The following is a 57,671-nucleotide window of genomic DNA, read 5'->3' as shown; positions in this document are numbered from 1 at the left end:
TTGACTTATGCCGGACTGGTTCAGCGCCACGTGGACAAGAAGCTGCACACAGCCGCAGTACTGCAGGAAATGTTCTACGTTCAGCTGTTTCAGATTCCCTGGAACTCTGCCGTAGCCGGGGCCCCTGTGCGCGCCGAAGACGTACGGCAACTGAGCAGAAAATACAAAGGGACCGAACACGCACTGCGCGACTGGTATGAGATGCCCAACCTGCCTCACCCGTTCAACATTCTCGTCAAGGAACGGCAGAATCTGGCATGGGGTTTGCGAATCAGGCGTCGCTACGCCAACACGGTCGCTGTCTCCGTGGGAGCCTGGGCTCTTCTCGGAATGACCCTCGGGACGATCCAGCAGATATCGCTGACCGAGTTAGTATTGCGCTGGTTCGTGCCGTCTCTCGGTATCTTGATGCTGGGATTCGAGACATGCCGAGAGCAATTCGCAATTGCTGCGGAACGCGACAGGCTGTGCAGTTTGGTATATGACTCGTGCGCAGCCGCGGTACGTGATCCGTCCAACCCCGACCTAGCTGATCAGCTGACGATTCTAGCGCGGCAGATTGAGGACGCACTGTTCTTGACGCGCCGTCGAGCTCCTCGCGTTCCAGCACGCTTCTTCGCGCACTACTATTCAGTGGACCGGGATGACTTCGAGGAGAGCGTGAGGCAGTTCAAGGAGATACTGGAGAGTTCGAGCTGGTCTCCAACGCCGTGAGGGGAGAAAAGCGCAGTGCGCCAGGCCGGCGTTTCTGATCACGGCACTGTCGTTGGCTGCATGCAGTCTGTGCATTCCTCATCGGCTGCCGCGCGACGTTTTTCCGCAAGCCACCGAAGCAGGCCGGACGGAGGTCCGTGCGATCACCTTGCCGACGAACGCAGGATCCATCGCTCCCATCGCGCGACACGGCGATCCTGGGCAGGGCAGGGTGTGCTTCCGCAAGGAGATCGCTCTCTCGCCTTCCAGCGATGAGACAGCTTCCCAGCGCAGTGAGATGCCGCGGGGCCGACGGTCCACGACCGTCGGCCCCGCGGCGATGTGCCAGCTGAAATCCCTCCGACCTGCCCCTACAGCACCGGCAGGTTCTTCCGCAGCTCGAAGGCGGTGACCTCGGAGCGGTACTCCTCCCACTCCTGGCGCTTGTTGCGGAGGAAGAAGTCGAAGACGTGTTCGCCGAGGGTGTCGGCGACCAGGTCGCTGTTCTCCATGAGGGTCAGGGCCTCGCCGAGGTTCTGCGGGAGGGGTTCGATGCCCATGGCGCGGCGCTCGGCGTTGGAGAGGGCCCAGACGTCGTCCTCGGCGCCCGGCGGGAGCTCGTAGCCCTCCTCGATGCCCTTGAGGCCGGCGGCCAGGAGGACGGCGTAGGCCAGGTACGGGTTGGCGCCGGAGTCGATGGAGCGGACCTCGACGCGCGCCGAGCCGGTCTTGCCGGGCTTGTACATCGGGACCCGGACCAGGGCGCTGCGGTTGTTGTGGCCCCAGCAGATGTAGGACGGGGCCTCGCCGCCGGCGCCCGCCGTGCGCTCGGAGCCGCCCCAGATGCGCTTGTAGGAGTTCACCCACTGGTTGGTGACCGCCGCGATCTCCGCCGCGTGCTTCAGCAGGCCCGCGATGAAGGAGCGGCCGACCTTGGAGAGCTGGAACTCGGCGCCCGACTCGTAGAAGGCGTTGCGGTCGCCCTCGAAGAGGGAGAGGTGGGTGTGCATGCCGGAGCCGGGGTGCTCGGAGAAGGGCTTCGGCATGAAGGTCGCCTGCACCCCCTGCTCCAGCGCGACCTGCTTCATGACCAGCCGGAACGTCATGATGTTGTCGGCCGTGGAGAGCGCGTCGGCGTAGCGCAGGTCGATCTCCTGCTGGCCGGGGGCGCCCTCGTGGTGGGAGAACTCGACCGAGATGCCCATCGACTCCAGCATGGTGATCGCCTGGCGGCGGAAGTCCATGCCGACGTTGGTGGGGGTGTGGTCGAAGTAGCCGGAGTTGTCGGCCGGGGTGGGGCGGGAGCCGTCGAGCGGGCGGTCCTTCAGCAGGAAGAACTCGATCTCGGGGTGGGTGTAGAAGGTGAAGCCGAGGTCGGAGGTGCGGGCCAAGGCGCGCTTCAGCACGTACCGGGGGTCCGCGAAGGAGGGGGAGCCGTCCGGCATGAGGATGTCGCAGAACATGCGGGCCGTGCCGGGGGTCTCCGCGCGCCACGGGAGGACCTGGAAGGTGGACGGGTCCGGCTTGGCGATCATGTCGGACTCGTAGACCCGGGCGAAGCCCTCGATGGCGGAGCCGTCGAAGCCGATGCCCTCGTCGAAGGCCTGTTCAAGCTCGGCCGGGGCCACGGCGACGGACTTGAGGAAGCCCAGCACGTCCGTGAACCACAGGCGTACGAACCGGATGTCGCGCTCCTCCAAGGTCCGGAGCACGAACTCCTGCTGCTTGTCCATCTTCCGCTTCCCCATCCTTGCTGGTCAGGCCGCCTGTCTCCCTGTCCCGCAGGAGGCGGTCGGGCACCTGAGCATCACACCACAACAGCATTTCATGCGCGTTGCGCACCTTGATCGCCCGAGCGACCTCGGCCTGAACGGCTCTCGTACGGCAGATGTCCTGCCCTGCCGCCCATCTTGCCTGTTCGCGCCGACATCCGTAATGGCCGGATCGGTTTCCCGGGCGTCCGTCGGGTGATGGACACCACGGTGACGGACGCCACGGCTCCTAAATTTGAATCTCAGATGCAAGTTTTAATAGCGTGCGGAACACCGAGCCGTCCGGCCGAGCCACAAGGAGCCCCGATGCTGTCCGAGCCGTCCGCCGCCACCGTCCGCGCCACCCTGCCCGCCGTCGGCGCGGCGCTCGGCGAGATCACCGAGCGCTTCTACGCCCGCCTCTTCGCCGCCCGCCCCGACCTCCTGCGCGACCTCTTCAACCGCGGCAACCAGGCCGCCGGCACCCAGCGGGAGGCCCTCGCCGGCTCCATCGCCGCGTTCGCCACGCACCTGCTGGACCACCCGGACCAGCGACCCGACGCGATGCTCGGGCGCATCGCCCACAAGCACGCCTCGCTGGGCGTCACGCCCGAGCAGTACGCCGTCGTCCACGAGCACCTCTTCGCCGCCATCGCCGAGGTGCTCGGCGACGCCGTCACCCCGGAGGTCGCGGCCGCCTGGGACGAGGTCTACTGGCTGATGGCGAACGCGCTCGTCGCGATCGAGAAGCGGCTGTACGAGGAGAGCGGCGGCCACCAGGGACTGCGGCCGTGGGAGGTCGTCGAGCGGGTGGTGGAGAGCGCCGACGTCGTGACCTTCCGGGTGCGGCCGGCGGACGGCCGGGCGGCGGTGCGCGGCTTCCGGGCCGGGCAGTACGTCTCCGTGGGCGTCACCCTCCCCGACGGCGCCCGCCAGATACGCCAGTACAGCCTCTCCGGCGCGCCGGGCGGGCCGGTCCGCCAGTTCAGCGTCAAGCGCGACGGCGAGGTCTCCCGTCACCTGCACGCGCGCGTGCGCGAAGGTGACGTCCTCGAACTGTCGGAGCCGTACGGCGACCTCGTCCTGGGCGACACCGCAGACCGCCCCCTCCTGCTCGCCTCCGCCGGTATCGGGGTGACCCCGATGGTGGCGATGCTGGCCGCCCTCGCGGCCGACGGCCACCGCGCCCCGGTGACCGTCGTACACGGCGACCGCTCCCCCGCCGACCACGCCCTGCGCGCCGACCACACGGCCTACGCGGCCAAGCTCCCGGACGCCTCCGTCCACCTCTTCTACGAGCGGGACGGGGAACCGGGCACCCGCAGCGGCCTGGTCGACCTCGCCGACGTCCCGGTACACCCCGGCACGCGCGCGTACCTGTGCGGACCGCTCCCCTTCATGCGCGCGGTCCGCACCCAGCTGCTGGCGAAGGGCATACCGGCGGCCGACATCCACTACGAGGTCTTCGGCCCGGACCTGTGGCTGGCAGCGGCTTGAGCGCCCCTTCAGGGGCGCGGGACCCTGTCTGATATACGGCTACCGCCGCGTGGGCGCGACAAGCCACGACGACGCCGCAGCCGCAAACCGGCAGACCGCGGCACCCCCATAGGCGCTAATCCGCCCCCGGCCCCTTGGAGATACCCAGCAGCAGCGCCCCCGTCGGCTCCGCCACGATGTCCGCCACCGTCACCGGGTCCAGCGACGCGAAGAACGCCTCCTGGGCCCGGCGCAGGGCGCCCCGCAGCCGGCACCCGGAGTTCAGCGGGCAGGGCGTCGCCCCCTCGCAGTCCACCACGTCCCCGTCGCCCTCGAAGGTGCGCACCAGCGCGCCCACCGAGGCGGTACGGCCCCTCTCGGTCAGCGTGAGTCCGCCGCCCCGGCCGCGCCGGGCGTCGACCAGCCCCAGGTGCTGGAGTTCGGCGACCACCTTCGCGGCGTGCGTGTACGGCACGTCCATGTCCGCCGCGACCTCTCGGGTCGTGGGGCTGGACCCGTCCGCGACGGCGAGCCGCATCAGGAGGCGTAGAGCCAGGTCGGTGGAGCGCAGCAGCCGCATACCGGCCAGCGTAGGTAATACGCATCCGCCATTCAAATTATCGGTTTCCTGTCGGATCGCGGGTCTTTCCGGTTCTTTCCTGTGCCCTCCCTACGACCGGTCCCATCTCCCCCATTACGATCAGCGAGCCCCACCCTTCACGCCCCTTTCCCCCAAGAAGGACACGGCCCATGGCTACCGCCAAGAAGAGCAACAACGCAGAGCGCAAGGCACGCATAGAGGAGATGCGGCGTGCCGAGCAGGCGCGTGAGCGGCGCAACCGGATCCTGGTGATCGGCGCGAGCGTCGTGGTCGTCGCCGGTCTCGTGGTCGGCGGAGTGGTGCTCGTCAACTCGCAGTCGGGCAAGAGCGACAGTGCGAGCGACGCGAAGGGCAGCTCCGGGGACTCGGGGCACTTCACCACCGGCAGTGACGGCGTGCGGACCTGGACGGGCAAGCTCTCCCGCACCCATGTCACGGGGACCGTGAGCTACCCGATGCACCCGCCGGTCGGCGGCAACCACAACCCGGTGTGGCTCAACTGCAACGGCAACGTCTACACCAAGGCCGTGAAGGACGAGAACGCCGTGCACGCCCTGGAGCACGGCGCGGTCTGGGTGACGTACACCGACAAGGCGAAGAAGTCCGACGTGGACACGCTGGCGGCGAAGGTGAAGCAGACGCCGTACTCGCTGATGAGCCCGTACACGAACCAGACCTCGCCGATCGAGCTGACGGCGTGGGGGCACCAGCTGAGCGTGACGAGCGCGGACGACCCGAAGGTCGGCAAGTTCTTCGAGACGTACGTGCAGGGCAAGCAGACCCCGGAGCCGGGCGCCTCCTGCACCGGCGGGACGATGTGACGTGAAGAGGCACATCGGCTGGATCGCCGGGACCGCGGCGGCGGCGCTCGTCGCCGCCGGCGCGATCACCTACGCGGTGGCCGAGGACGGCGACGGTGGTGGCGGCGGGCTGAGCGTCCCGGGCGCGGACGGGGCGGACGCGGGGTTCGCGCGGGACATGGCGGTCCACCACCAGCAGGCCGTGGAGATGTCGTACGTCATCCGCGACCGCACGAAGAACGTGGAAGTGCGGCGGCTCGCCTACGACATCGCGCAGACGCAGGCCAACCAGCGGGGCATGCTGCTGGGCTGGCTGGACCTGTGGGACCTGCCGAAGGTGTCGGCGAAGCCGCCGATGTCCTGGATGGGCATGGGCGACATGCCCGAGCGCGGGGACGGTTCGCTGATGCCGGGCATGGCGACCGACACCGAGCTGAAGAAGCTGGGGACCCTGAACGGCAAGCAGGCGGAGATCTTCTACCTCCAGCTGATGACGGACCACCACAAGGGCGGCATCCACATGGCCGAGGGGTGCGTGGCCAAGTGCACCGTCGCGGTGGAGAAGAGCCTCGCCCAGGGCATGGTGGACGCGCAGCAGTCGGAGCTGACGACGATGAAGCAGATGCTGAAGGAGCGGGGCGCGAAGCCGCGCGACTGAACTGCCCCGGCTGAACTGCCATACAAAAGGGGGGACTTGTCGACTTAACGGCACCGCAAGCTTTCAACAACAATCGCAACCGATCTGTAATGTTCTGCGCGCCGTCGAAAGTGGACCAAAAGCCCCTAATCAACGCCCACTTGGGACTTCCTTGGGTTTCTCATTCCCCTGGCATGAACAGTTCACCGAAAGAGTGACGTCCACCGTGTGATCCATTCACGGGCCGTTCCGCCGCAGGCCTCCTGGTGATCACGGACGACCGACCACTCCATGCGACGAACCGCATAGCAGGGGGCAGTATGAGATCCAACCGTGCCAAGGTGCGGGCCAGCGTGAGTATGGCAGCGACACTGCCGATGATCGCCGGCGCGCTCGCACTCGGCATACCCGCGGCGCACGCTGCGGACAGCCCGGCCCGTGACAGCCTGAAGGGCACCAAGCCCACCTGGGCCACGGCGAAGGCGGACAAGGGCGCCACCTCCAACAGCGCGCAGGTCAAGGCCCGGGTCTACCTGGCCGGCCAGGACGCCAAGGGCCTCGCGGCCTACGCGAAGGCGGTGTCCGACCCGAGCTCGCCGCTGTACGGCAAGTACCTCAGCGCCAAGCAGGTGCAGGCCCGCTACGGCGCCACCAAGGCCCAGGTGAAGGCCGTCAAGACCTGGCTGACCGCGGCCGGCCTGACGGTCACCGAGGTCACGCAGCACTACGTCGCCGTCTCCGGCGACGTGTCCGCCGCCGAGAAGGCGTTCGGCACGCAGCTGCACAACTTCGCCAAGGGCTCGAAGACCTACCGCGCCCCGGCGACGACGGCGTCCGTGCCGACCTCCGTCAGCGACGCCGTCCTGACCGTCACCGGCCTGGACAACGCGCCGCACAAGGCGACCCACGACGACACGCTGCCGCCCCCGGCCACCGTGTTCAAGAACTCCGGGCCGTTCTCCTCGTACTACGGCTCGAACGTCGCGACCACGCTGCCGGACGCGTACGGCACCAAGATCCCGTACGCCGTCGAGGGCTACACCGGCAAGCAGCTGCGGGCCGCCTACGGCGCCGGCAAGTACACCGGCAAGCACGTGCGCGTCGCGATCACCGACGCGTTCGCCTCGCCGACCATCGCCTACGACGCCGGCACCTACGCCAAGGCGCACGGCGACGCCTCGTGGAAGACGAGCCAGCTGCACCAGGTGCTGCCCTCGAACTACACGAACACCGGCGCCGACGAGTGCGACGCCTCCGGCTGGTACGGCGAGGAGACCCTCGACGTCGAGGCCGTGCACGCGGTCGCGCCGGACGCCGACGTCACGTACGTGGGCGCCGCGTCCTGCCAGGACAGCGACCTGCTGGACGCGCTCAGCAAGATCGTCGACAACCACCTCGCCGACATCGTCTCCAACTCCTGGGGCGACATCGAGGGCAACGAGACCCCGGACGTCCAGGCCGCCTACGACCAGGTCTTCCAGCTGGGCGCGGTGCAGGGCATCGGCTTCTACTTCTCCTCCGGTGACAACGGCGACGAGGTCGCCAACACCACGGTGAAGCAGGTCGACACCCCGGCCAACTCCGCCTGGGTGACGGCGGTCGGCGGTACCTCCCTCGCCGTCGGCAAGGACGACAAGTACCTGTGGGAGACCGGCTGGGGCACCGAGAAGGCCACGCTGGCGGCCGACGGCAAGAGCTGGACCAACTTCCCCGGCGCGTTCACCTCGGGCGCGGGCGGCGGCACCAGCAAGACGGTGACCGAGCCGTACTACCAGAAGGGCGTCGTCCCGGACTCCCTCGCGAAGGCCAACAGCGCCACCGGCAACCGCGTGGTCCCGGACATCTCCGCGATCGCCGACCCCAACACCGGTTTCAAGGTCGGCCAGACGCAGACCCAGGCGGACGGCACCGAGGCGTACAGCGAGTACCGCATCGGCGGCACCTCGCTGGCCGCGCCGGTCATCGCGGCCGTCCAGGCTCTCGCCCAGGAGGCGGGCGGCGGCAAGGCGATCGGCTTCGCCAACCCGCTGATCTACTCCAAGTACGGCACGAAGGCCTACCACGACGTCACCGACAAGCCGACCGGCAAGGACCTCGCGGTCGCCCGCGTCGACTTCGCCAACGGCTTCGATGCCACCAACGGCCTGCTGACCTCGGTCCGCAGCCTCGGCAAGGACAGCTCCCTGTCCGCGGTCAAGGGCTACGACGACGTCACCGGCGTCGGCACCCCGGCGGCCGGCTACGTCGAGTCGTACCAGCCGAAGGCGCACCGCAAGCACTGATCCGCTGACGCGGTGAACCGCTGAGCAAAGGGGCGTGGGGTCTTCAAAGACCTCACGTCCCTTTGCGTTGCGGCTACTTGAGGGACGCGATGGAGGGGACCTGGGTGGCTGACCGGCCTTCGGCGCGCAGGCTAGGTCTGGGGCACCTCCCCGCACACCAGGTCATACGCTTCCCGGAAACCCGGTTGGGTTCCCGTGTCACGGCCGCACTTGATCATGCCCTGGTCTTCCCGTACCACGTGGTGACGGTGCCGTGGACCGGGGTCTTCTCGTTGCCGGCGCACCCCTGGACGAAGCTCGCCTCGACCACCTGCACGCCGATCAAGGAGAGGTAGTCGCCGGTCTTTCCTGTCATATCGGCAGTCCCGAAGCCCGCGGCGCCCGGCAACGGTACGGACTCGCCGTTGTGAGCAAGCGACTTTCCACCGAGACTCATGTGCCGTTCCAGGGAGGAGAACACCGACGCCGCGGGCACTTTCCCACTGGCCGCAACGCCGGCTGTCACCTTGCGTACGGGAATCGCATGGAAAGTGACGTCTGCCGCACTCTCACCCTTTTTGACGCGAACCAGCTGCGAAACAGCGACCGGTTTCCCTTCGGTCCTGATCTTTCCCCAGTGGATTCGGGCGTTCTTGCACGCCCGCTCCGCCACCGAGATGGCCCCCGACCTGGGGGACGGCGTCGCTTTGGCTTCCTTGCCCTGCGAGGACGCGGTGCACGCCGTCGCCACCAGGGCCGTTGCGGCCAGCACGGCTGCCCGCCGCAACCCGGCCGCCCTCCTGCCGGCTGCCTTTCGGCCGGGCCGTGTCATCAGCAGTACCTCTTCTTCACCGTTGCGGACAGTCCGTCCTGGGCAGGCTTCTTGCAGCTGATGCTCCCGATGGAGTTGCTGTTCCAGCTGATGTACTCGTGCATGGACAGCCCGACCTCGATCCCCAGTTCGCCGGAGAACTCGGATCCTATGGTGCCGGTCGCCCCGGCCGGCAGCAGGGCTGCCATCACCGGCAGAATGACGGCGAACCGCCGTCTCGGTCGCCTGAGCCGGTTCACGAGTGCTCCGTTCCGAACGGCCGAGTGAAGAAGTCCCCTCGATCAGCCGCCCGGGAACCACACCGGCCCGGACCGCCATGCCCGTTGCCTCGCGTACCAGCGCCCAGCTCGCTTCGGCTCCCGTCTGCAGGTCTCCACGAGGACGGGCGTCGGTCAGGGCCGGACCAGTCCGCTCTGGTAGGCGATGACGACGAGTTGGGTGCGGTCGCGGGCGTTGAGTTTGGTCATGGCGCGGTGGATGTGGGTGCGTACGGTCAGGGGGCTGAGGAAGAGCTCGCTCGCGATCTCGGCGTTCGACTTGCCCTGCGCTGCCTCGATCATGACTTCACGCTCCCGGCCGGTCAGGGCGTCGAGTTCGGGCGGCGGGGCCGCGACGGGGACCGGAGTGGTGAGGAACCGGGTGATCAGGGTCTGGGTGGCTTTCGGTGACAGGAGTGCCTCGCCGCCGGCCACGGTGCGGATTCCGTCGACGAGGGCCTGGGCGGAGACGTCCTTGCCGAGGAAGCCGCTGGCGCCCGCGCGCAGGGCCTGGGCCACGTACTCGTCGGTCTCGAACGTGGTCAGGATGAGGATGCGGGTGGCGGCCAGGGCGGGGTCGGCGCAGATCTCGGTGGTGGCGGCGAGTCCGTCGGTGCCCGGCATGCGGATGTCCATCAGGACGATGTCGGGGTGGTGGCGGCGGGTGAGCGCGACCGCTTCGGCGCCGTCGGCCGCCTCGCCGACGACCTCCATGTCGGGGACCTCGCCGACGAGGATGCGGAAGGTCATGCGCAGGAGCTGCTGGTCGTCGGCGAGGAGGATACGGATTGTCATCGGGCCTGTCTTCGCGGATGGGGTGGCCGGGTCAGGGCAGGATCGGCAGGTCGGCGGTGACGGTGAAGCCCCCGTCCGACTGGCGTCCGGCGGTGAAGCTGCCCCCGGCCGAGTACGCGCGCTCACGCATGCCGATGAGTCCGAAGCCGTCACCGTCGGGGGTGCGGGAGGGGGCTGCGGAGAGCCGTCCGGGCGTGTTGGCGACCGTGATCGTCAGCCGTTCGTGCCCGTAACCGAGCCGGACGTGCGCGGTGCCGCCGGGGGCGTGCTTGGTGATGTTGGTGAGGGCCTCCTGCACGATGCGGTACGCGCTGAGGTCCACACCGGGTGAGAGCTGCCGCGCCTTGCCCTCGGTGACGACCTGGACATCGAGGCCGGTCGAGGTGAACGACTCGATCAGGTGCGGGAGTTGGGCCAGGCCGGGGGCGGGTTCGAGGAAGTCGGGGTCGTCGGGGCGGCGCAGCAGGCCGACGGTGGCCTTGAGTTCGCGCAGCGCCGAGGAGGTGGTGGCGGCGAGCTGGTTCACCATGGGGGCGACCTTGTGGGGGCTGGTCCGGGCGAGGAAGGTGAGGGTGCCGGCCTGGGCGTTGGCCAGGGCGAGGTGGTGGGCGACGACGTCGTGGAGTTCACGGGCGATGCGGACACGTTCGTCCGCCACCCGGTGTCTGGCCTCTTCCTCGCGGGTCCGTTCGGCGTATACGGCACGGGTCTCGACCGCTTCGAGGTAGGCGTTGCGCATGCGGGCGGCGGATCCCAGGGCCACCGGCAGCAGCAGGCACAGGACGGGATTGACGGTGGCCAGCGGCCAGGGGCGGCCGGCGCGGTCACCGAAGACGGTGGACAGCACGATCATCGCCGTCACGGGAAGGCAGAAGCGGTAGACCGTCGCGGGCGGGACACGCGCGGCGATCCCGTACAAGGCGACCAGGACGGGGGCCAGGAGCATCGGGGTGAGGAGATAGCCCACCCCGCCGGCGGCGCCGGCGCACACGGCGGTGACGAGTACGACCGCGTACGGGTGTCGGCGCCGCCACAGCACGGCGACGGAGGCCACCGCCGCGAGCGGCAGCGAGGACCACCAGCCGAGACCGTCGGCGTAGGACTTGCTGCTGTAGTACGCCACCGGCCCGGACAGGACGAACAGCACCACGACGAGCACCGTGTCGAGGAGACGGCGGTGTCGGCGGGAGAAGTGCTGCCAGCGGGTGGTCATCGACGCTTGCTCCGGCGAGGTGGGCGTGCAGCCATCCTGCCAAATGACCGCGATCGGTGGGGCCGGGCGGCCGCCGTGCCGGAGGCCGGCCCGGCCCCGTAGAGCCTGGATCAACGGGGTACCGCTTCCGGCGCGGGTTCCGTCTCGGCGGCGGGCGCACGGCTCAGGGACTCGCCCTCGATGCCGACGCGGGGCAGCCACCGGGCGAGCCGGGCCGGAAGCCACCAGGCCCGCTCGCCCAGCAGGGCCATGACCGCGGGGACCAGCGCCATCCGCACGACGAGGGCGTCGAAGAGGACGGCGACGGCCAGGCTGAATCCGATCATCTTGATCAGGGCGAGGCCGGCGCCGACGAAGCCGGAGAACACAGCGATCATGATCAGTGCGGCGGCGACCACGACCCGCGCGCTGTGCCGGAAGCCGGTGACGACGGCCTCGGCGGGGCGCTCGCCGTGGGTGTACGCCTCGCGCATCCGGGAGACGAGGAACACCTCGTAGTCCATGGCCAGGCCGAAGACGATGCCCACCATCATGATCGGCATGGTGCTCATCACCGGGCCGGTCTGCTGCAGGCCGATCAGGTCGGCGAGCCGGCCCCACTGGAAGACCGCCACCACCGCGCCGAGCGCGGACAGCACGGACAGCAGGAACCCGAAGGCGGCCTTGAGCGGGACCAGCACGGACCGGAAGATGACCAGCAGCAGGAGGAAGGCCAGCCCGACCACGACCGCCAGGTAGGGCACCAGGGCGCTCTGCATCTTGTCGGCGACGTCGATGTTGATCGCAGTGGTGCCCGAGACGAGGAAGGTCGCGCCGGTCTCGGCCGTCACCTCCGGCCGTTCGGCGCGGATGGCGCGGACCAGGTCCTTGGTCTTCTCGTCGGTGGGCGCGGTGGAGGCGGTGGCCGAGAAGATCGCGGTGTCGCCCGCCGGGTTGAAGACGGGCGCGGTGACGGAGACGACGCCCTTGGTCGCGGAGATCGTCTCGGCCACGCTCTTCGCGGCGCTCTTGGGGTTCTTCGCGCCCTTGGCGTCCACCACGACGGTGAAGGGGCCGTTGAAGCCGGGGCCGAAGCCGTCGGCGAGTTCGTCGTAGGCCCGGCGCTCGGTGGTCGCGGTGGACTTGGACTCGTCGCCGGGCATGCCGAGCTGCAGGTCGAGCACCGGCAGCGCCACGATTCCCAGGCCGATGACCGAGGCGAGCAGCACCGGCACCGGCCGGCGCTGCACGAACCGTGCCCACCGGGTACCCGCGTTGTCCCCGGTACGGGCACCGCTGTCGCGGCCCTTGCGGATACGGCGGGGCAGGACCGCGTTCGGCAGGATGCCCAGCAGGGCGGGTACGAGGGTGAGGGCGACCAGGACGGCGACGACGACGGCTCCGGCGGCGGACAGGCCCATCTTGGTGAGCGTCGGCACGCCGACCACGGACAGTCCGGCCAGGGCGATGACGACGGTCAGGCCGGCGAAGACCACTGCCGAACCGGCGGTGCCCACGGCACGGCCGGCGGCCTCCTGCGGACTGTGCCCGCGGCCGCGTTCCTCGCGGTAGCGGGAGACGACGAACAGGGCGTAGTCGATGCCGACGGCCAGGCCCAGCATGGAGGCGAGGCTGCTGCTCGTGGCCGACAGCCCGAGCGTCGAGCCGAGCGCCATGATCGACACCGTGCTGATGCCCACCCCGAGTACGGCGGTCAGCAGCGGCAGCCCGGCCGCGGCGAGGGAACCGAAGGTCACCAGCAGGACGGCGGCCGCGATGACGATGCCGATCAGCTCACCGGCCCCGCCGGCGGCGGCGTCGTCGGCGAGGACCGGCCCGCCCACGTCCACGGTCAGCCCGGCGTGCCGGGCTTCGTCGACAGCCTTCCGGAGGTTGTCCTTGGTGGCGTCGGTGAGGTCCTTGGACGCGGCCTTGTAGGTGACCGTCGCATACGCCGTCGAGGCGGCCTTGTTCACCGTGCCGGCGTGGAAGGGGTTCACGGCGGCCTGGACCTGGCTGCTCTCGGCTGCCTCGCCGACCAGCTTCTCGATCACCGCCCGGTTGGCGGAGGAGGTCAGCTTCTCCCCGCTCGGTGCGACGAAGACGATGCGCGCCGTCGCCTGGTCCGGACTCTGCGAGGCGCCCGGGAACCGCTTCTGCAGCAGGTCGTAGGCGCGCTGCGACTCGATTCCCGGCATGGAGCCGGTGTCGTCGGGGGGCGAGGCCGCCTGGGTCGAGGCGAAACCGAGGGCACCGAGCAGCACCACCCAGAGCAGGCCGACGTACCAGCGCCGCCGGAAGGCCGTACGGCCCATGCGGTAGAGGAAAACAGCCACGGAGCAGATCTCCACATCAGAATCGGGAACTCACCCATGCTGCGAAGCCGGAACCCCGGCCGTCGTCGTGCCGACGCCGACAGCTCCTACTGAGATCGCCGACCCCACCTACTGAATCGGCAGTACCGCCGGACAGGCGGTAGCCACCGGGGACGAGTGGGCTGCGCACCAGACCCGCCGGCCACGGGGTAAAAGACGCCGGCCCGACCGGTGTGCACGACCGCGGGCCGGGCCGACGGGCTGTTCTCGTACATGCGCAGTAGCGCCCGTCGTACTCAGGCAGTACACGCGGGCCTGCACCCGTCCGACGCCGTGCCCGCGGACGGGCTGCCACTCTCTGAGGGCTTCACCGCCCGGCCGGCGCAGCGACTGCGTGCGCCCCTGATCAGGTACCGGCCCGCACCGCACCGAGGGCGCCGCCGGTGACCGGGCCCTCACCCGCCGGAACATCCGAGAGGACTGCCGAGCATGCCGCTCACCGCCTTAACGAGAGCGAGAACCGCCGCCGCACTGTCCGCGCTCATCCTGCTGGCCGGCGCCCCCGCCGCCCTCGCCGAGACGGACTCCGCCCCCGCACATCACCCGGCGAACGCAAAGATCCTGGAGACCGACGTCACCAACCTCCCCGACACCCGGGAGGGACAGTCGGTCCTCGCGGTCAACCCCAGGAACCCGGACAACCTGGTCTTCACCTCGACCGTCTTCCCCGACAGCCCCGGCCTTGAGCCCGTCGGCGCCTGCTTCGTGGCCTTCTCCTTCGACCGGGGCAGAACCTGGCACCAGTCGTCCTGGCCGATGGGCGACCGCCCTCAGTGCGGCGAACCGGAAGTCACGACCGACGCCGACGGGGTCTTCTACATCTCCAACAACCAGATCGGCCCCGACCGCTACACGACGTACACCAACCACAACGTCGTCTCCAAGTCCGTCGACGGCGGACGGACATGGACAGGACCCGTGCAGACACCGCTGGTCCTGGGCGGTGCACCCAAGCTCCGCGTGGACCAGGCGACCGGCAAGGTGTACGCGGTCGCCTCCCACACGGCGTTCGAGTACCCCAGCGCCATCTCGGTCAGCGGCGACAAGGGCGAGACCTGGTCGGACCCGTCGACGATCCCCGGTCCTCAGCCCTGTGTCGAGATCACCCCCGACCTGCCCCCGTCCTGCGGCTACCCCGGCCGTGAGATCGCCGTCCACGGCGGGATCCTGGCCTCCGCGAGCCAGGGCGACGACGGCAAGGTCGCCTTCTACACCACCCGCGACGACGGCAACAGCTGGCGGACCCTCCCGGTCACCGACAGCGACGGCACCCCCGTCCTCAACGGCACCGGCTCCCTCGTACCAGTCCCCGCCCTGGGCGCCGCCGCCGACCCCGTCCCCTGGGTGTCCGCCGACCCCACCCACAAGGGCCGCTTCGCCGTCATGGTCCCCCGCGACTCGAACCTTGAGGTGTACGTCACCGACAACGCCGGCAAGTCCTGGACCGGCCCCGCCACCATCGCCGCACCCGGCGCACAGCGACCCTGGTTCGACTTCGGCCCCGACGGGCAGCTCGGCGTGATGTGGCGCACCACCGAACTCAACGTCTACTCGGTGGTCTCCTTCGACCACGGCCGCACCTTCAGCGACCGCCTCCAGGTCAACAGGACCACCGAACCCGCCGGCGTCAACGGCCCGCCCGGAGACCGCTGGTCGACCATCACTCTTGACAAGAAGTACGCCTACGTCAGCTGGGCCGACGGCCGCAACGGCGAACTCGACGCCATCCTCGGCCGCGTCCCGCTGAGCGCCTACCACGGCGGACAGCGCCCCTGACACTCCGACACTCCGGCGTCTTCCAGCCGCCGGGGACGGGTCGGGCGGGGCCCGCGAGCCCCGCCCGACCCGCGCAGGGCCGGCCGCTCGGCCTGCGTGAACTCATCCGGGGCCCGGACCGCAAGACGGTCCCCTGCGAGATCAGCCGTCCTCGGAGATAACCTCGGCGCTGTCATCGTCCGACGGGGAGGGGCTGACGTATGCAAGGGCAGGACTGGATCGAACGTGCGGGTGAGCTGTTCGAAGCGGCGATGTTCGGCGGGGACGTGTCCGCGCTGGAGCGGTCCGATGACGTGCTGGACGCAGTCGAGGCGCCGCTCTCCATGGCGCGGGGCAAGGTACTGCACGTCCGCTTCCTGAACGACCGCGAGGAGAACGGCCGGGAACTGGTGCTGTTCGAGCGCGCGGCCGAGTTGTACGGGCGTCTGGGGGACGCGTCGGGTGAGGCGGACGCGTTGTTCTGGGTCGGCTGCTGGCATCAGGTGGTCAAGGGCGACGGCGCCACCGGCAGACCGTACTTCGAGCGGTCGTACGCGCTGGCGAAATCCGTCGACGACCGGATGACGATGTCCTACGCGATCCGCCACCTGGGCTTCGCCGACAAGGACGCGGGCCGCTTCGAGGAGGCCCGCAGGCGGCTGACCGAATCGGTGACGCTGCGCCGCGAGATCGGTTTCCGGCCCGGGGAAGCGGCCGGCCTGGTGGCGCTGGCCTACCTCGCGGCCGAGACCGGCGATCCCTCGACGGCGTTCCGCCACCTCGACGAGGCCCGGTCGGTCGCCGAGAGCTGCGGCGCCAAGGCCGTGTCGGGGTGGATCGAGCAGGCCCGCACACACATCCGCCCCTCGTAGCGGACGACAACCCGGAGGACCGCGATGCCCGCACTGCGTCAGGCCACTGTTTCCGACCACGGCCCGCTCGTCGGGTGTGTGCAGCGGTGGTGGGGGGACTCACGCACCCCCGAACAGGCCCGGGAACTGTCCCTGCTGCTGCCCAGGCTGTTCCTGCAGTTCTTCGCCGGCACCAGCCTGGTCCTGGAGGAAGGCGCGGAGATCCGCGCCTTCCTCATCGGCTTCTACGCCGCCGACAACGGCACCGGGGCGTACATCCACTTCGTGGGAGTGGACCCGGAGTTGCGTGGACAGGGCGTGGCCCGACGCCTCTACACGGCGTTCTCCCGGCGCGCCGCCGAGGAAGGCCGCACGGAGGTCCGTGCGATCACCTCACCGGGGAACGCGGGGTCCATCGCGTTCCACCGTGCGATGGGGTTCTCCGTGGAGAGCGGGGACAGGGAGATCGACGGGGTGTCCGTCCACACCGACTACGACGGTCCCGGGCAGGACCGGGTGTGTTTCCGGAAGGGGATCGCTCCCTGAGCCGTGCTGTCGGTCCCGCGTACACCACACTCGCGACGCCGAAGCCCAGGACGGCCAGGGCCGCGTCCTGGCCGTCCTCAACGCGCTGACCGACAGGTGGGGTGTGGGGCAGCGCCCGGACCGCAAGATGGTCTGGTGCGAGCTCAGGAGGCCGCGGCCCCCAGTTTCACGGACTGCTGCCGCTCCGCCGTCGTCGATCCGGTGCCGAGGTCGTCTCCCAGGACGTTGAAGGTCGCGAGGTACTCCACCGTGCCACCGACGGAACCGACGTCCAGGTAGATAGGCAGGGTCTGGTCGCCGACCTTCGCGGTCAGCCGGAAGCCGAGGGCGCTCTGGGCGCTCAGATAGGCCCCGTACTGAGCAACGCCAAGGTGCTGTTTGCCGTCGCTGTTCGTTCCGTCAAAACCCTTGCACCTCTGGGCCGCGCCCGCCAGCTCGGCCATGATCTTCTTGGCACCGTCGGTGGCATACGAGGCCAGTCGCACCCGCACCATGACCCCGGAACGGTCCTCCGCCACCGCGCTCCGCTCCACGGAGGCCACCGCCTTGACGGCCCCGGTTTCGCTCAGCGCGTCGGCGACGGGCTGACACGCGGCCTTGTCGGCGACCATGCGCTCCCCGCCGACAGGCCCGGACGCCGACTTCGGGTACGGCCACATTCCACCCGGACACATCACCGTTGGCGATCACAGCACTCTCCAGCTGCACTCGCGTCATCGCGGCTGGCTTTCCACCAGCCACAGCAGCGGTCGGACCCCGAGGAAAACTCCGCCCCCAACATTGACCGCTCACGAATCCATCTCTAGCCGACGTCACAAGGAGAGATAGGACTCCTCAATCTTTCGAATAACCGACCCGGCGATAAGGATTGCCGCTGTTCCATCAGGATTATCCAGCTCACCCGAAATGGCGCGTTCAATGAACTCGGAAATACCGGACCAGAGTTCGTGATCAACTTCTGGATATGCGCTTTTGAGCCACTCCGTGATCCGCTGGACGCGATACGAGTTCAATCTTTCATTGCGTTGCGACACATCTTTACCCCACTCAGAAATAACCAGGTCGAGCGCGGTGATAAAGCGGGCCTCCGGCTGGCTTTCACTCGAAAGAATCAGAGCCAGCGCGTCCGCAGAGGCAAAAGAATCCGACACGCCGTCCACGCCCGGGAGGGCGTATCCCGGAATTCTGTTGAGACTGACTCTGCCAGGTCCGCGATTCACCACGACGTCAATCCTCGAGGCTCGCTTCAAATCGTCCACTCGAATTGTCAGACTTTGACGCCCGGGCTTCCCGACTTGCCTCACGAATCGAACCACTCGATCGACGTCGAAAACTGCAATCGCACCATCGGGAAGAGTCAAGGAAGATTCAAATACCACCGTTCCAGTATCCGGATGCGCACCGTTCCACAACCGGACCAAGACCGTCGCAATCTGGGCACGTGCGGGAACGGCAAGGTGTGACGTTCCCGGCGCGAATGGTCCAGACAGCGGGGTCTCAGCGAAATCCTCAATATCTCCGGTCGCACCAATCATCACCAGCGGATGATTGAGCAGGAGCTGGACTGCCCCGATGTACATGGCTCACTCCAGTTGCGCAGAAACTAACCACTGATATGACCGTCGAGGATCGACGTGAGCTTATCGTAGTAACCTTCCGCACTTGGATCGGGCATATTGAAGTGGTCACGCATGAGCTTCTGGGCCCTGAGCACCGCCCTGGACTGGTCACTACTACACGCCGGGCACTGTGGATAGAGCCGCTGATCTGCTCCGGGATTCAACCCAGTAGCAGGTTGGTGATCTCCGACCATGGTTTCGCCCTCGGCCGTACTGCCACAGGAGTGGCACGGCAGGCCCTGCATCGCCTCGGATTGTGCTCCGGAGACATCTGCGCCGGTTGCAGCCACGGACGCATCCGCGTGCGGGCCTGGGCGTATGAGGCTCGCCTGATGCGCTGTGAGTGTCGTAGTGCAATTGTGTACAAGCACCGGGACGGATCCGGCGAGCACGTAGTACGTGTGCAGGGTGCCGACGGTGAGGTCGTAAGTCGTCTCGCTCTGGTGGAAATTGCGGACCGCGGCCACCGTGGCAGTCGTGCCGTCCGCGGTGCGGAGCCTGGTGCCCGGGGTGAGGTCGTGGGCGTCGGTCCAGCGGTGGTGGGTGGCGTCCCAAAAGGGGTGGTGCCAGGTGGTGGTGAGGGTCTGCTTCTGGAGCTCCCCTTGGGGCGGGCCGCGGGTCGGGGCCGTATCCAGGGTCAGCGTCGTGAAGTTCTTGTCAGTCTTCGTGACGATGACCTGCTGGACCTGCTCCGGAGCCGTGACGCCGGTCTGCGGGTCGGTGGCCAGGACCTTGTCGCCGGCTTTCACCTTGCTGATCGGTTTTGATGTGCCATCGGCGAGGCGGACGCCGGTACCGGGGACAAAGCTGTGGAGCGAGCATGTCGCCGCGTCCGTTCCCGCATTCTCTGCCGCTCGCGTCTCCACCAGCGCGTGTTCCGCACGTACCGCGTCCTCGGCCAGTTTCGCGGCCTCCTCCGCGTCCTTGACCGCCGTATAGGCGCGGTCGAGGGCTCGCCAGACCTTGAAGGCTTCGACGCCTACCTTGATGGCCTTGAAGACCTTCCCCCATGGGACCGCTGTCAGAGCCGTGTTGACGCAGCCCATGACGTCGCCCTTGGTGAAGCAGTTGTAGGCGTCGGTCAGGCCGAGAACGTCAGCGACCAGGCTGAGGAGTTGGTGCTTGAGGCCGGACGCCTGCTTCTTCGCCGCGGCGGCGGCCGCGTTCGCCGTGGCCTTGGCTCGCTGCACGGCCCGGGCCTCGGCCTGCGGGTCGTACGTCTTCTTGCTGATGTTGCCGCCGGCCGCGCCGAAGCTGTGGCCGTCGGAGCACCTGCCGTGGTGGCAGACAGCGGTGTTCGTGCCCATCGGGTCGACCGGGCCGGTCGTGACGTACCTGGTCGGGTTGCTCTTACTGGTGCCGGTGCCGCCGATCGGATAGCCGATGCCGCACTGGTCGCCCATGCACAGGCCCGACGGGTCGGACTCGGTGACCGGGGAGTCGCCGGCGTAGTCGTAGGCGTTCCAGGTCTGCGGGGAGCCCGTGTCCATGAGGGGGTCGGGGCTGAGGAAGCGGCCAATGGTCGGGTCGTACTCGCGGGCGCCGAGGTTGGTCAGGCCCGTGTTGTCGTCCTGGGTGCCGCCGACGTAGCCCTGTTGGCCGGTCCACGTTCCGGTCTGGTCACGTGACTCGCCGAAGGGCTTGTACTGACGGCGGACCACCTGCTGGGTCTGGGAGTCGATCTCCAGGGTGCCGGTGCCCTGCCGGTCCGGGATCAGGTAGGTGAACTTGCCGTCGGAGGAGTGGATGGCCACCGTCTCGCCGGCGATGGAGATGTAGCGCACGCCGTCGGCGGTCGCGGCGCCGGTCTTGAGGGTGATCTCCTCGTCGCCGGTGTAGAGGGTGGTCCCGTCCGGGCTGTGGCGGATCAGCAGGGTGCCGTCGGCGTCGTAAAGGTACTTCGTGTCGCCGGCCGAGCCTGTCGAGGCCAGTTCGGAGAGGTGGTCCTCGTCGTCGTAGATGAGGGTGTCGGTGCCCGCGCGGGTGGTGCGGGTGTGGACGTTGCCGTCGTCGTCGTAGGTGTAGGCGTTGGTGGTGTCGGCCGTCGAGTCGCCCGGCACCACCGTGTTCACCTGGGACACCGCGTGGGCCGGGCCCTTGTTGGCCGCGAACGGGGTATACGAGGCGGTCGCGTCGTGGGACGTGTCGCCCGTGGTGTCGTGGTCAACCTGGGAGGAGCGCGCGCCCGTGGCGTCGTAGGACCACGACTGCCAGTACGGCGACGGGCCGCCCACGGTCGTCGAGGCGCCGGACGCGGGAGTGGCCGAGCAGTCGTCCGTGGCCGTCCACGCGTCCTTCAGACGCTGTGCCCAGTCGTAGTCGAAGCACTGGGTGTCGGTCGAGCCGGTCTCCAGCTTGTCGGTGATCTTCGTGACGTTGCCGGAGGGCTGGTAGGAGTAGCTCGTCTTGTCGGCGATCGCGGCGCCCGACCGGGTGATGGTGGTCGAGTCCGACAGACGGTGGGTCTGGTCGTCGTAGTTCAGCGTCTGCTGCGCGAAGTTGCCGGAGGTGCCGTAGGTGAACTGGTACGGCTCGTCGAACTCCGTGTAGCTGAGCTTGTCGACGTAGTCCCAGCTGTTCGTGGTGCCGCCGACGGAAGTGGGGCGGCCGTAGGCGTCGTAGTTGTAGGAGACGGTCTCCTGCGGCAGCTTGACGGCCGTCGGGTCCTGGTCGGTGTAGTTCTTCAGCGTTCCCGTGAGGTTGTACGTGTTCTGGTGGATGTAGTTGCCCTGGAGGCCACCCTCGGCGGCCGGGACGACGAGTTCGGTGGCCTGCACCCAGCCGTGGCTGTCGTAGCCGAGGACCTTGTCGGTGTACGCGGAGCCGCCGGTGCCACCCACATAGCGGATGGACGCGGTCGGCTTGCCCTTCTTCAGCGTGTCATACGTCCACGCGGCGAGCTCGTTCGACGTCGACTGCGCGACGCCGCCCGTGGTGTCGTACTCGGCCTTCTTGCGGCCCATCTCGTCGTACGTGTAGCTGATGGTCTTGCCGCGGTTGTCGGTCGTGGTCAGCAGCTGGCCGGCGTTGTCGTACGTGGAGCTGGAGGAGCCGGTGTCGGGGTCGGTCTGGGAGGTGCGGCGGCCGAAGAGGTCGTAGCCGCTGGACCAGGTGTGGCCCTGGCCGTCGTCCTGGCCGATCTGGTGGCCGGCCCCGTCGTAGGAGTAGGTGACGGTGTCGGCGGCGCCGGTGGCCGTGCTTCCGTGATAGCGCAGCAGCTTGACCAGTTGGTCGCGGGCGTCCGTGTACGTGGTGGTGGGGGTGGCTCCGAATGGTATGGCACCGGCCGACGGGGTGACGTCGACGCGGTCGGAGCCGGGGTAGGCGGTGGTGGTGCGCCAGGTCTCGGAGGCGAAGTGGTAGGCGATCGAGGCCGTGACTCGGCCCGCGCCGTCATAGACCGTGGCGGTCTGGGACGGGGTCTTGTTGTCGGGCGCGTCGACCAGCGTGCCGCTCGGGGCGCCGGTGTTGTAGTACGCGTCGGAGGAGCTGACCGCCCAGCCGTGCGAGTCGTAGACGGTGTCGGTGATCGTACGGCCGCCGTCGACGGTGGCCGTCTGCGTCTCTCGCGGGCGCAGCATCGCGTCGTAGAGGGAGATGGAGGTGCGGTAGGAGTTGTCGTCGTCGAGGGTCTGGGTGGTGACCGTGGACGGCACCGACGGCGAGAGGTTGTAGCTGTACTTGACGTTGGGGTTGTTGTCGGTGGGGAAGCCCGGGCTCCACACCGCTGTCAGGCGGCCCAGCGGGTCGTAGGTGCTGGTGGTGGAGTAGCCGGCCGCGTCCGTGGTCTTCAGGTCGAGGCCGCGGGCCGGGTCCAGCGTGGTCGTGGTGGTGAAGCCGGCGGTCTGGCCGGTGACCTTCGGCTGGGTGACCGTGATGGAGGTCGGGGAGAGACCGGTCGCGGGGGTGTAGGCCGTGGTCGTGACGCGGCCGTCGGCGTCCGTTTCGGTGAGTTCGCGACCGTAGGAGTCGTAGGTGTTCTTCAGCGCCGTGACGTAGTGCGGGGTGCCGTCGGCCGCCGCCGAGTCGGCCTTCTGAACCATCGTGACGTCGCCCTTGGTGGGCGCGGCGGTGTTGCTGGTGGAGCCGTCGAAGAAGGTGAGGTCGTCGCTGAGCAGGTCCTGTGGGTACTTCGGGGTGGCCGTGCAGGAGACGGCGACCTCCTGGACCCGGCGCGGGACGGGCAGCTGGTTGCCGGAGGCGTCCGTGTCGTACCAGGTGCGGGTGCACTTGTCGTCGGTGGACGTCGCGACGTCGCCCAGGTCGTCGACGGTCTGGGGCAGCCCGCTGGTGCCGTCGATCGTGTAGTCGATCTCGGTGGTGCGCTTGGTGCCGTCCGCCTTGGTGGTGACGGTGCGGGCCCGCTGGATGTTGGTGCGGCGCGCGACCAACGGCTCCAGGCCCGCCTTCGTACGGGTCTGGGTGGCCGTCGCCGCCGAGCTCCAGGGGTCGGTGACGCCGTCGGAGAGGAGTGCGCCGTCGTCGCCGTTGAAGGTCTGCGCCTCGAAGGTCTGGCCGGCCAGCCAGTCGGAGTCCTTCTGCGGGTCGTCGTTGGCGGTGTCGTTGAGGGTGACGCTACGGGTGCCGGTGGAGGTCTTGTCGCCGTCCATGCCGCGGAAGTACGTCTCCCGGGAGAGCGTGATCTTCTCGGGAGACGTGCCGGTGCGGGTCTCGACCGTGCCGTAGCCGCGCCACTGGTTCCAGGTGCGGTACTTGGCCTGGGTGAGCGGGTCGTCGTTGTAGTGCCAGGCCGGGTCGCCGACGTACTTGTACGACGTCTGGACGGGCAGTCCGCCGCCGGTGGGGTCCTGCGTCGTCACGGACTTGACGAGGAACTTGTTGAACCAGTCCAGCTGGGGGGACGTCTGCCCCGGCGGTGTCCAGTACTGCGGATAGCAGAGATAGGCGTTGTCGTCCGCGCTGGACGGCAGCACCGGTGTGCCCGTGCGGTGGCACTGGGGTCCGGTGTAGTTGACGGTGATCACTTCGCCGGACTCGGTGGTGACCTTGGTCATCCGGTAGCGGGTGATCGGCTGGTAACCGTCCAGGCCGTCCACGCGGTTGGCCAGTGCCTGTCCCTCGAACTTCACCGGCGGCAGATCCAGGCTGCCGCCGTCCTTGCCGGTGTGCACGATCTGGCTCAGCCACAGCGAGGGGGTGGTCGTGTCACCGGTCGGCGGGAAGGTGTGAGTCAGCGTCCAGGCGTCGACGTTCTGGTATCCGGTCGCAAGCAGGGTCTGGGTACGGATGCCCGTCAGACGCCTGGTGGTGAAGAAGGCCGGGCCGTGGTTGTTGCAGGCGCCCGTGGAGGCGCAGGTCTGGTCGACGGGAACGTCCGGCCAGTGCGAGGCGTTCGCCGTCGTCATCTTGGACGTGGCGCAGTCGAAGCCGGAGTCGGCCAGGCAGCGCTCGGAGGAGTCGAAGAAGACCTGGGCGGCGGCCGGGGCGGTGGTGTCGTAGACCTTGCCGGCCAGCTGCCCGTAGTGGATCTCGGAGAGATAGCCGCCCCGGGTGTACACGGTCGGCGTGGTGGAGTTGTCCCGGCCGTAGTAGCCGGTCTCCGGCGTGTACCAGTAGCTGATCGCGTTACCGTGCGGGTCGACGGTGTAGTCGAGATTCCAGCGGTAGCCCTGCTGGCACCAGGAGTCGGCGAACGTCGCGGCGTGGCACGGCTCGCTCGTGTCATTGCCGTAGACGGGCGTGGTGAACACCGAGTTGGTGGTCGTGTTGCCCGTCGCCCAGCCTGGCAGCCGGTTCCTGCCGAAGTAGTACTGGGTGCCGTCGGCGGTGGTGACGACGAAGTACTCGTTGTCGTTGTCGCCGTTGACCGTGTCGGTCTTGACCTCGATCTTCTCGCCGCTGTCGCCCTGTGGGTGCCAGGTACCCGACTTGTCGTCGTGCACCAACGTGTTGGACGAGCCGTTCAGCGACAGAGTGAGCGAGTCGACGTCATCCGACCAGCACTCGTCCGAGGTCTTGGGGGACCCGCCCGCCGTGTCGTCGGAGCAGGAGGCGTAGCTGCGCTCGACGAAGCCGGGTGAGTAGTCCCAGCCGTCGCCGATCCAGGAGGACTGGGCGTTCGTCGAGGAGGTGCGCCCGTCCACGCTCTGCGAGCTGTAGTCCAGGGACACGCTCGGGGCCAGGCCGCCCGGGACGTCGGGCACGGAGATGGGGTACGAGTAGCTGAAGGCACCGGTCGAACTGCCCGCCGTCCACTGGCCGGACGGGGCGAGATCGGTGGCCCCGTAGCTGCCGCCACTGCCCGAGGCGGCTGCCTCCGCCGCGAGCACCATCGGCTGCGCGGTGGTGGACTGCGGCAGGGCGACGGTGGCCGAGACCGTGTGGGTCTTCGCGTCGTTGGTCGAGATCAGCGGAGTCTGCTTGTGGCAGTCAGCGGCTTGCGGGGTGGTCAGCGCGCAGGCCGGCAGCTGGACCAGGCGGAGCCGGCCGGCCCAGTCGCCGCCATAAGCGTCCTTGAACGCCGAGTAGTCCAGGCCTACTTGGGTCGTCCCGCCCGAACTGGCGCTGTCCGGCCGGACGGTGAGAACAACGCCGCGCACGCCGAGCTTCTGCGCGGCCGTCTGCCCCGGCAGCGACACGTGCACGCGGGTGCCCGCATCCGCCGCGTGCTCGCCCTTCGCCGATGCGACGGTCACCGGAACGCCCGACGCCCGCTTGGCAGCGGCACCACGCGCGGGAACCGCCACGTCGGCCGCACCCTTGGCAGGCCAGGTCTTGTGCGCCTGGGTGGTGCTCCAGCGCCCCATGTGCGAGGCCTTCACGGCCTTGCCCTTGACCGGCGAAACGGGTACCGACGGTTCTTTCTTCGCCTTTACGAGGTAATCCGCGTGCTGTCCTGACGCGAGCGCGTCCGTCGGCGAGAGGAACCCGAAAAGCAGGGCCAGCACACTGATCGCGACAGTCCATAAGGCGGGCGCCCTGCGTATCCGCATGGTCTTTCTGTACATCCGCCAACGCGAATTCTGACGCACTGTGGACCCCCCATTCCAGCACGGCCGTCGAGGAGCTATTGGATCAGACCAAGAACGTCATCCACAGCCCCTTCACATGTCCAGAAGGTATAGAGATCCCCATGTATCGACCTGCCTTCAACCAAAACTTGAGGTCAAATATGTCAACCTGCCTACGAACGGTAGCGATTACTTAACAACGGGTTCAACCAGGCTGCCGCGCGGCAAAGTTGCACACTTCATCTACACGCCCGATGAATGCCTTCCGCGGCGGCTCCCCCCTCGGGCTGTTGTGGCTTCGCTGTGAGTGCGGGTAGCCTCCCTCGCGCCCATAGGCGCTTTTCACTCGGACTCGAATTGGGGGGCAGATGTCCGACCGTTTCCACCGACTTTCCTCTGGCGGTCCATTAAAGAGCCCGCGAATACCGGGCAGGCTACTGGTCCTTGCCACGGTCAGCGCGCTCTGCCTGGCACCGCTCTCAGCTCAGCCAGCCGCGGCTGACTCCGCTCCGGGCTCCGTCGCAGATGTCAACACCGGCCGGCCGGACCTGACTCCGGCGCCGACGGACGACACGACGCCGCCGAAGCCCACCGGCTCCTTGCGCCCGGCCGATGACGAAGACGGGCTGACGACAGCGGAGGAGTCGGCGCTGGCCGGCGCACAGAAACAAGCCACGGCAACCGGCAAGCCGATCCGGGTGGACGCCCTGACCACCGAGACGGCGACCACCACAGCGAACCCGTCGGGCACGGTCACCTACGACTCCAGCCTGCTGCCGGTACGGGTTCGCAAGGCGCACGGCTGGGTTCCGGTCGACGCCACCCTGACACGCAACGCGGACGGTACCTGGAGCCCGAGGACCGCGGCCGAACCGCTCGCCTTCTCCGGCGGCGGTACGACCCCGCTCGCCACCATGACCAAGGGCAGGGCGTCCCTCGCCCTGTCCTGGCCCCGCGCGCTGCCCACCCCGCACGCCTCCGGCGCCAGCCTGACCTACCCGGACGTGCTGCCCGACGTGGACCTGCGGGTCACCGCCGACACGCAGGGCGGCTGGTCACAGGTCCTCGTCGTCAAGAACGCGCAGGCCGCCGCCAACCCCGCCCTCGCCCAACTCGCCCTGACCACCCGGGCCAAGGGCGTCACCGTCACCGACGACGGCCACGGCAACCTCGCCGCGACCACACCGAACGGCAAGGTGCTCTTCAGCGCCCCGCAGTCGGCGATGTGGGACTCCAGCGGCATCGGCACGGCCCACACAACCCCCGAGGCCGGTCCCGCGCCCAAGGCCCGAGTCGCCCGCGTCCAGGGCCGCTTGCGCGGCCGAAGACTGTCCCTGGTCCCCGACGCCAAGCTGCTCACCGGCGCGCACACCAGATTCCCGGTCTTCATCGACCCGACCTGGAACCCGCACTACGCCACCGGCGCCAAACAGCACTACGTCGAGACCCAGCAGGGCTGCCCCGCAGCGAAGAACTACGACTCCACCCAGTACGGCGACCCCGGCGTCGGCTACAACAGCTGGTCCGGCTGTATCGGCGGCGAACGCTCCTACTTCCAGCTCGCCGTCCCATCAGGCATCTGGGGTGCGCACATCGTCTCGGCCACGGTCGACGCGAAGGAGAACTACTCCGCCAGCTGCAGCCTCTCCTCGGACATCTACCTGTACTGGTCCGGTGCGATCAGCTCAGGCACCACCTGGAACGCCAAGCCGTCCCTGACCAGCAAGCTGGCCACCAAGAGCTTCGGCCCGGCCTGCACCAGCGAGCCTTCCGGCGGCTTCTCGGTGACCTCCACGATCGCCAAGGGCGCCGCCGCGCACTGGACGAGCTGGACCTTCGCCCTGGTCAACAGCCAGAACGGCAGCGGCGACGGCAACTACTTCAAGCGCTTCGCCAACAACCCCTCCATGTCCATCACATACAACCACGTGCCGAACAAGCCCGGCACCCTGGCCACCAAGGTCGGCTCCACGTCGCTGGGCTGCGGCACCACAGGCGACTATCCCATCGTCGGCAAGACCCTGGCCACCACCCCGCCCACTCTCAACGCCGCGGTCAGCGACACCGACAAGGACGCCCTCGCGGCCACCTACTCGTACTGGGTCGGCAGCGGTGCGGCCACCACCACGACCAGCGCCACCGTCGCAAGCGGCGCCAACGCGCCCAAACAACTGCCCTCGACGTTCATGAGCGGCCTCGCCGACGGCAGCGTGGTCAGCTGGAAGGTCACCTCCTCGGACGGCGAGGACACCTCCGCCACCTCGGCCACCTGCCACTTCACCGTGGACCTGCACAGCCCCGCCCAGCCCACCGTCAAGACAGCGGACAGCCTCTACCCAGAAGACTTGCCCGGCATCACCGCCGCCGGCACCCCGGGTAGTTTCACTCTCTCCGTGAACCCCGGCACCAACGACAACAACGCCGCCAAGTTTCTCTACGGTCTGGACGCCGCGCCACCCACGTCCAACACCCCCACCTCACAGACCAAGAAGGCCGACAACAACACCGCCAAGATCACCGTGACCCCGGCGGCACCCGGCACCCACACCCTCTACGTCTACGCCGTGGACTCCGCAGGCAACGTCTCCTCTCAGCAGCAGTACGAGTTCACCGCGATCGGGCACGCCACGCATACGTACACCAGCCTGCAGGCGGCCTTCAACGACACCGCCACCACCGACGACAGCGACCACACCACCGCCGACGCCGACGGAGCGGGCGGTTCCCTCTCCCTCCAGACCCTCAAGGCAGCCGGCTGGCAGCCAGGCGGCAAGATCACCGTGGACGGCGCCACCTTCACCCTGCCCAACTTCGGCGCCAGCACGGGGGACAACGTTCTGGCGGCCAACCAGACCATCCAGATGAACGGCGCCAGCGGCCAGGCTCTGGTCTTCCTCGGCTTCTCCACCTACGGGTCCGTCAGCTCCCAGCACCAGGACGGCGACACCACCAGCCCCGTCGTCCCCGACAACACCAACACGTCCGCCACCAACTGCAGTCTGGGCAACGGCACCTATGAGGACTGCGTCACGCCGAAGGGATCCATCACCTACGGAGACGGCACCTCACAGCCCTACTACCTGACCATGCCCGACTGGCTGGACGGGCCCGACGCGCCGGCAGCCGTCACCCTGCCATACCGCAACATCCCCACCGCCCAGGTGACCCACAGCACCCACATCTACGCCTTCGCCGTCCCGTTGAAGGCCGGTGCCACCGTCGGCTCAGTGACGCTGCCCGATCTGGCCGACGCCGCGCGCAAGTACGTGCCGGGAATGCACATCATCGGCATGTCCGTCCGTGACACCACGACCGCGGCCGGCGGTGCCGCGTGGACCGGCAGTTGGAGCGCGCCCACCGAGGGGCTGTTCCAGTTCTCGTCCATGGGCGCCTTCAGCAACCAGACCTTCCGCGAGGTCAGCCAGATAAGTGCTGGCGGCGACCATGTGCGGCTGCGCCTGTCCAACGCCGTGGGCACCGACTCGCTGACTCTCGACCATGTCACCGTCGCCCCGTACAGTAGCGGCGCAACCACCGCGTCGACACCCGTGGACGTGACCTTCGGCGGCGCCAAATCGGTGGTGATCCCGGAGGGCGGCGAACTGTACAGCGACCCGATCCCCATGCCGGTCGCCCCAGGCGGGGTCATCACGACCAGTATCCACCTGGTGAACCAGGTGAGCTTCCTCGTCATGCACCCCTGGGCGGGCAACGACACCCTCGGTTATGTCAGCGCCGTCGGCAGCGGCGACCACACCACCGACACGGCCAACACGGCGTTCACGGGAACCGGCACGGTCGCGGGCCGCTCCACCGACATCCTCACCGAGGTGGACGTCACCACCACCGGCCACCAGCCCACGGTCTCCGTGCTCGGCGACGGCCTCATCAACACCCGCGCCACGGGCAACACAGCGGGTTACAGCACCCCGCGCTACAACCAGGACCTGGCGAACCGCCTGATCACCAACACCGACGGCGTGCCGGTCTACGGCGTCGTGGCCTCCGGCATCGAGAACAACTACCTCGGTACCGACCAGGGTCCGGGCGCCGGCGGTCGCGCAGCACTCACCCGCCTGGACCGGGACGTGCTGTCCGTACCCGGCGTTCGCACGGTCGTGGTCACGCAAGGCCTGGAGGACATCGTCGCGGGCCATGACGATGTCGACATCGACAACTCCCTCGGCCTCCTGCGCGACCAGCTCAAAGGCTGGGGCATCAAGGTCGTCTTCACCACTCTGACGCCCTGCGACGGCTACAGCGCCTGCACCGCGACGGTCGACCAGAACCGCATCGACACCAACACCTGGATCACCGACCAAGCCGACTTCACCAAGCCCACGGTGAGCTACGTGGACGCGGAGGCGGCCGTGGCGGTCACCGACACAGCGAGTAAGGCCGACCCGCAAGCACTGAAGCTCGGCAACGACGCGGCCCCGGCGGACTTCGACTCCGGCGACCACGTCAACCTGACCGCGGACGGCTACAGCACGATCAGCAACGCCTTCGACCTGGCCTCGCTGGGCCCGGACCTGTAAAGAGCAACAGCGCCCCCGGTCGGACACTCATCGGTGTCCGACCGGGGGCGCCGCCCGTCAGGAGTGCACCGTCTCCGCAGGCTCCGGGACGTGCAGGGCGACGACCCGCTCGTGGACGGTCGTCGGAACCGCCCGCCGCCGGTCCACCGCGTACGCCACGCTCGCGACGCCCAGGCCCAGGACGGCCAGGGCCGCGCCCGCCAGTGCCGGGGAGGTGACGCCGAAGCCCGCGGCCAGGGCCACGCCGCCGATCCAGGCGCCGCCGGCGTTGGCCAGGTTGAAGGCCGCCTGGTTGGCGGAGGAGGCGAGGGAGGGGCCCGCGGACGCCCTCTCCATGACCATCAGCTGGAGGGGCGAGCCGGTGATGAACGCCGCGATGCCCAGCAGTACCACCGCCAGCGCCGCGCTCCACTCCGTGCGCATCAGGACCGGGAAGAGGAGCAGCACCGCGACCATGGACACCAGGCCGCCGAAGAGCGTGCCGCGCATCGCGTGGTCGGCGAGGCGGCCGCCGACCAGGTTGCCGATCGTGGCGCCGACGCCGAAGAGGGCGAGGAGCAGCGTGACGTTCGAATCGGCGTAACCGGCGGCGTCCGTCAGCATCGGCGTGATGTAGCTGTACGCGGAGAAGAGGGCACCGAAGCCGACGACCGTCGTGGCGAGGGCCAGCCAGACGGGGAGGGAGCGCAGCGCGGAGAGTTCGCCGCGCAGGCCGGACGTCGGGGCGGGGGCGTGGGTGGGGTGGATGAGGAGGAAGACGGCGGCCATCGCGGCGACGCCGATGAGGCTCACGCCCAGGAAGGTCGCCCGCCAGCCGAGGTGCTGGCCCATGAGGGTGGCGACCGGGACGCCCGCGATGTTGGCGACGGTCAGGCCCATGAACATCAGGGAGACGGAGCGGGCCTTGCGCTCCGGTGCCGCCAGGTTGGTGGCGACGACCGCGCCGACGCCGAAGAAGGCGCCGTGCGGCAGGCCGCTGAGGAAGCGGGCGGCCAGGAGGGAGTCGTAGCCGGGGGCCAGGGCCGACAGCGCGTTGCCCGCCACGAACAGGGCCATCAGGGAGATGAGGACCGCGCGGCGGGGCAGGCGTGCGGTGAGCGCGGCCAGGAGCGGGGCGCCGATGACGACGCCCAGCGCGTACGCCGAGACCAGATGGCCGGCGGCGGGGATCGAGATGTGCAGGTCGTCGGCGACGTCGGGCAGCAGGCCCATCATGACGAATTCGGTGGTGCCGAGACCAAAAGCGCCGACGGCCAGGGCGAGCAGGGCCAGAGGCATGAAGGGCTTTGCCTTTCGGGGAGCAGGGTTCCGTGCGTTCTAAGTTCAGCTACGGAACAAAGTCTCCCAGGCCAAGTATTCCGCCAGGTTACGGCGCAGTGTCCGATTGTCCTGACAAGGGCAACAACGCTGCGCTGACCAGCGTCTTTTACGAATCCGATGTGGCCAGGTTCACACGGGCGGCGATCGGGAGGTGATCGCTTCCGGTCCTCGGCAGGGTCCAGGAGCTCTCCGGCTCCACGCCCTTGACCATGATCTGGTCGATGCGGGCCATCGGGAACGAGGCCGGCCAGCTGAACCCGAACCCGCTGCCCGCCGCGCCCTGCGTGGAGCGCATCTGCGAGGTGACGCCGTTCAGGGAGCGGTCGTTCATCGTGCCGTTGAGGTCGCCGAGGAGGACGACCCGCGACAGGCTCTCGTCGGCGATGGCCTCGCCCAGCGCGTCCGCGCTCTTGTCGCGCTGCCGGGCGGTGAACCCGGCGTTCATCTTGACGCGTACGGAGGGAAGATGGGCGACGTAGACGGCGAGGGGGCCGTGCGGGGTGGCGACCGTGGCCCGCATCGCGCGCGTCCAGCCCAGTTTGATGTCGACGGCCTTGACCCCGGTGAGGCGGTACTTGCTCCACAGCCCGACGGTGCCCTCGACCGCGTGGTACTTGTACGTCGACGCCAGCGCCTTCTCGTACGTCGGAACGGCCGTCGCCGTCAGCTCCTCCAGGGCCAGCACATCGGCGCCGGAGGAGGCGAGCCGGGTGGCCGTGCCGGTCGGGTCGGGGTTGTCGGCGTTGACGTTGTGGGTGGCGACCATGAAGTCGCCGCCGCTGCCCTGCTTGTCGGTGAGCAGTCCGCCGAACAGGTTCAGCCAGACGATCGCCGGGAGCAGTACGGCGATCAGCGCCGTCGCCGACCTGCGCAGGATGCCGATCACCAGCAGGACCGGGATCAGCAGACCCAGCCAGGGCAGGAAGGTCTCGGTGAGACTGCCGAGGTTGCCGACGGCGTTGGGGATGCGGGAGTGCAGCAGCATCACACCGGCGAGGAGCAGCGCCACCACGGCGGTGACGATGCCCCGGCGCCAGATCCGCGGATCGTCGCGCCAGCCGGACAGCAAGCGGTTCACCAGGCGCCGGAACCGGTCTCCCCGACGCTCGGGTCCCGAGCCGCCGTTGTCCGTCTCCGTCATGTACGCCTGCTGCGCCATACCGTCTGCCTCACAACCTGCCGTGCACACCGTCGTCCCCCGGTTACGACCCTAGGGGATGATCGGCTTCTCTCCCGCCGTCACATGACGGCCGTACGGAAGACGAGGACGAACAAGCCGAGGGAAGGGGTTCCGGTTACCGCCGGGTCCGCCGGGACTGTGACGAAACGCGAACACTCGGGTCATGTCCGCGGCGGCCGCGCGACCCTGACTACGGCTCCGGCGTGCCGACCGGTCCGAGACCCGCCAGCACGGTGTCGACCATCTGTTCGGCCAGCCCCTCGGGGAGTTCCGCTTCCGGGCGCAGTATGGCCCTGAGCAGCATCGGGCCGGTGAACATGTCGTTGGCCAGTTCGATGTCGACGTCGGCGCGGAGTTCGCCGTTCCGCTGGCCCCGGCGCAGCACCTCCTTGCCGAGTTCGCGCCGGGGGTTGATGACGTTGGCGTGGTACGCGTCCCAGATGCGGGGGCTGCTCTTCATCTGGGCGTAGACGTTGTGCAGGATGGCCGACGAACGGTTCACCAGGCCGCGCTGCCGCAGCGCTTCCAGCAGCACGATGAGGTCGTCGCGCATGGAGGTGCCGGGGAGTTCGGGGTCGGGGGGCTCGGCGGCGCGCATGACGTCGACGAAGAGCTCCTCCTTGCCGTTCCAGCGGCGGTAGATGGTGGCCTTGCCGACGCCGGCGGTCCGGGCGATCCGCTCGATGGACAACTCGGCGAGCGGAACGCCCTCCTCCAGGAGCTTCATCACGCCCTCCAGGATGGCGATCTCCACCGCCTCGCTGCGCGGGCGGCCCCGGGCCGGGGCGATGGACCGCGGTCCGCTGTCGGCAAGCGTCACGTCATACCGTCCTCTCACTGGCTGCGGGAATTCTCCCGCAGCCGAAGCCTCCCCCCGTGGTCGTCCACGTGCTCTCCCCCGTGACTCCTGCCCGTGGTACCGGTCCGTTCAGTCGTTCACTCCGCCGCTACGACCAACTCCTGCTCCCGGTCGCCCTGCTGACCGGCCGGCGGCTTGCCCGGCAGGAAGAGGGTCACGACCACGGCGCCGATCAGCGCGACGCCCGCGCCGCACAGGGCGGTGGTGTGCATGGCCTGCAGGAAGGCGTCGTTGGCGGGGGTGACAAGGGCCTTGCCCTGGTCACCGAGCTTGGCGGCAACGCCGAGCGTGGCCTCGATGGACTCGCCGGCGGTCTCGCGCAGCCCCGGCGGCAGCGTGCCGAGCTTGCCCTCGATGCCGTTGCGGTACGACGTGGAGAGCACCGAGCCGAGCACCGCGATGCCGAGGGCGCCGCCGACCTGGCGGAAGGTGTTGCTGAGCGCGGAGGCGGAACCGGCCTTCTCGCGGGGCAGGGCCTGCATGATGACGACCGAGGTCGGCGTCATGATGTGCGCCATGCCGGTGCCCATCAGGAAGAAGACGACCTCCAGGATCCAGATCGGCGTGTCGGCCTCGAAGGTGGCGAAGGCGCCCAGGGTGACGGCGATCAGCACCAGACCGCCCGCGGTGGTGGCCTTGTTGCCGATCCGGTCCACCACCAGCCGGGCCCGCGGCGCGAAGATCATCTGCGCGGCGGCCAGCGGGAGCAGCAGCAGACCGGACTGCAGGGGCGAGTAGCCGCGCACGCTCTGGGTGTAGAAGACGGAGAAGAAGGTCACGCCCATCAGCGCGAAGAAGACCAGCGCGATGGCGGCCATGGCGGCCGAGAAGACCTTGTTCTTGAAGTAGCTGACGTCCAGGGACGGGTGGTCGCTGCGCTTCTCGAAGATCACGAAGCCGACGAGCACGGCGAGGCCCGCGGCGATGGTGGCGAGGACCTTGGCGTCGGTGAAGTCGGCGAGTTCGCCGCCCTTGATGATGCCGTAGACCAGCAGGACGAGACCGACGACGGACAGGACCACGCCGACGGGGTCGAGGCGGCCCGGGCGCGGGTCGCGCGAGTCGGGCACCAGCCACACCATCAGGGCGAGCGCGATGATCACGATCGGTACGTTGATGAGGAAGACCGAGCCCCACCAGAAGTGGTCGAGCAGCACACCGCCGGTGATCGGGCCGATGGCGATGGCGAGGCCGACGCCGCCGGCCCAGATGCCGATCGCCTTCGGCTGCTCCTGACGCTCGAAGACGTTCATCAGGACGGCGAGGGTGGCGGGCATCACGAAGGCGGCGCCGAGGGCCATCAGGGCGCGGTAGGCGATCAGCTGGTCGGCGGAGCCGGACTCGGCGGCGAGGGCCGAGCCGATGCCGAACACCACGAGGCCGCCGATCAGCACCTTCTTGCGGCCGAGGCGGTCACCGACGAGGCCGGAGGTGAAGAGCAGGCCGGCGAAGACGAGGGTGTAGGCGTTGATCGCCCACTCCAGCTGGCTCTGGGTGGCACCGAGGCCGACCGGGGCCGGGGTGGAGATGGTCTTGACGGCGACATTCAGGATCGAGTTGTCGAGCACCACGATCAGCAGGCTGAGCATGAGCACGCCGAGGATCGCCCAGCGGCGCCGGTGCACCGCTTCGGATATGCGGGGGCCGGTTGGAGCGTGGTCGGCAGGAGTTGTCATGCCGACGAGCCTAAGGCCATTTCAATACGGCACCGTCTCGTATCTGAATACCTTTACCCGGGCTTTATACAACGCGACAAGGTGGAGCGACGGCCGGTGACCGATGGATCACATGGGGGTGCTCTGGCCGAGGGCGGCACGAAGTGCCACCATGGGAGGGATCCGGGGACGCCGTCAGGGTGCCTCGAGATGACTTGAAGGAGCCGTTGCCATGACGCAGCTTTCGGCTGCCCAGACTGTGCAGAACAGCCCCTCCGACGGCAGCAGGGCGCTGTACGGGGGGAAGGGCACTCGCCGCATCACGGTCCGCGACATCGCCCTCGCCAAGGAACGCGGCGAGAAGTGGCCCATGCTCACCGCCTACGACGCGATGACCGCCTCCGTCTTCGACGAGGCCGGCATCCCCGTGCTCCTGGTCGGCGACTCGGCCGGCAACTGTCACCTCGGCTACGAGTCGACGGTGCCCGTCACCCTGGACGAGATGACGATGCTGTCGGCGGCCGTGGTCCGAGGCACCCAGCGCGCCCTCATCGTCGGCGACCTCCCCTTCGGCTCCTACCAGGAGGGCCCGGTGCAGGCCCTGCGCTCGGCGACCCGGCTGGTGAAGGAGGCGGGCGTCGGCGCGGTCAAGCTGGAGGGCGGCGAGCGGTCGTACGAGCAGATCCGGCTGCTCGTCGAGTCCGGCATCCCGGTGATGGCGCACATCGGCCTGACCCCGCAGTCCGTCAACGCGATGGGCTACCGCGTGCAGGGCCGCGGCGAGGAGGCGGCCCAGCAGCTGCTGCGGGACGCCAAGTCGGTCCAGGACGCGGGCGCGTTCGCGGTCGTACTCGAACTGGTCCCGGCGGAGCTCGCGGCCGAGGTGACCCGGGTGCTGCACATCCCGACGGTCGGCATCGGCGCCGGTCCCGAGACCGACGCGCAGGTCCTGGTCTGGACGGACATGCTCGGCCTGACCTCGGGCCGGGTCCCGAAGTTCGTGAAGAAGTACGCGGATCTGCGCGAGGTCATGGGCAACGCGGCCCGGGCCTACGCCGAGGACGTCGTCGGCGGAACGTTCCCGCTGGAGGAGCACTCCGTCCACTAGGAACACCCAAGAGCCACTGCGGAAACACCAAGGACAGCCCGCCGATCTTCCCCCGTCGGCGGGCTGTCCCGCGTCGTGATGGACATCGCCGGCCCCGGCGGCGAGACTGGCCGCCCACAACACGTCAAGACTTCTGCCCGGTGACGGAGTCGGTGCGGGGCGCGTGTCCCCTCCCCGCGCCAGCACTGGACGGTTCCAGACGGAGACCACGGGTCGGCACATCCGGGCACCGACGACCCACGTGGACCGTCCCGCCGGGCGGCGAACAGGACTCGCCGTGCCGTCGGCGAACTACCGTGCCCTGCTGCGTACCCCGGGAGCCGCGGCCTTCTTCCTGCCGGCGTCGCTCGGACGCGTCGGCGTCGCGATGACCGGCATCGGCATCGTCTGGCTCGTACACGGCCGCACCGGCACCTTCACCGCGGCCGGGCTGGTCGGCGGGTGTTTCGCGCTGGCCGAAGCGCTCGGGGCGCCACAGGTGGCCCGGCTCGTCGACCGGTTCGGGCAGACCAGGGTCCTGCCGCCCGTACTGCTCGCGCACGCCCTCGCGGTGGCGCTCCTGGTGTCGCTGGTCGCCGCCGGCGCCCCCGACGCCCTGCTGGCCCTGGGCGGTGCGCTGGCCGGCGCCGGCGTTCCCCAGCTCGGCGCGCTGTCCGCGGCCCGCTGGTCGGCGCTGCTGCGCACCGGCCGGGCGGCGGAGCTGCCCACCGCCTTCGCGCTGGAGTCCGTCGCCAACGAGGCGGGCTACCTCCTGGGCCCGGTGCTGGTCAGCGCCCTCGCCGCGGCCGGACATCCGGTGGCCGGCACGGTGCTGGCCACCTCCCTGTCGGTGGCCGGAGGGCTGGTCCTCGCGGCACAGCGCGGCAGCGCGCCCCCGCCGGCGGCCGACGGCCCCGCAGCCGCCCGCGAGGACCGGTCGTTGCTGCGCGGCGAGATCCTCCTGCTGATGGGGCTCAACCTCGCCATCGGGGTGTTCTTCGGCGCCATGCAGGTGGCGGTGCCCGCCTTCGCCGTGGCGCACGGCGCGCCGGGCGCCGCGACCCCGGTCTTCGCCGTCACCGGCTGCAGCGGACTGCTGGCCGGATGGCTGTACGGGCTGCGCCGGTGGCGTACCGCACCCCGGGTACAGCTGACGATGGCGAGCGGTGTGCTGACCCTCGGCACCCTGCTGTTGCTCACGGTCGGCTCGCCGTTCGGGCTCGGACTGGTCGTGGTACTGACCGGTGCCACGATCCCGGTCCTCCTGGTGCTCTTCTCCGTGCTGGCCCAGTCGACCGTGCACCGGTCCGTCCTGACCCAGGCGTTCTCCTGGCTGGGCTCCGCGAGCGCGGCGGGCTCGGCCGCCGCGGCGGCGGTCTCCGGCCGGGCGATCGACGCACTCGGGCCGCACGGCGGCTTCGCGGTCACCGCCACGGCCGCCGCCGCACTCACCCTCCAGAGCCTCGTCGGGCTGCGTCTGCCGCACCCACCGAAGGGGCGGTCGGGGCGGTAGGGAGGTGCCAGCGGACCTCGCCGTCGTGCCGTACGTCGGTGGGGACCAGACCGGCGGCCCCGGCGACGGCGGCGGAGGCGTGGTGGGCGGGGTGGATGTGGGCGATGACGGTGGCCGAAAGGCCGCGGGTGAGCCGGTCGACCAGGCCGCGGGCGGCCTCGGTGGCGATGCCCCGGCCCTGCCATGGGGTGCCCACCACCCAGGCGATCTCGGCGACCGGGCCCCGGACCGTCGCCTGGACGTAACCCGTCAGGCAGGACTCCGCGCGGAGCCGGATCACCCAGTTCAGCCAGGAGACGGCCGGGTCGCCGGAGCCCGCGGTGATGCGCCGGTAGCGCGAGCGCAGGGTCTCGGCGGTGTCAGGTGCGCCGCCGGTGAAGGTGTGCAGGGCCGGGTCGGACAGCACCGCGGCCATCTCCTCGGCGTGCTCGACGCACAGCGGCAGCAGGTCCAGCCGCCCGGTGCGGATGGCCTGGGCCGCGAGTGGGGTCACGCCCCGCACGGTACGCCCCCCTCGTGCCGCCGAGCAGTCGGCGGGCCGGGCGGGCCATCGGTGGGCCGGGACTGCCATCGGTGGGCCGGGCACGCCATCGGTGGGCCGGGATTGCCGTGGCCAGGCCGGGAAAGCCGTCAGTAGGCCGGGCAAACCGTCGGCGGGCCGGGCAGGCCGTCGGCGGGCCGGGCGGGCCGTCGGCGGGATGTCGGCGGGCCGGCGGCCGGTGTCGGTGGGCTGTCGGTGGTTTGTCGGTGGGGCCTGGCACGGTTCTTCCCATGACGCGAATCGACAACAACGCCGTGTCCGTACGGGGGCTGGTGAAGCACTACGGCGACACCAAGGCACTCGACGGAGTTGATCTGGACGTCCGCCAGGGCACCGTGATGGGCGTGCTCGGTCCGAACGGGGCCGGCAAGACCACCCTGGTACGGATCCTGTCCACGCTGCTGAAGCCCGATGCGGGAGAGGCGACCGTCGCCGGGTACGACGTGCTGCGCCAGCCCCGCCAGCTGCGCCGGGTGATCGGCCTGACCGGGCAGTACGCCTCCGTGGACGAGAAGCTGCCGGGCTGGGAGAACCTGTACATGATCGGGCGGCTCCTTGACCTGCCGCGCAAGGACGCGCGAGCCCGGGCCGACGAGCTGCTGGAGCGGTTCTCGCTGACCGAGGCCGCGAAGCGGCCGGCGAGCACCTACTCCGGCGGCATGCGGCGCCGGCTCGACCTCGCCGCCTCGATGATCGGACACCCCCAGGTGCTGTTCCTGGACGAGCCGACCACCGGTCTCGACCCGCGCACCCGCAACGAGGTGTGGGCCGAGGTCAAGACCATGGTCGGGGACGGGGTGACCGTGCTGCTGACCACCCAGTACATGGAGGAGGCCGAGCAGCTCGCCTCCGAGCTGACCGTCGTGGACCGCGGGAAGGTCATCGCGAACGGCCGGGTGGAGGAGCTGAAGGCGAAGGTCGGCGGACGGACGCTGCGGGTGCGGCCCGTCGATCCGCTGCAGGTCCGGCCGCTCGCCGACATGATCGACGAACTCGGGATCACCGGGCTCGCCGGTACCACCGTGGACGGCGAGAACGGCACGCTGCTGGTGCCGATCCTCAGCGACGAGCAGCTGACCGCCGTGGTCGGCGCCGTGACCGCCCGCGGTATCACCATCAGCTCCATCACCACCGAACTGCCCAGCCTGGACGAGGTGTTCCTGTCCCTCACCGGCCACCGCGCCAGTGCCCCGCAGGACGCCAAGACCGCCGACGACCGTCAGGAGGTCGCCGTATGAGCGCCGCCACCGCCACCACCGCCACCCCGGCCGCCGACGTCCGTATCCCGCTGCGCGCGCACCTGCGGCACACCGGAGCCCTGGTCCGCCGCAATCTGCTGTGGATCCGGCAGGACCCGGAGTCGATGTTCGACGCGCTGCTGATGCCGGTCGTCTTCACGCTGCTGTTCGTGTACGTCTTCGGCGGCTCGATCGGGCAGGCGCTCGGCGGCGGTCAGGACGGATACGTCCAGTACGTCATCCCGGGCATGATCGCGATGATGAGCATGACGCTCTCGCAGGGCGTCGGCACCGGGTTCAGCCAGGACTTCAACTCCGGCGTGATGGACCGGTTCCGGTCGCTGCCGATCGGGCGCGGCTCGGTGCTGTTCGCGAAGATCTCGGTGGAACTGGTGCGGATGCTGTTCGCGACCGCCGTGCTGATGATCGTCGCGGTGCTCGTCGGGTTCCACATCAACCACTGGGGCGGGCTGTTCGCCGCCGTGGGGCTGTCCGCGGTGTTCGCCTCCTCGATCATGTGGGTGTTCCTCACCCTGGGCGTGATCCTGAAGAACGCCCAGTCCGTGCAGGCCATGGGGTTCCTGGTGCTGTTCCCGCTGCAGTTCGGCTCGTCGATCTTCGCGCCGACGAACTCGATGCCGGGCTGGCTGCAGAACTTCACCGACTACAACCCGCTGTCCACGCTCGCCGACGCCGCGCGCGGCCTGATGGTCGGCGGCCCGGTCGCCCACGACCTGTGGGTGACGCTGGGCTGGTCGGTGGGGATCACGGCGATCGCGGCACCGTACGCGATCTACAAGTTCCGTACGAAGAGCTGACGTTCACCGGAACACGTCAGATCAGGGCGGTGGCCTCCACGCGGGAGAGGCCACCGCCCTCGGCGTACGCCGACTCGTAGGCCCGGTCGTCGTCCAGGACGGCCCGGACCCGGGCCTCGGACCGGTCGCGTGCCGTGCGCTCCAGGCCGACCTGGACGTGGCCGGGCGGCACCAGGGCGTCGGCGGCGCCCAGGCAGCGGGCGGCGTCCCCGGCGCGCACGCCCCCGTCGAGGCCGGCGAGGGCGACCGCGGCGACGGTCAGGCAGACGGACGGCAGATGCGGGGTGATGGCCTCGCTGAGCGGGTCGGCGGCGAGCCGCAGCGCATCCCGCAGCCTGGCCAGGGCCTCCGCGTGGAGGCCGTCGAGGGCGTCCACCCAGGCCTCCTGGGTGAGGATCAGGGCGTCGAAGACGACGAAGTGGGAGATCTTGAACTCGCTGCGCAGCAGCCGGACCTGCTCGCGGGCCTCGGGGATGCGGCCGCTGATCAGGAGCCAGGTGGTGAGGAAGAGCCGGGCGGCGGGCATCGCCTCGTTGCTCAGGCTCTCGTTGTCGGCGATGACCTGGCGCAGCAGCCGTTCCCCGCGCTCGGTGTCGCCCGACTCGATCAGCACGCTGCCGAGGCGGGCGTTCAGCACGGCGGTCTGGGAGCGGGCGCCGAGCAGGCCGACCCGCTCGATGGCGGCCTCGTAGTCGACGGCCGCCGCCAGGTAGTCGCCTCTGCGCTCGCGGGACTCGGCGCGCCCGGAGAAGGCCTCGGCGGTGCCCCAGTCGTCCCCGAGGCGCCGGAAGATCTCCAGTGCCTCGTCGGCGTCCCGGGTGGCGTCGTCCGCCCAGGCGGCGCGGTTGGCGAGCAGGTTGGCGCGCATGGCGAGGCTGCCGGCCAGCTCCCACTCGTAGCCGGGCGTCTCGCGGCAGGTGCGGACACCGGCGTCGAGGATCTCGCGCAGCCGGTCCATGCCGCCGGTCAGCATCACGGCGAAGAACCAGAACATGCCCGGAGCCCGGCAGGTCTGCGGCATGCCGGGCTCGTAGACCTCGGTGACCGCGCGCAGCTTGGCCTGGGCCTCGGGCGTCTGCCAGACGTCCAGCTCGGTGTCCATACAGGCCAGATGGGCCAGGTGCACACCGCGCCGGGCCTCGACGAGGAGCTCTCCGGTGTACGGCGGCGGGGTGTCGGTGCAGCGCTGCCACACCGGTTCGGCCCGGCGCAGCGGCGGGGCGAACGGGTCGGGGCCGAGGGCTATGACGTCGGTGCACCAGGCGCGGGTCTCGATGCGCTGGTCGTGCATCTGCCAGTACCAGAACAGGGAGTGGAGCAGGCAGAGCGCCTCGTGCTCGTCCCGTACCGCGATGGCGTGCCGCAGCGCGGTACGCAGGTTCTCGTACTCCAGCCGGAGCCGTGCGATGGCGGCCCGCTGGCCGGGGCCGCGCAGCAACGGATCGGTGGTGCGGGCGAGTTCGCGGTAGTACGTCAGATGGGCGCGCTCGGCCGCGGCGCGCTCGCCGCTCTCGTCGAGGCGCTCGCCGGCGTACTCGGCGACGGTCTCCAGGAGCCGGTAGCGCATCCCGCCGTCCTCGGCCTCGCCCGAAGGGGCCGCCACGACCAGGGACTTGTCGACCAGGGAGCCGAGCGCGTCGAGGGCGGCGGGGCCGCAGACGGCCTCGGCGGCGGCCAGGTCGCAGCCGCCCGCGAAGAGGGAGAGACGGCCGAGGACGTCGCGTTCGCCGGCGTCGAGCAGGTCCCAGGACCAGTCGACGACCGCGCGCAGGGTCTGCTGGCGGGGCAGCACGGTACGGCTGCCGGAGGTGAGGAGGCGGAAGCGGTCGTCGAGCCGGTCGGCTATCTGGCGCGGGGTCAGCACCCGCAGCCGGGCCGCGGCCAGTTCGATGGCGAGGGGCAGTCCGTCCAGGCGGCGGCAGATCTCGGCGCACGCGGCCGCGGTCTCGTCGTCGGCGCCGACCGTGAAACCGGGGCGGGCCGCTGCGCCCCGGTCGGCGAGCAGCCGCAGCGCCACCGGCTCGGGCAGCGGCTCCACCGGGCGCAGCAACTCCCCGGGTACGCCGAGGGGTTCGCGGCTGGTGGCCAGGATCGTCAGGTCCGGGCAGCGCTCCAGGAGCCGGGCCGCCAGGTCGGCCGCCGCGTCGACGACGTGCTCGCAGTTGTCGAGGACGAGCACCATCCGGCGCCGGGCGCAGTGGTCGACGAGCCGCTCGACCGGGTCGTCGTGCCGGTCGGCGGCGGCCCGCATGGCCTCGGCGCCGCCGCCGTACAGCACGGCCTGGCGGGCGCCGAGCGAGCTGAGCACGGCCTCGGGGACGTCGGCCGGGTCGTCGACGGGGGCCAGCTCGGCCAGCCAGACGCCGTCCCGTGCGGCGTACCGCACGGTCTCGGCGGCCTCCTGCGACAGCCGGGTCTTGCCGGCCCCGCCGGGCCCGAGCAGGGTGACCAGCCGGGCGGCGGCGAGGTCGCCCCGGATGGTCTCGATGTCGGCCTCGCGCCCGACGAAGGAGGTGAGCCGGGCGCGCAGGTTGCCGGGCCGGGACGGTTCGTCCGCCGTGGGCGCCGGGTCGAGGAGCTCGGCGTGCAGGGCGCGCAGTTCGGGCCCGGGGTCGGAGCCGAGGCGGTCGGCGAGGAGGTGCCGAACGTCGTCGTAGGCGGCGAGCGCCTCGGCGGTGCGGCCGGTGCTGTGCAGGGCGCGCAGGCGCAGGGTCTGGAGGGGCTCGTCGAGGGGGTGGGCGTCGCACAGGGCGGTGAGCTCGGGCAGGGACTGCTCGGCCTGGCCGAGGGCGAGGGCGGCGGTGTGCCGGGCGCGCAGGGCGTCGAGGCGGCGGACGTCGACGCGGGCCGCCTCGGCGGTGCGGTCGGGCAGGTCGGCCAGGGCCGGGCCGTGCCACAGGGCGAGGGCGTCGTCGAGGGCGGTGGCCGCCTTGGCGGGGTCGCCGTCGGCGAGGGCGCGCAGGCCCTCGCCGGTGAGCCGCTCGAAGCGGTGCAGGTCGACGTCGTCGGGGGCGGCGGCGAGCCGGTAGCCGCCGTCGGTGGACTCGATCGCGTCCGCGCCGAGCGCCCTGCGCAGCCGGCCGACCAGGGCCTGGAGGGCGCCGGTCGCGTCGGCGGGCGGTTCGTCGCCCCACACCTCGTCGACGAGCAGTCCGGCGGGCACGCCGCGTCCGGCCCGCAGCGCGAGCACGGTCAGCAGGGCACGCAGCCGAGAACCGCCCACGGGAACGGCCGTGCCGTCGGGGCGGAGTACCTGGGTGGTGCCGAGGATCGCGTAGCGCACGGGGTCCATTGTCCCTGGGGACGTCAGCAGCGGTCACGGGGTTTCGAAGGCAGGGTGTCGAAGGCGGGGCGTCGGGGCCCGTGCAGGAGCGTCGGGCGGGCCCGCCCGGTGGCGTCAGGGGCGCAGGACGTGCGCGGTGTCCGGGGCGTCCAGTGTGACGAGGGCACCGCAGGTGCGGCGGACCCGCCGCAGGCCGTCCACCGTGCCGAGGTCCGCCTCCCCGAACCACCGGGGGCAGCTGTCGACGGGCTCCAGCGTGAGGGTTCCGGGCACCGCTTCCAGGCCGCGTCCCGTGCCCCGGAGCACGACTCCCGCCCCCTCCCCGTCCCCCTCTCCCTCCCCCGGCGCCACCGGCACCGGGTCGGTCCGGTGGAAGCGGTACTCCTCGTGGACCAGGACGACGGCATGGACACGGCCGGTGGTCGGGCGGTCGGGTCCGCCGTGGTTCTCCACCCAGGTCTCGGCGCCGTACCCGGCGTTCTCCCGCCGGGCCTCGGCCCCGTAGGCGACCAGTTTCCAGGCCACCTCGTCGCCGACCGAGAACGGTGTGCCGCAGCACTCCATCTGCCAGTCCTCGTAGAACACCTTCAGCAGTCGCATGTCCCAACCCTCCAGGAACCGGACGGCGGTCGCGAGACGTTTTCCTCTGCGCCGAGAGGTATTTCCCCTGCACCCGAGGCGTTTCCGCCCCCCGCCAGGTACGGTCGGACCCTTGCCGACCACCCCAGTTCTCCAGGAGCCCCGCCCATGACCGCCACCACCACCCGCCCCAGTGACCGGCGGATCAGTCCCGTGTTCGTCGGGATCCTCGCCGTCACCGCGGTCACCGGGTGGGCCACCTGGTCCGGGTTCGCCGAGCAGCCCGGGGTCGCCGTGTTCCTGTTCGTGACGGCGGCCTGGATCGTCTCGCTCTGCCTGCACGAGTACGCGCACGCGCGCACCGCCCTGCACGGCGGGGACATCACGGTGGGCGCCAAGGGCTACCTGACCCTGAACCCGCTGAAGTACACGCACGCGCTGCTGAGCATCGTGCTCCCGGTGCTGTTCGTGATCATGGGCGGGATCGGTCTGCCGGGCGGCGCGGTCTTCATCGAGCGCAGCCGGATCCGGGGCCGCTGGCGGCACAGCCTGATCTCCGCCGCCGGTCCGCTGACGAACGTCCTGTTCGCCGCCGTCTGCACCGCCCCCTTCTGGCTGGACGCCCTGGACGGCGTCCCGCGCGACTTCCGTTTCGCGCTCGCCTTCCTCGCCCTGCTCCAGGTCACGGCCGCGATCCTGAACTTCCTGCCGGTGCCGGGCCTGGACGGCTACGGCGTGATCGAGCCCTGGCTGTCGTACAACATCAAGCGCCAGGTGGAGCCGTTCGCCCCGTTCGGTCTGCTCTTCGTGTTCGCGCTCCTGTGGGTGCCGTCGATCAACAGCGCGTTCTTCGACGTGATCGACGCGCTGCTGCGCCACCTGGGCGTCGGAGACCTGGACCAGTACTGCGGTCAGCAGCTCTACCGCTTCTGGCAGGGGACGGACGAGTTCTGCTCGATCAGCCAGTAGCGGCGGGGTCAGGCCGACAGCGGGAACTCCTCGCCCAGTTCCAGGAACACCGCCGTGTTGAGGGCGAACGCCCGCTTGCACTCGGTCACGATGCGCTGCCTCTCCAGGTCGTCGGCGTTCACCGCGTCCAGCAGTTCGCGGTAACCGCGCTTGAAGGCGGCCGGGTTGGCGATGTCCTCGAAGACGTAGAAGCGGACGCCGTCGCCCTTTCGCTTGAACCCCCAGGTCCGCTCGGCCCGGTCGCGGATGATCTGGCCACCGGAGAGGTCGCCGAGGTAGCGGGTGTAGTGGTGGGCGAGGTAGCCGCCCGGCCATCCCTCGGCGCACTCCCACACCCGCGCCGCGTACTCCTCGGTCGCCGGCAGCGCCGTGCACCCCGTCCGCCACCCGGGCCCGCGCAGGTGCGCCAGGTCCCGCTCCAGCGCCGCCAGCCGGAACAGCTCGGGCCGCACGAACGGTCCGGCCACCGGGTCCGACGCCAGCCGCCCGGCCGCGCCCTCCAGCGCCTCGTACACGAACCACAGCTGCTCGGTGTAGCGGGCGTACGCCTCCACACCGAGCCGGCCGCCCAGCAGGTCGCTCATGAACGTCGAGGTCTCCGCCGCCACGTGCTGCTCGTGGGACGCGGTGCGGATGAGTGTCGAGAAGGAGTCCATGGGCAACATCCTCTAAGGTAAGGCTTACCTAAGTCAATGCTCTTGCCGACGCTTCGTCGGTAAAGTTACCGACACCCTGTCGGTAAAAGCGTACCGGAAAAAAGGCCCGCCCTCCGAGGGGAGGACGAGCCCGGTCGACCAGGGGTCAGGGAAGCGTGAGGACGTCCGCGCCGGTGTCGGTCACCACCAGCGTGTGCTCGAACTGCGCGGTCCGCCTGCGGTCCTTGGTGACGACGGTCCAGCCGTCGTCCCACATGTCGTACTCGTACGTCCCGAGCGTGAGCATCGGCTCGATCGTGAAGGTCATCCCGGGGTGCATCACGGTCGTCGCGTGCGGGCTGTCGTAGTGCGGGATGATCAGGCCGGAGTGGAACGACGAGCTGATGCCGTGGCCGGTGAAGTCCCGGACCACCCCGTAGCCGAAGCGCTTGGCGTACGACTCGATGACCCGGCCGATGATGTTGATCTGCCGGCCCGGCCGGACCGCCTTGATCGCCCGGTCGAGGGACTCCCGGGTCCGCTCCACCAGCAGCCGGCTCTCCTCGTCCACGTCCCCGACGAGGTAGGTCGCGTTGTTGTCGCCGTGCACCCCGCCGATGTACGCCGTCACGTCCAGGTTGACGATGTCTCCGTCCTGGAGCACCGTCGAGTCCGGAATGCCGTGGCAGATGACCTCGTTGACGCTCGTGCACAGGGACTTGGGGAAGCCGCGGTAGCCGAGGGTGGACGGGTACGCCCCGTGGTCGCACATGTAGGCGTGCGCCACCTTGTCGAGCTCGTCCGTCGTCACACCCGGCGCGATGATCTTCGCGGCCTCCTCCATCGCCTGTGCGGCGATACGGCCGGCGATGCGCATCGCCTCGATGGTCTCGGAGGTCTGCACCTCCGGCCCGGTGTACGGGGTCGGCGCGGGTTTGCCGACGTACTCGGGGCGGCGGATGTTTCCGGGTACCGAACGGGTGGGAGAGAGCTCCCCTGGTACGAGCAGCGACTGGCCAGACATGCCAGCGAGTCTAACCAGCGGGCATGGGGGAACATGTGGAAGGTGAAAGGAGCCGGTCATGGCCCTGTTCAAGAAGCGGACCGTCGCAAAGGCGGGCGAGTGGTACTACTGCCTGCAGCACCAGAAGGTCGAGGAGGGCCCGGAGTGCCCCGCCAAAGACCGGTTCGGCCCCTACGCCACCCGTGCGGAGGCCGAGCACGCGATGGAGACCGCGCGGGAGCGCAACCTCCAGTGGGAGAACGATCCGCGCTGGCACGACGCGCCGGCGGGTGACTCCTCGGACGAGGGCTGAGGACGAGGGCTGATCAGAGCTGGGTGGGGGCGGCGGCCTCGGTCGCGCCCCGAGTGCGTCGGGCGCGCAGCCGTACGGCGTGTTCGTCGGTCTGCGCGTCGTACGACATCAGGGCGGGCAGGCACAGGGCCAGCAGGCCCACCGCGCCGGTGCACAGCAGGCCGCCCGCGCCGACGGACGCCCGTACGCCGAGCCATCCGGCCATGCCGCCGGCCCGGACCTGGCCGAGGGTCGGGCCCACGGAGTACGACAGCAGTTCGATCCCGGCGAGGCGGCCGCGCAGTTCGTCGGGGATCGTCTGGTTCCACATCGCGGACCGGAAGATCCCGCTGACCATGTCGCAGCCGCCCGCGACCGCGAGGAAGAGCAGCACCAGCCACACGTTCGCCACGGCACCGGCGGCGGCGATCGCCAGGCCCCACAGCGCGGCCGACAGCACCACCATCCGCCCGTGCCGGCGCACCCGCGAGGTCCAGCCGCTGACCAGGCTCACGAGGAGCGACCCGGCCGGGATGCTCGCGTACATCAGGCCGAGCGACCAGTCCGCGTCCAACTCGTCGGCGAGGAAGGGCAGTACGGCGAGCGGCATCGCCAGGAACATCGCCGCGAGGTCGACGGCGTAGGTGCCGAGGAGTTCCTTGCGGTTCCAGGCGTAGCGGGCGCCCTCGGCGACGGAGCGGAGGGAGGGCCCGGCGGCCTCGTGGGACGCGGGCGACGGGGCGATGGGGAGGATGAGGACGACGGAGACGACGAAGGTGACGAGGTCGGCGCCGTACGCCCAGCCGAGGCCCGCGTACGCCACGACCAGGCCGGCGACGGCGGGGCCCGCGACGCCGCCGGCCGTCCAGCGGAAGGAGTTGAGGGCCGCCGCGGCCGGGAGGTCGTCGTGGGCGACGATCCGCGGCCAGAGGGAGTCGAGGGCGGGGCGCTGCACCGACACCAGCGCGGAGGAGAGCGCGGCGACGGCGTACAGCGGCCATACGGCCGGGTGCGGCAGCAGCGCGTTGACCAGCAGCCCCGCGCTGAGCAGCCCTTGACCGGCCTCGGTCCGGACGATCAGCGCGCGCTTGTCGAGGGCGTCGGCGAGGGCGCCGCCGTACAGCCCGAACAGGACGAGCGGGAGCAGCTCGACGGCGCCGACGGCTCCTACGGCGGCCGCGGAACCGGTGAGGTCCTTGATCTGCACCGGGAGCGCGACGAACGTCAGGAAACTCCCGAAGTTGCTGATCAGACCGGAGAACCACAGCCGCCGGAAGTCGACGGAGGCCTTCCAGGGGGCGAGGTCGGGCAGGAGGCGGCTCACGCTGGGCCATGTTGAACGCTGCGCTCGGCGGCAGCAAACACTTTTCGCCCGGGTGCGGCCCGGTGGGGGCCGGTCGCGCAGTTCCCCGCGCCCCTGAAGGGGCGCTGCACCAACGCGCCCTGAAGGGGCGCGGGGAACTGCGCGAGCAACCACTACGCGCCCGCAGCCGACATCCGTGGCCGCGGGCCCGAGGCTCCCTGCCCTTCCGCGGTGCTGCCGAAGGCAGTTGGCTGAGCGAGTCGGGTGGGTGGGTGGGCAATCACCAGGGGGTCGGGGGCGGGGCCATCACTGTTTCCGCCAGCCTTGCGAGGCGGTCGCGGAAGCGGCGGCGCCCCCGTGGGGAGGGGCCGTTCTCGCCCGTCGCCGCGCTGACGAGGTGCTGGACCGTGTCCAGGTCCAGTTCCGCGGCCTCGGGGACGGTGAGGGTCTCGTGGGCCATGGCGGTCAGCGCGTCGTCGGTGGCGGTGGTGGTGGCGGAGAGGGTCAGGACCGTCACGCCGGCTCGGCGCGCCGTGTGGATCCGCTCCAGCAGGGCGTCCGAGTCCCCCGGCGCCACCACCAGCAGCGTCTCGCCGCGCCGGGCCGTCTCGATGCGGCCGGGGCCGACCGCGAGGTGCGCCGGGTCGGTGGGGCGGGCGTCGTGCCGTACGAGGGTCGGCGCCAGTTCCGGCGTACCGGACCACGCCGCCTCGTCCACCAGGTGCGCGGCGAGGTGCCAGGGCTCGTAGTCCGGGGTGCCGAGGAGGAGCAGTCCGCCGCCGTGGGTCACCACCGAACCCCGAAGGGCCCCCGCGAATCTCCGCGTCGCGTTCAACCACTCGGTCCCGGCGAGCACTTCGCGCAACAACGCGACCCGTACGGCGTCCATGCCCCCGCATACTGCCGTAATCGGACACTCGTGACGCGGAGTTCACTCCGAATTCGCCCGAACCGGGGAGAACGCGGCCCATGAGCGACGTAGAAGCAAGCATTCCCTTTCGCGCGGGCAAAGAGGGCTACGCCAGTTTCCGGATCCCGGCGGTGGTGGTCTCCCGGGCGGGCACCGTGCTCGCCTTCTGCGAGGGGAGAGTCAACTCCGCCGCCGACTACGGGCACATCGACGTGGTGCTGAAGAGGTCCGGGGACGGCGGGCACACCTGGGGGCCGCTCCAGGTCGCCGCGAGCAACGGCACCGACCTCGCCGGGAACCCCGCCCCCGTCGTCCTCGACACCGGCCGCATCCTGCTCGTGCACGTCCGCAGCGCCGCCTCCGCCACCGAGGACGCCATCCTGCGCGGCCAGGTGTCGGACGCCGACGGGCGCCGGGTGTGGGTGCAGCACAGTGACGACGACGGGGTGACGTGGTCCGCGCCGAAGGAGATCACCAAGTCGGTGAAGAAGGCCGGGTGGCGGTGGTACGCCACCACGCCCGGGCATGCCATCCAGCTGCGCTCGGGCCGGGTCGTCGTGGCCGCCAACCACACCCTGCCGCCCACCGGAACGGACAACGGCACCGAGGGCAAGTACAACAGCGGGCACTGCCTGCTCAGCGACGACCACGGGGAGACCTGGTACCTCGGCTACCTCGACGAGAACACCAACGGGTACATCAACGTGAACGAGACCACCGCCGCCGAACTCCCGGACGGGCGGATCTACTTCAACACGCGCAACGACTCGCCGGCGCCCGGCAACCGGGCCGACGCCCACTCGGCGGACGGCGGGCGCACGCTGGCGAAGCCCTTCCGGCCGCAGGCCGGGCTCGCCGCCCCCGTCTGCGAGGCCAGCGTGCTCCAACTCCGCGATCCGGACCTGCTGCTGTACTCCGGGCCGGGCGATCCGGCGAGCCGTGCCCTGATGACGATCCGCGCCTCCGCCGACGGCGGTACCACCTGGCGGCCGGCCTACACGGTCGACGGACTGCCCGCCGCCTACTCCGACCTGACCCGGATCGACGCGGCCACCGTCGGGCTCCTGTACGAGACCGGGGACTTCAGCGCCTATTCGACGATCACCTTCCGCCGGGTGCCCGTGAACCGGCTCACCTGACCGAACCTGACCGGGTACGGCCGCCGGCCCGGACGTAGAGTCGGCCCATGACCTCTACCGACAGTGCACAGCAGCCGACGGCCGAGAAGGCCCCCGCCAAGGATCCCTGGGACCTGCCCGACGTCTCCGGTCTGGTCGTGGGTGTGCTCGGCGGCACCGGCCCGCAGGGCAAGGGCCTCGCCTACCGGCTGGCCCGGGCCGGCCAGAAGGTGATCATCGGCTCCCGGGCCGCCGAGCGCGCGCAGGCCGCCGCCGACGAGCTCGGTCACGGTGTCGAGGGCGCCGACAACGCCGAGTGCGCGCGCCGCAGCGACCTCGTGATCGTCGCCGTGCCGTGGGACGGGCACGGCAAGACGCTGGAGTCACTGCGCGAGGAACTGGCCGGCAAGGTGGTCGTGGACTGCGTCAACCCGCTCGGCTTCGACAAGAAGGGCGCCTACGCGCTCAAGCCGGAGGAGGGCAGCGCGGCGGAGCAGGCCGCGGCGCTGCTGCCGGACTCCCGGGTCACGGCCGCCTTCCACCATCTCTCGGCCGTGCTGCTCCAGGACCCGGAGATCGAGGAGATCGACACCGATGTGATGGTGCTGGGCGAGGAGCGGACCGACGTGGAGGTCGTGCAGGCGCTGGCCGGCCGCATCCCCGGGATGCGCGGCGTCTTCGCGGGGCGGCTGCGCAACGCCCACCAGGTGGAGTCCCTGGTCGCGAACCTGATCTCGGTCAACCGCCGCTACAAGGCACACGCCGGGCTCCGCGTCACGGACGTCTGAGCGGATGGGGGACACTGGTGGCTGCCATCGGTGTCCCCACGTCTTCGGAAAGACGTCTTCGGAAAGCGATCGACTCCTATGCCCCGCCTCGCCCTGTACGCCCTCGTCGTCTGCGTCCTCGCCGTCGTCGCCGCCGTCGTCTCCTTCGTCCAGGGCAGCTGGGCGATCGGCGTCGTCTGGGTGCTGCTGACAGGCCTGTCGTCCAACATGACCTGGTACTACGTGCGGCGCGGCCGTCAGGAGAAGTCGGTGACCGGCTGATCACCGGCTGATCACCAGCGGTCGGCCGCCGACTGCCTCTCCTCGCCCTCCAGGATGACCCGCCCGCCGATCTCCACCCAGCCGTAGGGCTGAGGTGCGGTCAGGATCTGCGAGCCCCTGCCCTGGGTGATGTTCAGGGCCCGGCCCAGCTCCGCGGTGAGCAGCAGCGCCGCCGCCCCGGTCGCCTCGTCCTCGTCGATGCCGTCGTCACGGCCGGGGAAGGCGCGGGCGCGGACCCGCCCGGCCGACTCGTCCTCCCAGGCCCAGGCGTAGATCCACTCCCCCGGCGGCGGCACCGGCAGCGCGTCGACCTCGGCGGCCTTGGCGTACTGGCGCAGGGTGCGCGGCGCGGCCCACTCCGGGAGCGCCTCGATCCAGCTGAACTCCCCGTCCAGCCGGGCGCCGACCACACCGGCCGGGGTGACCAGTTCGGGCACGTCCAGCAGCCAGGCCGTACCGACGCACGGGTGGCCGGCGAACGGCAGGCGCAGGGTGGGGGTGTAGATGTCGATGGCCCCGCGCTCGGGGTCGTCCACGAACACGGTCTCGCTGAACCCGAGCTTCGCCGCCAGCGCCTGCCGGTCCTCCCGGTCGGGCAGTACGGAGCCGTCGCGGACGACCCCGAGCTCGTTGCCGTATCCGCCGTTCGCCGCGCAGAAGACACGCAGCACGTCGTAATCAGTCACTCCGGCATTGAAGCATTCGCGGGGGCGGCGGTGGACGGGTCGTCCCAGGCGGGGGCGCCCGTCCGCCCCCGGCGGGGTGTCACGCCCCGGTACGGCGCCGGCGCATCGCGTACACCACGCCCGCGCCCGCGGCCACGGTGACCGCGGCGGCCGCGCCCAGCACGCCGCTCGGGACGTCCGCGCCGGTGGAGGCGAGGGCGCCGCCGGTGACGCCGGTGCCTCCGGTGGTGGAGCCGGTGACGCCGCCGCTCGCCGAACCGGCGGTGCCGTCCGAGGCGGTGGCGGTCGGGGTGCCCGTCGCGTCGTCGTCACCGTCGCCGGACGGGAGCTGGGCGTCGTCCGTCAGGGCGACGGAGAGGTCCAGCGGGTCGAGTTCGGTGCCCGCCGTGTAGTAGCCGCTGAACGCCTTCGCGCCGGCCTCGGTGAGGGTGGCGGTGACGTCGTCCAGGGTGATGACGTCGTCCGTGGGGGTCAGGTCGGCGGAGGCGGCCGTCAGGTCGGCCAGTTCGACGTCCTCGGTGGTGGTGCCGAGGCTCGTCACGTCGGCGGTGAGTTCGCCCTTGCCGCCGTCGACGGTCGCCCGGATGTTGCCGAGGGTGAGGTCGAGGCCGTACGTGCCGTTGCTCTCGTGGCCCTTGAAGTCGACGGCGCCCTCGAAGGCGGCGGAGAGCGTACCGGCGTCGGTGTCGTAGTCGCCGGTCGCGCCGGTGAACGTGAACGCGCCGTTGCCGGCGGCCTGGGCCGCGCCGTCCGAGACGGTGATCCGGCCCTGGGCCACGCTGCCCACGACGTACGTACGGAAGGACTCCTTCACGCCCCAGGTGAGGATCCCGTCGGCTATGTCGCCCTCGGCCGGGGGCTCCTCGGACTCGGACGCGGACGCGGAGGGGGACGGGGAGGCGGAGGCGGACCCGGAGGGGGACGCCGACGTGCTGGCGGACGGGGAGGGGCTCTGTGAGGCGGAAGCGGAGGCGGAGTCCGACGGGGTCGGCGACGGGGACGGGGACTCGGTGGCGGTCTGGGCGACCGTGAGCGGGTCGCCGGCCGCGCCCTCGTAGCTCGCGCTGCCGAAGACGTCCGCGGCCTGCTTGGTGAGGGTGGTCGTCATGTCCGTCATCGCGCGGGTGACGGTGACCGTGGCGAGCGGGACGTCGTCCGTGGTGGTGCCGTCCTTCGTCACGTCCGCGGTGATCTCGGCCGCCCCGCTGTCGAACCTCACGTCGGACAGCGTGAGGTCGAAGCCGTGCAGCTGGGAGACGATGCGGAGGCTGCCCTGGAAGGCGAGGTCCACGGTGTGCGCGTCGGAGTCGTAACTGCCGGTGCCCTGGGCGAAGGTGAAGGCGCCGTTGCCCGCGGCCTGGGTCGCGCCGCCCGCCGGGGTGAAGGTGCCGGCCGCGTAGGTGGTGACGTAGGTGCGATACGACTGCTTGATGCCCCACGTCAACTCGTAGCCGCTGAGCGGGACTTCGGCGGCCGACGCGGTGGTCGCCGCGGTGAGCGCGCCGGCTCCCAGGGTGACCGCGACGGCGGCGGCGAGGGCGAGCTTTCTGGTCGTGGTGGCGGGCATGTGGCTCCTTGTGGGTGTTCCGGCGGTGTACCGGTGGCTTTCCGGCGGATTTCCGGCGGATTTCCGGTGGTTTTCCCGGTGGTTTTCCCGGTGGTTTTCCGGTGGGGGTTCAGTCCTCGTCGGTGGGGGCGGGCCCGGCCGCCGGGCGGGTACGGCGCCTGCGGACGGCGACCGCGAAGAGCGCGGCGGCGGCCGACAGGACGCCCGCGGTGAGGGCGACGGGCAGGACGGGGGTGCCGTCGCCGTCGGAGGCGGTGGTGTCGCTCGCCACCGGCCGCGCCGAGGCGGCGGTCGGTGTCGGTGACGGTGTCTCCGTCTCGTCGGCCGCGCTGCCCAGGTCGGGCAGGGCGGGCAGGGCGGCGTCGGCGTTGAGGGCGACGGCGAGGGAGACCGGGTCCATCGCGGTCCCGGCCCGGTACATCCCGGCGAAGGCCCTGGCGCCCCGGGCGGTGAGCTTCGCGGGGGCCTCGGTGACCTGGGCGAGCCCCTTCTTCGCGGTGAAGTCCCCGGCGGTGAAGGTGACCAGCGGGACCTTGTCGCCGGTGAAGGCGTCGCTGTCGACGTCGGCGTAGAGGGTGCCCGTGCCGTCCTCGACGGTGGCCCTGACCGCGCTCAGTCTCAGGTCGAGGCCGTGGTCGCCGGTGAAGCGGACGGCGCCCGCGAAGCTCGCCGTCAACGCGCCGTTCCGGTACGCCCCTTCGCCCTTCGGGAAGCGGAAGAGGGCGCCGCCGTCCTCGGCTCCGCCGGTCAGCGTCCACCTGCCGCGGGCGATGTCACCGGTGACGTACTCGCGGAAGGTGCGGCGCACGCCCCAGTTGACGGCGCCGTCCTCGATGGAGCCGTCGGAGTCGTCGGAGTCGTCGGAGTCGGCCTTCGAAGTGGCCTTCCTGGTGGGCGAGTTGCTCGGGGCAGGGGTGGGCGTGCCCGCCGGCTCGACGTCCGCCGCCAGGCTCACCGGGTCCAGGGCGGTGCCGGCCGTGTAGTAGCCGGCGAAGGAACCGGCGCCCTGGGTGGTGAGGGTGGCGGGCACGTTGTCCAGGACGACGGCGGTGCCGGCGCCCCTCATGTCGATCCCGCCCAGGGCCAGGGAGGCGAAGGGCACCTGCGAGGACGTCGTGACCGTCCCGGTGCCCTTCGCCTTGCTGGTGACGTCCAGGTAGAGGGTGCCGGCCGAGCCGGAGATGCGGACGGTGGGGCGGCTGAGGGTGAGGTCCAGTTGGTAGGTGCCGTTGCTCTCCCGGTGGCCGACGAAGTGCACCCCGCCGGCGAAGGACGCGGTGAACGCGCCGGTGCCGCCGTCGTAGGTGCCGGTCGCCGAGGGGAAGCGGAACCGGCTGCTGCCCACGGTCGCCGCACCGCCGGTCAGGGAGTAACTCCCCTTCGCGATCGGGCCGGTGACATAGCTCTGGAAGGACGACTTCACACCCCAGTCCAGCCGGCCGCCCTGCACGGTACGGCTCGCGGCATGGGCGGTGGCCGCCGGGAGCAGGGCCCCACAACCACCGCGAACACCACGGTGACCAGGGCACGAAGGCGCGCGGGCATGGGAGGTCCTCCGGGGGACGACGGGCATGACGGGTACGACGGGTACGACGGGCGCAACAGGCACTGCGGGTACGGCGGGTGCGACAGCCGGTAGCGAATTAAGGTAAGGCTAACCTAAGCTTTGCGCCAGGCCGCCACAGCGGCCGCCGGTGACCCGAGAGAAACGGACGGACGACCGTGCGACGCTTGCGCACCCGACTGGCGGGAGCACTGGTCCCGTTGCTCGCCCTCACCCTGACGGTGACCGCCTGCGGAGGCTCACCGCGGGCCGCGGCGGCGAAGCCGACGGCGGCCGCCGCCAACCGGGTCGAGCCGCTCGCCGCCACCCCGTCACCGGAACTCCCGGTCACCGTCACCTCCGCCGACGGCAGGAAGGTGACGGTTCGCCGGGCCCGGCGGATCGTGCCGCTCTCCGGCAGCCTCAGCGAGATCGTGTTCACGCTCGGGCTCGGTGACCGGGTCGTCGCCCGGGACATCACGGCGACCTTCCGGCAGGCGGTGAAGCTGCCGGTCGTCACCCGCAACCACGACGTCTCCGCGGAGAGCGTGCTCTCCCTCAAGCCGGACCTGGTGCTCGCCGAGACGACCACCGGCCCCCAGGAGGCGATGGACCAGATCCGCGAGGCCGGTGTCCCGGTGCTGCTCGTCGGCCCGGCCCAGGGTCTTGACGACGTGGGTCCGCGGATCGCCGCGGTGGCCGGCGCGCTCGGCGTCCCGGCGGCTGGGAAACAGCTGACGCGGCGGACGGAGGACCGTATCGCCGTGGTACGCAAGGCGGTTCCGCGGGAGCGGGCGAAGCCTCGGGTCGCCTTCCTCTACCTGCGCGGCTCGGCCTCCGTGTACCTGATCGGCGGGCGGGGGTCGGGGGCCACCTCGCTGCTGGCGGCGGCGGGGGCCGTGGACGCCGGGGTCGAGTCCGGGCTGGCGAAGGACTTCACCGCCATCACCGCCGAGGCGCTCGTCAAGGCGGCGCCGGACGCGATTCTCGTGATGACCAAGGGACTTGAGTCGGTCGGGGGCATCGACGGTCTGGTGAAGATCCCGGGGGTCGCGCAGACGCCGGCCGGGATGGACCGGCGGGTGGTGTCGGTGGAGGACGGGGTGCTGCTCAACTACGGGCCGCGTACGGACCAGGTGCTGAAGTCGGTGGTGGCGCAGCTGTACGGGGACGACGCGAAGTGAGCGGGCGCGGACGGAAGCCGACGGTCGGGTCGCTGCTCACGGTGGGGCTGGTGGCGGCGCTGGCCGTACTGGTGCCGGTGGCGGCGGGGCTCGGTGCGTATCCCATCCCCACCGGGGACGTGCTGGGGTCGGTCCTGCACCGCGCGGGACTCGGCGGTACGGCACTGGGCCGGGTCCCCGAGTCCGTCCTCTGGAACGTGCGCTTCCCGCGGATCGTGCTGGCGCTGCTCGTCGGTGCCTCGCTGGGGTGTGCGGGGGCGTTGATGCAGGGCGTGTTCGGCAACCCGCTCGCCGAGCCGGGGGTGATCGGGGTCTCCTCGGGGGCGGCGGTGGGGGCGGTGGGGGTGATCGCCTTCGGGCTGGACTTCCTCGGCACCTGGACGGTGTCGGTGTTCGCGTTCGCGGCGGGGCTGGCGACGGTGCTGCTGGTGTACGCGATGTCCCGCTCCGGAGGCCGTACGGAGGTCGTGACCCTGATCCTGACGGGCATCGCGGTGAACGCGTTCGCGGGGGCGCTGATCGGGCTGTTCCTCTTCTTCGCGGACACGGCGGCGGTCAACCAGATCACGTTCTGGCAGCTGGGTTCGCTGTCCCAGGCGACGTGGCCGAAGGTGCTGGCGGTCCTGCCGTGCGCTCTGCTGGGCCTCGCCCTGGCGCCCCGCTACGCCCGCCGTCTCGACCTGCTCTCCCTCGGCGAGCGCCCGGCGCGGCACCTGGGCGTCGACGTCGAACGCCTGCGGCTCACGCTGGTGCTGGTCATCGCCCTCCTCACGGCGGCGGCGGTGAGCGTGTCGGGGATCATCGGCTTCGTGGGCCTGGTCGTCCCGCACGTCCTGCGGATGGCGGCGGGACCGGGGCACCGCTTCCTCGTCCCGGGAAGCGCACTGTTGGGGGCGGTCACCCTCCTGACCGCCGACCTCACCGCCCGCACGGTGTCCGCCCCGGCGGAGCTCCCCCTCGGCGTCCTCACGGCCCTGCTCGGGAGCCCGTTCTTCTTCTGGCTCCTACGGAGGACACGGCGCCGGCAAGGGGGGTGGGCCTAGCGATGCCGGGCGGGCCTCGCCGTTGGCGGTACCGGTCCATCGCCGGGTGCGGCACCGCCATGGCCGATCGCGCAGTTCCCCGCGCCCCTTACGGGGCACTACCACCCACCTCTTCACCTCAGGCCCGCGCGCCTCAAACACGCCCCCGCCACTCACTCTCTTCCGCCGCAACGGCGCCACGCCACGACGGTGTCATCCGGCGGTGCCGAGCCGACCGAACTGGTCTCGCCGTTGGCGGTGCCGGTCCATCGCCGGACGCGGCACCGTCGTGGCCGATCGCGCAGTTCCCCGCGCCCCTTACGGGGCACTACCACCCACCTCTTCACCTCAGGCCCGCGCGCCTCAA

At 70.3% G+C, this 57,671-nt stretch carries 44 protein-coding genes (1 of these 44 only partly in view); 20 read left to right on the top strand and 24 right to left on the bottom strand.

All coding sequences use genetic code 11. The features are described 5' to 3' along the window. Positions 1-714, top strand: partial view of an S-4TM family putative pore-forming effector gene (locus tag KVT45_RS32015; RefSeq protein WP_217552638.1) — the 3' portion only. Its footprint begins 153 nt before the window's first position; 714 of the gene's 867 nt are visible here — the last part of the coding sequence; its start codon lies beyond the left edge, outside the window; its stop codon occupies positions 712-714. 350 nt (positions 715-1,064) lie between these two features. On the opposite strand, the gene glnA is transcribed toward KVT45_RS32015, so the two are convergent. Continuing rightward, positions 1,065-2,426: a type I glutamate--ammonia ligase gene (glnA, locus tag KVT45_RS32010; RefSeq protein WP_089101251.1), complete on the bottom strand. Its 1,362-nt coding sequence runs from the start codon at positions 2,424-2,426 to the stop codon at positions 1,065-1,067. A gap of 345 nt (positions 2,427-2,771) precedes the next feature. Between glnA and KVT45_RS32005 the strand changes: the two genes are divergently transcribed. Next, the gene (locus KVT45_RS32005; RefSeq protein ID WP_217552637.1) at positions 2,772-3,941 is read left to right on the top strand and encodes a globin domain-containing protein; all 1,170 of its coding nucleotides are present in this window, start codon (positions 2,772-2,774) and stop codon (positions 3,939-3,941) included. Positions 3,942-4,056: 115 nt separating this feature from the next. On the opposite strand, the gene KVT45_RS32000 is transcribed toward KVT45_RS32005, so the two are convergent. After that, entirely contained in the window at positions 4,057-4,500 is a 444-nt protein-coding gene (locus KVT45_RS32000) for an Rrf2 family transcriptional regulator (RefSeq protein WP_217552636.1), read from the bottom strand. Positions 4,501-4,670: 170 nt separating this feature from the next. On the opposite strand from KVT45_RS32000, the gene KVT45_RS31995 reads away from it, so the two are divergent. From KVT45_RS31995 to KVT45_RS31985, 3 genes are all read left to right on the top strand, one after another. Then, positions 4,671-5,342: a DUF3105 domain-containing protein gene (locus KVT45_RS31995; protein WP_217552635.1), complete on the top strand. Its 672-nt coding sequence runs from the start codon at positions 4,671-4,673 to the stop codon at positions 5,340-5,342. A gap of 1 nt (position 5,343) precedes the next feature. After that, positions 5,344-5,979 carry a DUF305 domain-containing protein gene (locus KVT45_RS31990; protein WP_217552634.1) on the top strand — a complete coding sequence of 212 codons (636 nt, stop codon included), beginning with the start codon at positions 5,344-5,346 and terminating at the stop codon, positions 5,977-5,979. Positions 5,980-6,278: 299 nt separating this feature from the next. Then, the gene (locus tag KVT45_RS31985) at positions 6,279-8,240 is read left to right on the top strand and encodes a protease pro-enzyme activation domain-containing protein (RefSeq protein ID WP_217552633.1); all 1,962 of its coding nucleotides are present in this window, start codon (positions 6,279-6,281) and stop codon (positions 8,238-8,240) included. Positions 8,241-8,454: 214 nt separating this feature from the next. Here the strand turns inward: KVT45_RS31985 and KVT45_RS31980 are convergent, their stop codons facing one another. The 5 genes from KVT45_RS31980 to KVT45_RS31960 all read right to left on the bottom strand — a co-directional run bounded on the left by KVT45_RS31980 (position 8,455) and on the right by KVT45_RS31960 (position 13,631). Then, a complete protein-coding gene (locus tag KVT45_RS31980) occupies positions 8,455-8,991 on the bottom strand; it encodes a hypothetical protein (RefSeq protein ID WP_217552632.1) in 537 nt (178 codons plus the stop codon). A gap of 59 nt (positions 8,992-9,050) precedes the next feature. Continuing rightward, positions 9,051-9,239: a hypothetical protein gene (locus KVT45_RS31975; RefSeq protein WP_217552631.1), complete on the bottom strand. Its 189-nt coding sequence runs from the start codon at positions 9,237-9,239 to the stop codon at positions 9,051-9,053. 204 nt (positions 9,240-9,443) lie between these two features. Then, positions 9,444-10,103: a response regulator transcription factor gene (locus KVT45_RS31970; protein ID WP_217552630.1), complete on the bottom strand. Its 660-nt coding sequence runs from the start codon at positions 10,101-10,103 to the stop codon at positions 9,444-9,446. Between the two features lie 31 nt (positions 10,104-10,134). Continuing rightward, positions 10,135-11,316, bottom strand: a complete 1,182-nt coding sequence (locus tag KVT45_RS31965) for a sensor histidine kinase (protein ID WP_217552629.1) — start codon at positions 11,314-11,316, stop codon at positions 10,135-10,137. 110 nt (positions 11,317-11,426) lie between these two features. Beyond that, positions 11,427-13,631, bottom strand: coding sequence for an MMPL family transporter (locus KVT45_RS31960; RefSeq protein ID WP_217552628.1), 2,205 nt, complete (start codon positions 13,629-13,631; stop codon positions 11,427-11,429). A gap of 468 nt (positions 13,632-14,099) precedes the next feature. Between KVT45_RS31960 and KVT45_RS31955 the strand changes: the two genes are divergently transcribed. The 3 genes from KVT45_RS31955 (at position 14,100) to KVT45_RS31945 (ending at position 16,822) form a co-directional block, all read left to right on the top strand. After that, positions 14,100-15,446 (top strand): sialidase family protein, encoded by a 1,347-nt coding sequence (locus KVT45_RS31955; protein ID WP_217552627.1) that lies wholly within the window; start codon positions 14,100-14,102, stop codon positions 15,444-15,446. Between the two features lie 200 nt (positions 15,447-15,646). After that, positions 15,647-16,297, top strand: a complete 651-nt coding sequence (locus KVT45_RS31950; protein WP_217552626.1) for a tetratricopeptide repeat protein — start codon at positions 15,647-15,649, stop codon at positions 16,295-16,297. Between the two features lie 24 nt (positions 16,298-16,321). Further along, positions 16,322-16,822, top strand: a complete 501-nt coding sequence (locus KVT45_RS31945; protein WP_217552625.1) for a GNAT family N-acetyltransferase — start codon at positions 16,322-16,324, stop codon at positions 16,820-16,822. A 143-nt stretch (positions 16,823-16,965) separates the two neighbouring features. Here the strand turns inward: KVT45_RS31945 and KVT45_RS31940 are convergent, their stop codons facing one another. The 3 genes from KVT45_RS31940 to KVT45_RS31930 form a co-directional block, all read right to left on the bottom strand. Next, complete coding sequence (locus KVT45_RS31940; protein ID WP_217552624.1) at positions 16,966-17,433, bottom strand: hypothetical protein; 468 nt, start codon at positions 17,431-17,433, stop codon at positions 16,966-16,968. 201 nt (positions 17,434-17,634) lie between these two features. Next, positions 17,635-18,402 carry a hypothetical protein gene (locus tag KVT45_RS31935; protein ID WP_217552623.1) on the bottom strand — a complete coding sequence of 256 codons (768 nt, stop codon included), beginning with the start codon at positions 18,400-18,402 and terminating at the stop codon, positions 17,635-17,637. Between the two features lie 23 nt (positions 18,403-18,425). After that, entirely contained in the window at positions 18,426-25,394 is a 6,969-nt protein-coding gene (locus tag KVT45_RS31930) for an RHS repeat-associated core domain-containing protein (protein ID WP_254647644.1), read from the bottom strand. 617 nt (positions 25,395-26,011) lie between these two features. Between KVT45_RS31930 and KVT45_RS31925 the strand changes: the two genes are divergently transcribed. Beyond that, entirely contained in the window at positions 26,012-29,950 is a 3,939-nt protein-coding gene (locus KVT45_RS31925) for a hypothetical protein (protein ID WP_254647643.1), read from the top strand. 57 nt (positions 29,951-30,007) lie between these two features. On the opposite strand, the gene KVT45_RS31920 is transcribed toward KVT45_RS31925, so the two are convergent. The 4 genes from KVT45_RS31920 to KVT45_RS31905 form a co-directional block, all read right to left on the bottom strand. Beyond that, entirely contained in the window at positions 30,008-31,228 is a 1,221-nt protein-coding gene (locus KVT45_RS31920) for an MFS transporter (RefSeq protein ID WP_217552621.1), read from the bottom strand. A gap of 148 nt (positions 31,229-31,376) precedes the next feature. Further along, positions 31,377-32,429, bottom strand: a complete 1,053-nt coding sequence (locus KVT45_RS31915; protein WP_217552620.1) for an endonuclease/exonuclease/phosphatase family protein — start codon at positions 32,427-32,429, stop codon at positions 31,377-31,379. Between the two features lie 211 nt (positions 32,430-32,640). Beyond that, positions 32,641-33,270 carry a TetR/AcrR family transcriptional regulator gene (locus tag KVT45_RS31910; protein WP_217552619.1) on the bottom strand — a complete coding sequence of 210 codons (630 nt, stop codon included), beginning with the start codon at positions 33,268-33,270 and terminating at the stop codon, positions 32,641-32,643. Positions 33,271-33,386: 116 nt separating this feature from the next. After that, on the bottom strand, positions 33,387-34,985 hold the full coding sequence (locus KVT45_RS31905) for an MFS transporter (protein ID WP_217552618.1): 1,599 nt from the start codon (positions 34,983-34,985) through the stop codon (positions 33,387-33,389). Between the two features lie 211 nt (positions 34,986-35,196). Here KVT45_RS31905 and panB point away from each other — a divergent pair, with 211 nt between their 5' ends. Then, the gene (gene panB / locus KVT45_RS31900) at positions 35,197-36,072 is read left to right on the top strand and encodes a 3-methyl-2-oxobutanoate hydroxymethyltransferase (protein WP_217552617.1); all 876 of its coding nucleotides are present in this window, start codon (positions 35,197-35,199) and stop codon (positions 36,070-36,072) included. A 277-nt stretch (positions 36,073-36,349) separates the two neighbouring features. Next, entirely contained in the window at positions 36,350-37,564 is a 1,215-nt protein-coding gene (locus KVT45_RS31895) for an MFS transporter (protein ID WP_217552616.1), read from the top strand. Here the strand turns inward: KVT45_RS31895 and KVT45_RS31890 are convergent. Next, entirely contained in the window at positions 37,500-38,057 is a 558-nt protein-coding gene (locus tag KVT45_RS31890) for a GNAT family N-acetyltransferase (RefSeq protein WP_308310920.1), read from the bottom strand. The genes KVT45_RS31895 and KVT45_RS31890 overlap by 65 nt on opposite strands. Before the next feature lie 278 nt (positions 38,058-38,335). Here KVT45_RS31890 and KVT45_RS31885 point away from each other — a divergent pair, with 278 nt between their 5' ends. Together KVT45_RS31885 and KVT45_RS31880 are read left to right on the top strand one after the other, a co-directional pair. After that, on the top strand, positions 38,336-39,343 hold the full coding sequence (locus KVT45_RS31885; protein ID WP_217552614.1) for an ATP-binding cassette domain-containing protein: 1,008 nt from the start codon (positions 38,336-38,338) through the stop codon (positions 39,341-39,343). Beyond that, complete coding sequence (locus KVT45_RS31880; RefSeq protein WP_217552613.1) at positions 39,340-40,161, top strand: ABC transporter permease; 822 nt, start codon at positions 39,340-39,342, stop codon at positions 40,159-40,161. The genes KVT45_RS31885 and KVT45_RS31880 overlap by 4 nt, the downstream gene beginning before the upstream one ends. A gap of 16 nt (positions 40,162-40,177) precedes the next feature. On the opposite strand, the gene KVT45_RS31875 is transcribed toward KVT45_RS31880, so the two are convergent. Continuing rightward, positions 40,178-43,453, bottom strand: a complete 3,276-nt coding sequence (locus KVT45_RS31875) for a BTAD domain-containing putative transcriptional regulator (protein ID WP_217552612.1) — start codon at positions 43,451-43,453, stop codon at positions 40,178-40,180. A gap of 105 nt (positions 43,454-43,558) precedes the next feature. Then, positions 43,559-44,044: a DUF6578 domain-containing protein gene (locus tag KVT45_RS31870; protein ID WP_217552611.1), complete on the bottom strand. Its 486-nt coding sequence runs from the start codon at positions 44,042-44,044 to the stop codon at positions 43,559-43,561. A 147-nt stretch (positions 44,045-44,191) separates the two neighbouring features. On the opposite strand from KVT45_RS31870, the gene KVT45_RS31865 reads away from it, so the two are divergent. After that, positions 44,192-44,992 carry a site-2 protease family protein gene (locus tag KVT45_RS31865; RefSeq protein ID WP_217552610.1) on the top strand — a complete coding sequence of 267 codons (801 nt, stop codon included), beginning with the start codon at positions 44,192-44,194 and terminating at the stop codon, positions 44,990-44,992. An 8-nt stretch (positions 44,993-45,000) separates the two neighbouring features. Here KVT45_RS31865 and KVT45_RS31860 read toward each other — a convergent pair whose 3' ends face one another. Then, positions 45,001-45,648: a heme oxygenase (biliverdin-producing) gene (locus KVT45_RS31860; protein WP_217552609.1), complete on the bottom strand. Its 648-nt coding sequence runs from the start codon at positions 45,646-45,648 to the stop codon at positions 45,001-45,003. A gap of 145 nt (positions 45,649-45,793) precedes the next feature. Next, positions 45,794-46,651, bottom strand: a complete 858-nt coding sequence (gene map / locus KVT45_RS31855) for a type I methionyl aminopeptidase (RefSeq protein ID WP_217552608.1) — start codon at positions 46,649-46,651, stop codon at positions 45,794-45,796. Between the two features lie 58 nt (positions 46,652-46,709). Here map and KVT45_RS31850 point away from each other — a divergent pair, with 58 nt between their 5' ends. Further along, positions 46,710-46,943 carry a hypothetical protein gene (locus tag KVT45_RS31850; RefSeq protein WP_217552607.1) on the top strand — a complete coding sequence of 78 codons (234 nt, stop codon included), beginning with the start codon at positions 46,710-46,712 and terminating at the stop codon, positions 46,941-46,943. Between the two features lie 13 nt (positions 46,944-46,956). Here KVT45_RS31850 and KVT45_RS31845 read toward each other — a convergent pair whose 3' ends face one another. Continuing rightward, positions 46,957-48,246 carry an MFS transporter gene (locus tag KVT45_RS31845; protein WP_217552606.1) on the bottom strand — a complete coding sequence of 430 codons (1,290 nt, stop codon included), beginning with the start codon at positions 48,244-48,246 and terminating at the stop codon, positions 46,957-46,959. Positions 48,247-48,505: 259 nt separating this feature from the next. Beyond that, entirely contained in the window at positions 48,506-49,114 is a 609-nt protein-coding gene (locus KVT45_RS31840) for a hypothetical protein (RefSeq protein ID WP_217552605.1), read from the bottom strand. Between the two features lie 80 nt (positions 49,115-49,194). Between KVT45_RS31840 and KVT45_RS31835 the strand changes: the two genes are divergently transcribed. The 3 genes from KVT45_RS31835 (at position 49,195) to KVT45_RS31825 (ending at position 51,302) form a co-directional block, all read left to right on the top strand. Then, positions 49,195-50,274, top strand: coding sequence for an exo-alpha-sialidase (locus tag KVT45_RS31835; RefSeq protein ID WP_217552604.1), 1,080 nt, complete (start codon positions 49,195-49,197; stop codon positions 50,272-50,274). 47 nt (positions 50,275-50,321) lie between these two features. Continuing rightward, complete coding sequence (gene npdG / locus KVT45_RS31830; RefSeq protein WP_217552603.1) at positions 50,322-51,041, top strand: NADPH-dependent F420 reductase; 720 nt, start codon at positions 50,322-50,324, stop codon at positions 51,039-51,041. 78 nt (positions 51,042-51,119) lie between these two features. Then, positions 51,120-51,302, top strand: a complete 183-nt coding sequence (locus KVT45_RS31825) for a hypothetical protein (protein ID WP_217552602.1) — start codon at positions 51,120-51,122, stop codon at positions 51,300-51,302. Positions 51,303-51,313: 11 nt separating this feature from the next. On the opposite strand, the gene KVT45_RS31820 is transcribed toward KVT45_RS31825, so the two are convergent. From KVT45_RS31820 to KVT45_RS31810, 3 genes are all read right to left on the bottom strand, one after another. Continuing rightward, positions 51,314-51,988 (bottom strand): PhzF family phenazine biosynthesis protein, encoded by a 675-nt coding sequence (locus tag KVT45_RS31820; protein WP_217552601.1) that lies wholly within the window; start codon positions 51,986-51,988, stop codon positions 51,314-51,316. A 79-nt stretch (positions 51,989-52,067) separates the two neighbouring features. Continuing rightward, positions 52,068-53,555, bottom strand: a complete 1,488-nt coding sequence (locus tag KVT45_RS31815) for an HtaA domain-containing protein (RefSeq protein WP_217552600.1) — start codon at positions 53,553-53,555, stop codon at positions 52,068-52,070. Positions 53,556-53,664: 109 nt separating this feature from the next. Continuing rightward, positions 53,665-55,044, bottom strand: a complete 1,380-nt coding sequence (locus KVT45_RS31810) for an HtaA domain-containing protein (RefSeq protein ID WP_254647659.1) — start codon at positions 55,042-55,044, stop codon at positions 53,665-53,667. 233 nt (positions 55,045-55,277) lie between these two features. On the opposite strand from KVT45_RS31810, the gene KVT45_RS31805 reads away from it, so the two are divergent. Then, positions 55,278-56,282, top strand: a complete 1,005-nt coding sequence (locus KVT45_RS31805; RefSeq protein ID WP_217552598.1) for an ABC transporter substrate-binding protein — start codon at positions 55,278-55,280, stop codon at positions 56,280-56,282. Beyond that, positions 56,279-57,325, top strand: coding sequence for an iron ABC transporter permease (locus tag KVT45_RS31800; RefSeq protein ID WP_217552597.1), 1,047 nt, complete (start codon positions 56,279-56,281; stop codon positions 57,323-57,325). Before KVT45_RS31805 ends, KVT45_RS31800 begins: the two co-directional genes overlap by 4 nt. Positions 57,326-57,671 lie beyond the last annotated feature (346 nt).

Origin of the sequence: Streptomyces sp. GbtcB6 (assembly GCF_019091475.1) — a bacterium.
GTDB lineage: Bacteria > Actinomycetota > Actinomycetes > Streptomycetales > Streptomycetaceae > Streptomyces > Streptomyces hyaluromycini.
Note: the sequence above shows the minus strand (reverse complement) of the source record. Positions and strands in the feature narration are given on the sequence as shown.

Bases quoted from the DNA above. Each gene is read 5' to 3' on its own strand.
- glnA (WP_089101251.1), bottom strand. From the start codon at position 2,426: ATGGACAAGCAGCAGGAGTTCGTGCTCCGGACCTTGGAGGAGCGCGAC.
- KVT45_RS32005 (WP_217552637.1), top strand. From the start codon at position 2,772: ATGCTGTCCGAGCCGTCCGCCGCCACCGTCCGCGCCACCCTGCCCGCC.
- KVT45_RS32000 (WP_217552636.1), bottom strand. From the start codon at position 4,500: ATGCGGCTGCTGCGCTCCACCGACCTGGCTCTACGCCTCCTGATGCGG.
- KVT45_RS31995 (WP_217552635.1), top strand. From the start codon at position 4,671: ATGGCTACCGCCAAGAAGAGCAACAACGCAGAGCGCAAGGCACGCATA.
- KVT45_RS31985 (WP_217552633.1), top strand. From the start codon at position 6,279: ATGAGATCCAACCGTGCCAAGGTGCGGGCCAGCGTGAGTATGGCAGCG.
- KVT45_RS31975 (WP_217552631.1), bottom strand. From the start codon at position 9,239: ATGGCAGCCCTGCTGCCGGCCGGGGCGACCGGCACCATAGGATCCGAG.
- KVT45_RS31970 (WP_217552630.1), bottom strand. From the start codon at position 10,103: ATGACAATCCGTATCCTCCTCGCCGACGACCAGCAGCTCCTGCGCATG.
- KVT45_RS31965 (WP_217552629.1), bottom strand. From the start codon at position 11,316: ATGACCACCCGCTGGCAGCACTTCTCCCGCCGACACCGCCGTCTCCTC.
- KVT45_RS31955 (WP_217552627.1), top strand. From the start codon at position 14,100: ATGCCGCTCACCGCCTTAACGAGAGCGAGAACCGCCGCCGCACTGTCC.
- KVT45_RS31950 (WP_217552626.1), top strand. From the start codon at position 15,647: ATGCAAGGGCAGGACTGGATCGAACGTGCGGGTGAGCTGTTCGAAGCG.
- KVT45_RS31945 (WP_217552625.1), top strand. From the start codon at position 16,322: ATGCCCGCACTGCGTCAGGCCACTGTTTCCGACCACGGCCCGCTCGTC.
- KVT45_RS31940 (WP_217552624.1), bottom strand. From the start codon at position 17,433: ATGGTCGCCGACAAGGCCGCGTGTCAGCCCGTCGCCGACGCGCTGAGC.
- KVT45_RS31935 (WP_217552623.1), bottom strand. From the start codon at position 18,402: ATGTACATCGGGGCAGTCCAGCTCCTGCTCAATCATCCGCTGGTGATG.
- KVT45_RS31930 (WP_254647644.1), bottom strand. From the start codon at position 25,394: ATGCGGATACGCAGGGCGCCCGCCTTATGGACTGTCGCGATCAGTGTG.
- KVT45_RS31920 (WP_217552621.1), bottom strand. From the start codon at position 31,228: ATGCCTCTGGCCCTGCTCGCCCTGGCCGTCGGCGCTTTTGGTCTCGGC.
- KVT45_RS31915 (WP_217552620.1), bottom strand. From the start codon at position 32,429: ATGGCGCAGCAGGCGTACATGACGGAGACGGACAACGGCGGCTCGGGA.
- KVT45_RS31905 (WP_217552618.1), bottom strand. From the start codon at position 34,985: ATGACAACTCCTGCCGACCACGCTCCAACCGGCCCCCGCATATCCGAA.
- panB (WP_217552617.1), top strand. From the start codon at position 35,197: ATGACGCAGCTTTCGGCTGCCCAGACTGTGCAGAACAGCCCCTCCGAC.
- KVT45_RS31885 (WP_217552614.1), top strand. From the start codon at position 38,336: ATGACGCGAATCGACAACAACGCCGTGTCCGTACGGGGGCTGGTGAAG.
- KVT45_RS31880 (WP_217552613.1), top strand. From the start codon at position 39,340: ATGAGCGCCGCCACCGCCACCACCGCCACCCCGGCCGCCGACGTCCGT.
- KVT45_RS31875 (WP_217552612.1), bottom strand. From the start codon at position 43,453: ATGGACCCCGTGCGCTACGCGATCCTCGGCACCACCCAGGTACTCCGC.
- KVT45_RS31870 (WP_217552611.1), bottom strand. From the start codon at position 44,044: ATGCGACTGCTGAAGGTGTTCTACGAGGACTGGCAGATGGAGTGCTGC.
- KVT45_RS31865 (WP_217552610.1), top strand. From the start codon at position 44,192: ATGACCGCCACCACCACCCGCCCCAGTGACCGGCGGATCAGTCCCGTG.
- KVT45_RS31860 (WP_217552609.1), bottom strand. From the start codon at position 45,648: ATGGACTCCTTCTCGACACTCATCCGCACCGCGTCCCACGAGCAGCAC.
- map (WP_217552608.1), bottom strand. From the start codon at position 46,651: ATGTCTGGCCAGTCGCTGCTCGTACCAGGGGAGCTCTCTCCCACCCGT.
- KVT45_RS31850 (WP_217552607.1), top strand. From the start codon at position 46,710: ATGGCCCTGTTCAAGAAGCGGACCGTCGCAAAGGCGGGCGAGTGGTAC.
- KVT45_RS31840 (WP_217552605.1), bottom strand. From the start codon at position 49,114: ATGGACGCCGTACGGGTCGCGTTGTTGCGCGAAGTGCTCGCCGGGACC.
- KVT45_RS31835 (WP_217552604.1), top strand. From the start codon at position 49,195: ATGAGCGACGTAGAAGCAAGCATTCCCTTTCGCGCGGGCAAAGAGGGC.
- npdG (WP_217552603.1), top strand. From the start codon at position 50,322: ATGACCTCTACCGACAGTGCACAGCAGCCGACGGCCGAGAAGGCCCCC.
- KVT45_RS31825 (WP_217552602.1), top strand. From the start codon at position 51,120: ATGCCCCGCCTCGCCCTGTACGCCCTCGTCGTCTGCGTCCTCGCCGTC.
- KVT45_RS31815 (WP_217552600.1), bottom strand. From the start codon at position 53,555: ATGCCCGCCACCACGACCAGAAAGCTCGCCCTCGCCGCCGCCGTCGCG.